The organism is Aeromonas sp. FDAARGOS 1405 (assembly GCF_019048265.1).
Classification (GTDB): Bacteria; Pseudomonadota; Gammaproteobacteria; order Enterobacterales; family Aeromonadaceae; genus Aeromonas; species Aeromonas veronii_A.
On the sequence record NZ_CP077311.1, the window covers coordinates 1,342,501 to 1,399,203 of the forward strand.

General features: G+C 59.1%; 51 protein-coding genes, 1 tRNA gene, 2 rRNA genes and 1 riboswitch (1 of these 55 only partly in view). Of the genes, 31 read left to right on the plus strand and 23 right to left on the minus strand.

The window, feature by feature from the left end:
- The 14 genes from I6L35_RS06345 to hemB all read left to right on the plus strand — a co-directional run.
- Positions 1–230: ribosomal RNA gene (locus I6L35_RS06345) — 23S ribosomal RNA — on the plus strand (it extends 2,659 nt beyond the left edge of the window).
- A 109-nt stretch (positions 231–339) separates the two neighbouring features.
- A 5S ribosomal RNA gene (rrf, locus tag I6L35_RS06350) occupies positions 340–454 on the plus strand.
- Between the two features lie 46 nt (positions 455–500).
- Positions 501–576, plus strand: a tRNA-Thr gene (locus I6L35_RS06355).
- A 254-nt stretch (positions 577–830) separates the two neighbouring features.
- Positions 831–2,075: a cytosine permease gene (gene codB / locus I6L35_RS06360; RefSeq protein WP_216979817.1), complete on the plus strand. Its 1,245-nt coding sequence runs from the start codon at positions 831–833 to the stop codon at positions 2,073–2,075.
- Positions 2,069–3,334 carry a cytosine deaminase gene (locus I6L35_RS06365; RefSeq protein WP_005355869.1) on the plus strand — a complete coding sequence of 422 codons (1,266 nt, stop codon included), beginning with the start codon at positions 2,069–2,071 and terminating at the stop codon, positions 3,332–3,334. The genes codB and I6L35_RS06365 overlap by 7 nt, the downstream gene beginning before the upstream one ends.
- 95 nt (positions 3,335–3,429) lie before the next feature.
- On the plus strand, positions 3,430–3,807 hold the full coding sequence (gene crcB / locus I6L35_RS06370; protein ID WP_005339378.1) for a fluoride efflux transporter CrcB: 378 nt from the start codon (positions 3,430–3,432) through the stop codon (positions 3,805–3,807).
- 65 nt (positions 3,808–3,872) lie between these two features.
- Entirely contained in the window at positions 3,873–4,625 is a 753-nt protein-coding gene (ubiE, locus tag I6L35_RS06375) for a bifunctional demethylmenaquinone methyltransferase/2-methoxy-6-polyprenyl-1,4-benzoquinol methylase UbiE (protein WP_005342396.1), read from the plus strand.
- Between the two features lie 8 nt (positions 4,626–4,633).
- Complete coding sequence (locus tag I6L35_RS06380) at positions 4,634–5,242, plus strand: SCP2 domain-containing protein (protein WP_216979818.1); 609 nt, start codon at positions 4,634–4,636, stop codon at positions 5,240–5,242.
- Positions 5,242–6,882: a ubiquinone biosynthesis regulatory protein kinase UbiB gene (ubiB, locus tag I6L35_RS06385; protein WP_005339383.1), complete on the plus strand. Its 1,641-nt coding sequence runs from the start codon at positions 5,242–5,244 to the stop codon at positions 6,880–6,882. The genes I6L35_RS06380 and ubiB overlap by 1 nt, the downstream gene beginning before the upstream one ends.
- A gap of 42 nt (positions 6,883–6,924) precedes the next feature.
- Entirely contained in the window at positions 6,925–7,176 is a 252-nt protein-coding gene (gene tatA / locus I6L35_RS06390) for a Sec-independent protein translocase subunit TatA (RefSeq protein ID WP_005339385.1), read from the plus strand.
- A 3-nt stretch (positions 7,177–7,179) separates the two neighbouring features.
- Positions 7,180–7,644: a Sec-independent protein translocase protein TatB gene (gene tatB / locus I6L35_RS06395; RefSeq protein WP_005342398.1), complete on the plus strand. Its 465-nt coding sequence runs from the start codon at positions 7,180–7,182 to the stop codon at positions 7,642–7,644.
- Positions 7,641–8,396 (plus strand): twin-arginine translocase subunit TatC, encoded by a 756-nt coding sequence (gene tatC, locus I6L35_RS06400; protein ID WP_058056815.1) that lies wholly within the window; start codon positions 7,641–7,643, stop codon positions 8,394–8,396. The genes tatB and tatC overlap by 4 nt, the downstream gene beginning before the upstream one ends.
- A gap of 188 nt (positions 8,397–8,584) precedes the next feature.
- Positions 8,585–9,370, plus strand: coding sequence for a TatD family hydrolase (locus I6L35_RS06405; protein ID WP_058056814.1), 786 nt, complete (start codon positions 8,585–8,587; stop codon positions 9,368–9,370).
- 3 nt (positions 9,371–9,373) lie between these two features.
- Positions 9,374–10,390, plus strand: a complete 1,017-nt coding sequence (hemB, locus tag I6L35_RS06410) for a porphobilinogen synthase (RefSeq protein WP_033112882.1) — start codon at positions 9,374–9,376, stop codon at positions 10,388–10,390.
- A 66-nt stretch (positions 10,391–10,456) separates the two neighbouring features.
- Here the strand turns inward: hemB and I6L35_RS06415 are convergent, their stop codons facing one another.
- Positions 10,457–12,646, minus strand: coding sequence for an immunoglobulin-like domain-containing protein (locus I6L35_RS06415; RefSeq protein ID WP_216979819.1), 2,190 nt, complete (start codon positions 12,644–12,646; stop codon positions 10,457–10,459).
- A gap of 50 nt (positions 12,647–12,696) precedes the next feature.
- A riboswitch (cyclic di-GMP riboswitch) is annotated at positions 12,697–12,782 on the minus strand.
- A gap of 437 nt (positions 12,783–13,219) precedes the next feature.
- Here I6L35_RS06415 and prlC point away from each other — a divergent pair.
- Together prlC and I6L35_RS06425 are read left to right on the plus strand one after the other, a co-directional pair.
- Positions 13,220–15,262 carry an oligopeptidase A gene (gene prlC / locus I6L35_RS06420; protein WP_216979820.1) on the plus strand — a complete coding sequence of 681 codons (2,043 nt, stop codon included), beginning with the start codon at positions 13,220–13,222 and terminating at the stop codon, positions 15,260–15,262.
- Between the two features lie 204 nt (positions 15,263–15,466).
- Positions 15,467–18,013, plus strand: coding sequence for a bifunctional diguanylate cyclase/phosphodiesterase (locus I6L35_RS06425; RefSeq protein WP_216979821.1), 2,547 nt, complete (start codon positions 15,467–15,469; stop codon positions 18,011–18,013).
- A 6-nt stretch (positions 18,014–18,019) separates the two neighbouring features.
- Here the strand turns inward: I6L35_RS06425 and I6L35_RS06430 are convergent, their stop codons facing one another.
- Positions 18,020–18,760 carry an ABC transporter substrate-binding protein gene (locus tag I6L35_RS06430; protein WP_216979822.1) on the minus strand — a complete coding sequence of 247 codons (741 nt, stop codon included), beginning with the start codon at positions 18,758–18,760 and terminating at the stop codon, positions 18,020–18,022.
- Positions 18,761–18,829: 69 nt separating this feature from the next.
- Between I6L35_RS06430 and I6L35_RS06435 the strand changes: the two genes are divergently transcribed.
- Positions 18,830–19,579: a class I SAM-dependent methyltransferase gene (locus I6L35_RS06435; RefSeq protein ID WP_216979823.1), complete on the plus strand. Its 750-nt coding sequence runs from the start codon at positions 18,830–18,832 to the stop codon at positions 19,577–19,579.
- 71 nt (positions 19,580–19,650) lie between these two features.
- Here I6L35_RS06435 and I6L35_RS06440 read toward each other — a convergent pair whose 3' ends face one another.
- The 3 genes from I6L35_RS06440 to rhlB are packed head-to-tail and all read right to left on the minus strand — an operon-like array spanning position 19,651 to position 22,727.
- Positions 19,651–19,905, minus strand: a complete 255-nt coding sequence (locus tag I6L35_RS06440; RefSeq protein WP_216949870.1) for a Rho-binding antiterminator — start codon at positions 19,903–19,905, stop codon at positions 19,651–19,653.
- 30 nt (positions 19,906–19,935) lie between these two features.
- Positions 19,936–21,426, minus strand: a complete 1,491-nt coding sequence (gppA, locus tag I6L35_RS06445; RefSeq protein ID WP_005355894.1) for a guanosine-5'-triphosphate,3'-diphosphate diphosphatase — start codon at positions 21,424–21,426, stop codon at positions 19,936–19,938.
- A gap of 11 nt (positions 21,427–21,437) precedes the next feature.
- A complete protein-coding gene (gene rhlB, locus I6L35_RS06450) occupies positions 21,438–22,727 on the minus strand; it encodes an ATP-dependent RNA helicase RhlB (RefSeq protein WP_005339414.1) in 1,290 nt (429 codons plus the stop codon).
- Positions 22,728–22,840: 113 nt separating this feature from the next.
- Here rhlB and trxA point away from each other — a divergent pair, with 113 nt between their 5' ends.
- From trxA to I6L35_RS06480, 6 genes are all read left to right on the plus strand, one after another.
- Positions 22,841–23,167: a thioredoxin TrxA gene (gene trxA / locus I6L35_RS06455; protein ID WP_005339416.1), complete on the plus strand. Its 327-nt coding sequence runs from the start codon at positions 22,841–22,843 to the stop codon at positions 23,165–23,167.
- 204 nt (positions 23,168–23,371) lie between these two features.
- Positions 23,372–24,637 carry a transcription termination factor Rho gene (gene rho / locus I6L35_RS06460; RefSeq protein WP_005339417.1) on the plus strand — a complete coding sequence of 422 codons (1,266 nt, stop codon included), beginning with the start codon at positions 23,372–23,374 and terminating at the stop codon, positions 24,635–24,637.
- A 108-nt stretch (positions 24,638–24,745) separates the two neighbouring features.
- Positions 24,746–25,738, plus strand: coding sequence for a hypothetical protein (locus I6L35_RS06465; RefSeq protein ID WP_216979824.1), 993 nt, complete (start codon positions 24,746–24,748; stop codon positions 25,736–25,738).
- Between the two features lie 33 nt (positions 25,739–25,771).
- Positions 25,772–27,241 carry a 4-hydroxy-3-polyprenylbenzoate decarboxylase gene (ubiD, locus tag I6L35_RS06470; RefSeq protein ID WP_005339421.1) on the plus strand — a complete coding sequence of 490 codons (1,470 nt, stop codon included), beginning with the start codon at positions 25,772–25,774 and terminating at the stop codon, positions 27,239–27,241.
- Positions 27,242–27,387: 146 nt separating this feature from the next.
- On the plus strand, positions 27,388–28,086 hold the full coding sequence (fre, locus tag I6L35_RS06475; RefSeq protein ID WP_042054686.1) for an NAD(P)H-flavin reductase: 699 nt from the start codon (positions 27,388–27,390) through the stop codon (positions 28,084–28,086).
- 218 nt (positions 28,087–28,304) lie between these two features.
- A complete protein-coding gene (locus I6L35_RS06480) occupies positions 28,305–29,318 on the plus strand; it encodes a diguanylate cyclase (protein ID WP_254204537.1) in 1,014 nt (337 codons plus the stop codon).
- Between the two features lie 54 nt (positions 29,319–29,372).
- Here I6L35_RS06480 and I6L35_RS06485 read toward each other — a convergent pair whose 3' ends face one another.
- Positions 29,373–29,630 carry an accessory factor UbiK family protein gene (locus I6L35_RS06485; RefSeq protein ID WP_005339429.1) on the minus strand — a complete coding sequence of 86 codons (258 nt, stop codon included), beginning with the start codon at positions 29,628–29,630 and terminating at the stop codon, positions 29,373–29,375.
- A 297-nt stretch (positions 29,631–29,927) separates the two neighbouring features.
- Between I6L35_RS06485 and I6L35_RS06490 the strand changes: the two genes are divergently transcribed.
- Entirely contained in the window at positions 29,928–32,369 is a 2,442-nt protein-coding gene (locus tag I6L35_RS06490) for a VolA/Pla-1 family phospholipase (RefSeq protein ID WP_216979825.1), read from the plus strand.
- Positions 32,370–32,435: 66 nt separating this feature from the next.
- Here I6L35_RS06490 and glpG read toward each other — a convergent pair whose 3' ends face one another.
- The 7 genes from glpG to I6L35_RS06525 all read right to left on the minus strand — a co-directional run bounded on the left by glpG (position 32,436) and on the right by I6L35_RS06525 (position 38,575).
- A complete protein-coding gene (gene glpG / locus I6L35_RS06495; RefSeq protein ID WP_216979826.1) occupies positions 32,436–33,269 on the minus strand; it encodes a rhomboid family intramembrane serine protease GlpG in 834 nt (277 codons plus the stop codon).
- Entirely contained in the window at positions 33,266–33,589 is a 324-nt protein-coding gene (gene glpE, locus I6L35_RS06500) for a thiosulfate sulfurtransferase GlpE (protein ID WP_005342431.1), read from the minus strand. Before glpE ends, glpG begins: the two co-directional genes overlap by 4 nt.
- 122 nt (positions 33,590–33,711) lie before the next feature.
- The gene (locus I6L35_RS06505; protein ID WP_005342433.1) at positions 33,712–34,413 is read right to left on the minus strand and encodes an ABC transporter ATP-binding protein; all 702 of its coding nucleotides are present in this window, start codon (positions 34,411–34,413) and stop codon (positions 33,712–33,714) included.
- A gap of 10 nt (positions 34,414–34,423) precedes the next feature.
- The gene (livG, locus tag I6L35_RS06510; protein WP_005339435.1) at positions 34,424–35,197 is read right to left on the minus strand and encodes a high-affinity branched-chain amino acid ABC transporter ATP-binding protein LivG; all 774 of its coding nucleotides are present in this window, start codon (positions 35,195–35,197) and stop codon (positions 34,424–34,426) included.
- On the minus strand, positions 35,194–36,462 hold the full coding sequence (locus I6L35_RS06515; protein WP_216979827.1) for a high-affinity branched-chain amino acid ABC transporter permease LivM: 1,269 nt from the start codon (positions 36,460–36,462) through the stop codon (positions 35,194–35,196). The genes livG and I6L35_RS06515 overlap by 4 nt, the downstream gene beginning before the upstream one ends.
- Positions 36,462–37,388 (minus strand): high-affinity branched-chain amino acid ABC transporter permease LivH, encoded by a 927-nt coding sequence (gene livH, locus I6L35_RS06520; RefSeq protein ID WP_005339439.1) that lies wholly within the window; start codon positions 37,386–37,388, stop codon positions 36,462–36,464. The genes I6L35_RS06515 and livH overlap by 1 nt, the downstream gene beginning before the upstream one ends.
- Before the next feature lie 65 nt (positions 37,389–37,453).
- Positions 37,454–38,575, minus strand: coding sequence for a branched-chain amino acid ABC transporter substrate-binding protein (locus tag I6L35_RS06525; protein ID WP_005342436.1), 1,122 nt, complete (start codon positions 38,573–38,575; stop codon positions 37,454–37,456).
- A gap of 434 nt (positions 38,576–39,009) precedes the next feature.
- Here I6L35_RS06525 and I6L35_RS06530 point away from each other — a divergent pair, with 434 nt between their 5' ends.
- On the plus strand, positions 39,010–40,014 hold the full coding sequence (locus tag I6L35_RS06530; RefSeq protein WP_005355925.1) for a substrate-binding domain-containing protein: 1,005 nt from the start codon (positions 39,010–39,012) through the stop codon (positions 40,012–40,014).
- A gap of 64 nt (positions 40,015–40,078) precedes the next feature.
- Here I6L35_RS06530 and I6L35_RS06535 read toward each other — a convergent pair whose 3' ends face one another.
- Both I6L35_RS06535 and I6L35_RS06540 read right to left on the minus strand, forming a co-directional pair.
- Complete coding sequence (locus I6L35_RS06535) at positions 40,079–41,404, minus strand: 6-phospho-alpha-glucosidase (RefSeq protein ID WP_206665121.1); 1,326 nt, start codon at positions 41,402–41,404, stop codon at positions 40,079–40,081.
- A complete protein-coding gene (locus I6L35_RS06540) occupies positions 41,401–42,990 on the minus strand; it encodes an alpha-glucoside-specific PTS transporter subunit IIBC (protein ID WP_216980251.1) in 1,590 nt (529 codons plus the stop codon). Before I6L35_RS06540 ends, I6L35_RS06535 begins: the two co-directional genes overlap by 4 nt.
- A gap of 282 nt (positions 42,991–43,272) precedes the next feature.
- Here I6L35_RS06540 and I6L35_RS06545 point away from each other — a divergent pair, with 282 nt between their 5' ends.
- Complete coding sequence (locus I6L35_RS06545; RefSeq protein WP_216979828.1) at positions 43,273–43,980, plus strand: GntR family transcriptional regulator; 708 nt, start codon at positions 43,273–43,275, stop codon at positions 43,978–43,980.
- A gap of 156 nt (positions 43,981–44,136) precedes the next feature.
- On the plus strand, positions 44,137–45,354 hold the full coding sequence (locus I6L35_RS06550; RefSeq protein ID WP_216979829.1) for a 4Fe-4S binding protein: 1,218 nt from the start codon (positions 44,137–44,139) through the stop codon (positions 45,352–45,354).
- 124 nt (positions 45,355–45,478) lie between these two features.
- Here the strand turns inward: I6L35_RS06550 and I6L35_RS06555 are convergent, their stop codons facing one another.
- The gene (locus I6L35_RS06555; RefSeq protein WP_216979830.1) at positions 45,479–46,243 is read right to left on the minus strand and encodes an EAL domain-containing protein; all 765 of its coding nucleotides are present in this window, start codon (positions 46,241–46,243) and stop codon (positions 45,479–45,481) included.
- A 304-nt stretch (positions 46,244–46,547) separates the two neighbouring features.
- Here I6L35_RS06555 and I6L35_RS06560 point away from each other — a divergent pair, with 304 nt between their 5' ends.
- Complete coding sequence (locus tag I6L35_RS06560) at positions 46,548–47,300, plus strand: hypothetical protein (protein ID WP_216979831.1); 753 nt, start codon at positions 46,548–46,550, stop codon at positions 47,298–47,300.
- A gap of 68 nt (positions 47,301–47,368) precedes the next feature.
- On the opposite strand, the gene glyS is transcribed toward I6L35_RS06560, so the two are convergent.
- On the minus strand, positions 47,369–49,450 hold the full coding sequence (gene glyS, locus I6L35_RS06565) for a glycine--tRNA ligase subunit beta (protein WP_216979832.1): 2,082 nt from the start codon (positions 49,448–49,450) through the stop codon (positions 47,369–47,371).
- 9 nt (positions 49,451–49,459) lie between these two features.
- Positions 49,460–50,383, minus strand: coding sequence for a glycine--tRNA ligase subunit alpha (gene glyQ / locus I6L35_RS06570; protein WP_005339464.1), 924 nt, complete (start codon positions 50,381–50,383; stop codon positions 49,460–49,462).
- Positions 50,384–50,605: 222 nt separating this feature from the next.
- On the opposite strand from glyQ, the gene I6L35_RS06575 reads away from it, so the two are divergent.
- Positions 50,606–51,178, plus strand: a complete 573-nt coding sequence (locus I6L35_RS06575) for a DNA-3-methyladenine glycosylase I (protein ID WP_216979833.1) — start codon at positions 50,606–50,608, stop codon at positions 51,176–51,178.
- A 129-nt stretch (positions 51,179–51,307) separates the two neighbouring features.
- Positions 51,308–51,964 carry an OmpA family lipoprotein gene (locus I6L35_RS06580; RefSeq protein WP_005339468.1) on the plus strand — a complete coding sequence of 219 codons (657 nt, stop codon included), beginning with the start codon at positions 51,308–51,310 and terminating at the stop codon, positions 51,962–51,964.
- A 144-nt stretch (positions 51,965–52,108) separates the two neighbouring features.
- Here I6L35_RS06580 and I6L35_RS06585 read toward each other — a convergent pair whose 3' ends face one another.
- On the minus strand, positions 52,109–52,456 hold the full coding sequence (locus tag I6L35_RS06585; protein ID WP_021229265.1) for a RidA family protein: 348 nt from the start codon (positions 52,454–52,456) through the stop codon (positions 52,109–52,111).
- 21 nt (positions 52,457–52,477) lie between these two features.
- Positions 52,478–52,723, minus strand: coding sequence for a sulfurtransferase TusA (gene tusA / locus I6L35_RS06590; RefSeq protein WP_216979834.1), 246 nt, complete (start codon positions 52,721–52,723; stop codon positions 52,478–52,480).
- Positions 52,724–52,892: 169 nt separating this feature from the next.
- Here tusA and I6L35_RS06595 point away from each other — a divergent pair, with 169 nt between their 5' ends.
- Complete coding sequence (locus I6L35_RS06595) at positions 52,893–53,084, plus strand: hypothetical protein (RefSeq protein ID WP_005339471.1); 192 nt, start codon at positions 52,893–52,895, stop codon at positions 53,082–53,084.
- Between the two features lie 75 nt (positions 53,085–53,159).
- Here the strand turns inward: I6L35_RS06595 and I6L35_RS06600 are convergent, their stop codons facing one another.
- The 3 genes from I6L35_RS06600 to I6L35_RS06610 are packed head-to-tail and all read right to left on the minus strand — an operon-like array spanning position 53,160 to position 56,567.
- Complete coding sequence (locus tag I6L35_RS06600; protein WP_216979835.1) at positions 53,160–54,398, minus strand: ABC transporter substrate-binding protein; 1,239 nt, start codon at positions 54,396–54,398, stop codon at positions 53,160–53,162.
- A gap of 4 nt (positions 54,399–54,402) precedes the next feature.
- Entirely contained in the window at positions 54,403–55,848 is a 1,446-nt protein-coding gene (locus I6L35_RS06605; protein WP_005339474.1) for an ATP-binding protein, read from the minus strand.
- Positions 55,845–56,567, minus strand: coding sequence for a response regulator (locus I6L35_RS06610; protein WP_005339475.1), 723 nt, complete (start codon positions 56,565–56,567; stop codon positions 55,845–55,847). Before I6L35_RS06610 ends, I6L35_RS06605 begins: the two co-directional genes overlap by 4 nt.
- Positions 56,568–56,703: the final 136 nt, after the last annotated feature.

Below are 56,703 nucleotides of genomic sequence, written 5' to 3' on the forward strand. Positions count from 1 at the left end.
ACGAACCTCTGGTGTTCGGGTTGTCACGCCAGTGGCACTGCCCGGTAGCTAAGTTCGGAATCGATAACCGCTGAAAGCATCTAAGCGGGAAGCGAGCCCTGAGATGAGTCATCCCTGACCCCTTGAGGGTCCTAAAGGGCCGTTGGAGACCACAACGTTGATAGGCGGGGTGTGTAAGTGCAGCGATGCATTGAGCTAACCCGTACTAATTACCCGTGAGGCTTAACCATACAACACCCAAGAAGTGTTCTAAGGCTTGTAGCAAACCTAAGCGAACTACTAATTCAATGATAATGACTCAGTCGTTATTCACGTCAGCTTTCTGGATTGAAGAATTTGCCTGGCGGCCATAGCGCCGTGGAACCACCTGATCCCATGCCGAACTCAGAAGTGAAACGCGGTAGCGCCGATGGTAGTGTGGCATTCGCCATGCGAGAGTAGGACACTGCTAGGCACCCAATTTCAAGATTACGCCCAGCGTGGTCTTTACCGGTTAGTGTGCTGATATGGCTCAGTCGGTAGAGCGCATCCTTGGTAAGGATGAGGTCCCCAGTTCGATTCTGGGTATCAGCACCATTAAAGAGAAAGCCTCCCTGAAAAGGGAGGCTTTTTTGCATCCGCCACTTTCTAAAAAATTCCCTAATATTCCTTACTGCCAATACTTTCCTCTGTTTTTAGCCTGTATCGTCTTTCTGCTGATTTGAGTCCCGGTGTGTTACTCATGTGACTGCTATTGATGGTTTTATCCAGATATTTAACCATGTTTGATTGACGTAAAACGTTTTACATGTAAAATCCGGCGCGTTTTGCCTATTACGTGGAGAGAGAGCATGGCGCAGGATAACGAATACTGTTTGGGGGCGGTACCCGCCAAAGGGCGCAAAGGTGTGCTGTCGCTGATGCTGGTGATGCTAGGCCTGACCTTCTTCTCTGCCAGCATGTGGACCGGTGGTGCGCTGGGCACCGGGCTGGTGTTCGATGACTTCATCAAGGCGGTACTTATCGGCAACTTGTTGCTGGGTATCTACACCGCTTGTCTCGGTTATATCGGTGCCTCAACCGGCCTCTCTACCCATCTGTTGGCGCGCTACTCGTTTGGGGTGAAAGGTTCCTGGCTGCCATCCCTGCTGCTGGGTGGCACTCAGGTCGGCTGGTTTGGCGTTGGCGTGGCGATGTTTGCCCTGCCGGTGCAGAAGGCGACCGGCATCGATGTGAACTGGCTGATCGCCATTTCGGGCATGTTGATGACGGTGACCGTCTACTTCGGCATCTCCGCCCTGATGGTGCTGAGCTTTGTGGCCGTACCGGCCATTGCACTGCTTGGCGGCTACTCGGTCTGGCTGGCGGTGACCTCGACCGGTGGCATGGCTGCACTGCAGCAAGTACAACCAAGCAATCCCATCGAGTTCACCACGGCGTTGACCATGGTGGTTGGTTCCTTTATCAGTGCAGGAACCCTGACCGCCGACTTTGTTCGCTTTGGTCGCAAACCCTGGGGCGCCGTCATGATTACCATGGTGGCGTTTTTTTTGGGCAACACGCTAATGTTCGTCTTCGGTGCTGCCGGTGCGGCGGTGACCGGGCAGGCCGATATATCGGAAGTGATGTTGATGCAGGGTTTACTGATCCCCGCCATTCTGGTGCTGGGTCTCAATATCTGGACCACCAACGACAACGCTCTCTACGCCTCCGGTCTCGGATTTGCCAACATTACCGGCCTCAAGAGCAAGCCGCTCAGCGTGATCAACGGGCTCATCGGTACGGCTTGCGCCCTCTGGCTTTACAACAACTTTGTCGGCTGGCTGGCCTTTTTGAGTACGGCAATTCCCCCGATTGGTGGCATTATCATCATGGATTTCCTGCTCAATCGTGAGCGTTACCGTAAGTTTGCCGATCAGCAGTTCGAGACGGTGCGCTGGCAGGCGCTGGTCGCCACGGCAGTCGGGGTGGCTGTCGGCAAGTGGCTGCCGGGCATAGTGCCACTCAACGCGGTATTGGGCGCCGCCTTCACCTATTTCATTCTGGTTCGCCTCACCCAGCGGCCGGTTCTGGTACAGGAAGCTAACAAATGCTGATTCAACATATTCGTTTGGCCGATCGGGAAGGGTTGTGGCAGATCCGTTGTCAGGATGGGGTCATCACCGCCATCGAACCCCATGACGAACATGCCGTCGCCGGTCGGGTGCTGGACGGGGAGGGCGGTCTGGCGATCGCTCCCTTTATCGAACCCCACATTCACCTGGATACCACCCAGACGGCGGGCGAGCCGAGCTGGAATCTCTCCGGCACCCTGTTCGAGGGGATCGAGCGCTGGGCCGAACGCAAGGCGCTGCTGACCCATGAGGATGTGAAACAGCGCGCTATCCAGACGCTGAAGTGGCAGATCGCCAACGGCATCCAGTTCGTCCGTACTCACGTCGATGTCTCCGACCCCAATCTGGTGGCGCTCAAGGCGATGCTGGAGGTGCGGGAGGAGATGAAGGAGTGGGTGGAGCTGCAGATCGTCGCCTTCCCGCAGGAGGGGATCCTCTCCTACCCCAATGGCAAGGCACTGCTGGAGGAGGCGCTCAAGCTGGGGGCCGATGTGATCGGTGCTATTCCCCATTTCGAGTTCACCCGGGAATATGGGGTCGAAAGTCTGCACTACATCTTCGATCTTGCCGAGAAGTATCAGGTTTTGGTCGATGTGCACTGTGACGAAATCGATGACGAGCAGTCCCGTTTCATCGAGACGCTGGCGACCTTGGCCTACGAGCGGGGTATCGGCCATCGGGTGACGGCCAGTCACACCACCGCCATGCACTCCTACAACGGCGCTTATGCTTCCCGCCTGTTCCGTCTGCTCAAGATGGCGGATATCAACTTCGTGGCCAATCCGCTGGTGAACATTCACCTGCAGGGGCGGTTCGATACCTATCCCAAACGCCGCGGCATTACCAGGGTGAAGGAGATGCTGGAGGCGAACATCAACGTCTGTTTCGGTCACGACGACGTGTTCGATCCCTGGTACCCCATGGGCACCGCCAACATGTTGCAGGTGCTGCACATGGGGCTGCATGTCTGCCAGATCATGGGCTACGAGCAGATCAACGACGGCTTGAAGCTGATCAGCAGCCACAGCGCCCGCACCCTGAACGTGCAGGATCGCTATGGCATCGAGGTGGGCAAACCGGCCAACCTGTTGATCCTGCCTGCCGACAATGGCTTCGATGCGGTGCGCCGTCAGGTGCCGGTGCGTTACTCGATCCGCCACGGCAAGGTGATTGCCCAGACCCGTCCGGCCCAGACCGAAATCGTGCTGGGTCAGCCAGAGCCCATCGATTTTCGCCGCTGAGATTTCAATCAGGCTGGATGTCGATTAGTTCCGCCTCTGGGCACAAGGGCCGCCATTGCGACATAATGGCGGCCTGACCCTGAGGGAGTGACACCATGCAAACCTGGTTCTATGTTGCTGCAGGGGGCGCCATCGGCGCCTGCCTTCGTTTTGGGATTGCCGAACTGATGGCCTTGCTGCTGGGTCGCCACTTTCCTTACGGGACTCTGGTGGTCAACGTGGTGGGCTCTTTCATCATGGGGGTGGCGTTCGCCCTCATCAGTCACGGTCATGTGGTAGAACATCCGATGAAGCCGCTGCTGATGGTGGGGATCCTCGGTGCCCTGACTACTTTCTCTTCCTTTGCCCTCGATACGGTGGTGCTGGCTCAACATGGGGCCTATCTGAAAGCGCTGCTCAATATCGGTCTCAATCTCTTCCTCTGTCTGGCCATGGTGGTGCTGGGCATGCAGTTGGTTGCGAGCCGGGTTTAAGGTGTCCGGACGCCAGTGGCTCTGGTAAACTGGCGGCCATTCTTTGCTCTATGGGTGTTTAAGGGATGTCAGAACAAGCAACGACAACGCATTTTGGCTTTAAAACCGTGGCCGCGACCGAGAAGGAAACTCTGGTAGCAGGTGTCTTCCATTCGGTGGCAGCCAAGTATGATCTGATGAACGATCTGATGTCGTTCGGCATCCACCGCCTGTGGAAGCGCTTCACCATCGACTGTTCCGGTGTGCGCAAGGGCCAGAAGGTGCTGGATCTGGCCGGTGGTACCGGTGACTTGACCGCCAAGTTTTCCCGCATCGTCGGCGAGACCGGTCAGGTGGTGCTGGCGGATATCAACGACTCCATGCTGAAAGTGGGCCGGGACAAGCTGCGCAATCTGGGGGTCGCCAACAACGTCTCCTATGTGCAGGCCAATGCCGAGGCACTCCCCTTCCCGGATAACCACTTCGACGTGATTACCATCGGCTTCGGCCTGCGCAACGTCACCGACAAGGACAAGGCGCTCGCCTCCATGTTCCGGGTGCTCAAGCCGGGTGGCCGTCTGCTGGTGCTGGAGTTCTCCAAGCCGGTCAGTGAAGTGATCGCCAAGCTCTATGACCTCTACTCCTTCAAACTGCTGCCGAAAATGGGCGAAATCGTCGCGAACGACAGTGAAAGCTACAAATATCTGGCAGAGTCTATTCGTATGCACCCGGATCAGCAGACCCTGGCCGGCATGATGGAAAATGTCGGTTTCGAGCAGGTGGAGTACTTCAATCTGACTCAGGGTGTGGTCGCCCTGCACCGCGGTTACAAGTTTTAAGGTTGCCTATGCCGATGGATGCCATGGTCACCGCGGTGATCGAAACCAGCCTCAACCAGTTGCTGGCGCTGGACAAACAGAGCCCGGAGCGGCTGCGCAAACTGGTGGGCAAGGTGCTCAAGCTGGAGCTGCGTGAACTCAAGCCGCTCTGGTTCGTCTTCTCCGAGCGTCGGCTGGATGTGCTGGCCCAGCATGAAGGGGAGGCGGATGCGGTGCTCAGCCTGTCGCTGACCGCCCTCGGTCTGCTGAAAGACCCGTCCGCCCTGACCCGTTATATCCGCGAGGAGAAACTGGATCTGAGCGGTGATCCCCAGCTGGTACAGGCATTCAGCGTGCTGCTGGGTGAGCTGGATATCGACTGGGAAGAGGAGCTGTCGCGCTATACCGGCGACGTGCTGGCCCACACCTTGTTCAGCTGTGCCCGTCAGGCGCGTCGTCTGGTCGGCCGCGAACTGTGCCGCACCCGCAGCCAGCTGGCGGAATATCTGACCGAAGAGGCCCGCCTCGCCCCCGGACCGCTGGAAGTGGCGAGTTTCAACGATGACGTCGAGGTGCTGGCCCAACAGCTCAAGGCCGTCGAACTGCGGCTGGCCCGCTTCGAACAGCAGGTGACCTGATGACCCCGAAGGAGTTCAAACGCCTCTATCGCATCATTACCATCCTGCTGGAGCAGGGCATCGACGAACTGGTGCCCGCCCGTTATCAACCCTGGCCGGGTCGTCTGGCCCGTCGCTCCCTGTTCTGGCTCAAGAACAAGCAACCGGATCTCAGCCGCGGTGCCCGCATTCGCCTCGCCTTCGAGGCTCTTGGCCCCATCTTCATCAAGTTTGGCCAGATGCTCTCGACCCGCCGAGACCTGCTGCCGCCGGATATCGCCGAGGAACTGGCCCTGCTGCAGGACAGGGTGCCCCCCTTCTGTGGTCAGGCGGCGCGCCAGCAGATCGAGCTGAGCCTGGGTTGTCCCATCGAAACCCTGTTTGACGACTTCGACGAGACGCCGCTGGCGTCGGCCTCCATCGCGCAGGTGCATACCGCCCGCCTGAAGGAGAGTGGCCGCGAGATCGTCATCAAGGTGATCCGTCCCGACATCGAGCCTGTCATCGAGGCCGACCTGAGACTGATGCAGGCGCTGGCCCGTCTGGTGGCGCGCTTCGTACCCCAGAGTGCACGACTGCGCCCCATCGAGGTGGTGGAGGAGTATCGCAAGACCATCCTCGACGAGCTCAACCTGATGCGGGAGGCGGCCAACGCCATCCAGCTGCGCCGCAACTTCACCGGCTCCGAGGCGCTCTATGTGCCTGAAATCATCACCGACCTCTGCCGCGAGCAGGTGCTGGTGATGGAGCGCATCTACGGTATTCCGGTCTCCGATATACCGGCGCTGGAAGCCAACGGCACCAATATGAAGCTGCTGGCCGAGCGCGGGGTAGAGGTTTTCTTCACCCAGGTGTTCCGCGACAGCTTCTTCCATGCCGATATGCACCCGGGCAACATCTTCGTCTCTTACGAACATCCGGAAAACCCGCTCTGGATCGGCATCGACTGCGGTATCGTCGGTACCCTCAATCGGGAAGACAAACGCTATCTGGCGGAGAACTTCCTCGCCTTCTTCAACCGTGACTATCGCCGGGTAGCGGAGCTGCATGTGGAGTCGGGCTGGGTACCGGCAGACACCAAGGTGGATGAGTTCGAGTTCGCCATCCGCACCGTGCTGGAGCCCATCTTCGAGAAGCCGCTCTCCGAAATTTCGTTCGGTCACGTGCTGCTCAACCTGTTCAACACTGCACGTCGCTTTCATATGACGGTGCAGCCGCAGCTGGTGCTGCTGCAAAAGACCCTGCTCTATGTGGAAGGGTTGGGGCGTCAGCTCTACCCGCAGCTCGATTTGTGGCAGACCGCCAAGCCGTTCCTCGAAAACTGGATGCACGAACAGGTGGGGCCCAAGTCGGTATTGAACGCTATCAAGGAGAAGGCGCCATTCTGGGCGGAGAAGCTGCCGGAGCTGCCGGAGCTGGTCTATGAGACTCTGCGCCAGACCCGTCATCAGCAGCGTCATTTCGACCAGATGTTTGCCGAGTTCCGCCGTCACAGCCGTCGGCAGGGGCAGGCCCGCTACCTCTTAGGGGTTGGAGCCAGCCTGCTATTGGCGGGTGTATTCTTGCTGACCCAAAAACAACACATTGAGTGGGGACAAGCCAGTCTCGCCGGTGCAGCCCTCTGCTGGCTGGTCGGCTGGTTGCGAACCCGTTCCCATTAATCAACAACCGCGCCGTCAGGCGCCTGTTCTGGAGAGAAAATCATGGGTGGTATCAGTATTTGGCAATTGTTGATCATTGCAGTCATCGTCGTGCTGCTGTTCGGTACCAAGAAACTGCGCGGGATCGGCGGTGATCTGGGCGCGGCGGTCAAAGGGTTCAAGAAAGCCCTCTCCGACGAGCCGGCTGATGCCAAGGCCGAGCAGAAAGATGCCGAGTTTCCCCCGAAACAGCTGAACGAAGCGGCCACTCAGAGCAGTGAGACCGCCAAACAGAAAGACAAAGACCAGGCCTAAGCCATGTTCGATATCGGTTTTTGGGAGCTGGTCGTTATCGGTGTGGTAGCACTGGTGGTACTGGGGCCCGAGCGGCTGCCGGTTGCCATCCGCACGGCTACCCACTGGATCCGCCTCATTCGTTCGACCGCGAACTCGGTCAAGTCCGAGCTGGAGCAGGAGCTCAAGTTGCAAGAGCTGCATAACGACCTCAAGAAGGCCGAACAGTTGCAGATGAGCAACCTGAGCCCCGAGCTGCAGGAGTCCATCGAACAGCTCAAAGCGGCGGCCCAGTCGGTCAATCGCCCCTATCAGGTGGAGAACGAGATCCGTCCGCCGCGCCCCGAGCCGGTCGCCCAGGCGGAGCCTGCCACGCCGGTGGAGCCTGCGGTGCAGCTGAGCCACGACGTGCCACCGGTCAATAGCCAGCGGGAGAGCGAGCCGGTGCCGGTCAGCGACTCCGCAGTAAAAGGGGAGGTGAAGCCATGAGTCAGGCCGAACAACCCCTGATCAGCCATCTGGTTGAGCTGAGAACCCGTTTGCTGCGCTCCATTACCGCCATCCTCGTGGTGTTTCTGGCGCTGATCTACTTCTCCAACAACATCTACGACTTCGTGGCCCAACCGCTGCTCAGCCAGTTGCCGGAAGGGACCAGCATGATCGCGACGGATGTGGCGACCCCCTTCCTGACGCCGATCAAGCTGACCCTGGTGGTCTCCTTCTTCGTGGCGATCCCCTATCTGCTCTATCAGGCTTGGGCCTTTATCGCCCCCGGTCTGTACCAGCATGAGCGGCGCCTGATCATGCCGTTGGTGGTCTCCAGTGCCCTGTTGTTCTATGCGGGGATGGCGTTCGCCTACTACGTGGTGTTTCCGCTGGTGTTCGGTTTCTTCACCAGCACCGCACCCGCAGGGGTGACGGTGGCGACCGACATCGCCAGCTATCTGGACTTCGTACTGACCCTGTTCTTCGCGTTCGGGGTGGCGTTCGAAATTCCGGTGGCCACCATACTGCTCTGCTGGACTGGCGTGACCACACCGCAAAACCTGAAGGAGAAACGTCCCTACGTCGTTGTCGGGGTGTTTGTTGTCGGCATGCTGCTGACGCCGCCTGATGTCTTCTCCCAGACCCTGCTCGCCATTCCGATGTGGGCGCTGTGGGAGATAGGTCTGTTCTTCGCCCGCTTCTACGTGAAGAAAGCGGATGAAGAGCAACAGGAACAACCGGATGTAGAGAGCTGAGGCTCTGTTCGTCACCTGTTTGCCGGACGGTGAGAGGATGACTAAGTCCGCAGGAATGGCAGAACGAGGGGAGCTTAGGCTCCCTTCCTCTTTTCATGCTCCCGTTCGAGGCGTATGGTAAGACCCCATTCGGTAGATGGTTTTCACATACCTGATATGTATTCCTTTTGTTCGGAACGTCTCATCTCATGATCGATATCGGCTTAAATCTGACCAGCAGCCAGTTCGCCGGTGAACAGCCTGAGCTGGTGGCCCGCGCCCGCGCCGCCGGAGTGGAAGCGCTGATCCTCACCGGTACCGATCTGGACGGCAGCCGCGAGAGCGCAGAGTTGGCCGCCCGCTGGCCGGGCTACTGCTTCTCCACCGCCGGGGTACACCCTCACGATGCCAAGAGTGTCGATGAGGCGACCCTGCCCGCTTTGCGCGAGCTGGCAGCACTGCCGCAGGTGGTGGCTATTGGCGAGTGCGGCCTCGACTACAACCGCGACTTCTCCCCCCGCCCGGTGCAGGATGCGGTATTCGACGCCCAGCTGGCGCTGGCCGCCGAACTCGGGATGCCGGTGTTCCTTCACTGTCGCGATGCCCACGCCCGTTTTATCGAGATCCTCCGTCCCTGGTTGCCGAAACTACCGGGAGCCGTGCTGCACTGCTTCACCGGTTCCGACGAGGAGCTGGACGAGTGTCTGGCGCTGGGGCTGCATATCGGGGTGACCGGCTGGCTCTGCGACGAGCGCCGCGGCCAGCTGCTGCGCGAACAGGTGGCTCGCATTCCGGCCGGTCGGCTGATGATCGAGACCGATGCCCCCTATCTGGTGCCGCGAGATCTGAAACCGCGCCCGAAACGCAACGAACCCGCTTTTTTGCCGCACATCGCCCAGGTGGTGGCGGCCTGTCGTGGTGAAGCGCCCGAGGCCTTGCTGGCCCATACCCGTGCCACCTCCGCCGCGTTCTTCCAACTTCCTCTCCAGGAGTGATTCATGGCTACAACTCTTCCGGGCGCCTTTCCGGGCCGCCGCCTGCGCCGTCTGCGCAAACATGATTTCAGCCGTCGTCTGGTGCGCGAGAACGTACTGACCGTCAACGATCTCATCTATCCGGTGTTCGTGCTGGAGGGGGAGAACCGTCGGGAAGCCGTTCCCTCCATGCCGGGGGTAGAGCGTCTCTCCATCGATCTGCTGCTGGAGGAAGCCGCCGAGCTGGTGGAGCTGGGCGTACCTGCCATTGCCCTGTTCCCGGTCACCCCGCTGGAGAGCAAGAGCCTGATGGCGGAAGAGGCCTATAACCCGAACGGGCTGGCTCAGCGCACCGTGCGCGCCCTCAAGGCTCGCTTCCCGGAGCTCGGGGTGATCACCGACGTGGCACTCGATCCGTTCACCACCCACGGTCAGGACGGCATCATCGATGACGAAGGCTATGTGCTGAACGACATCACCACCGAGATCCTGATCAAGCAGGCGCTCTCCCATGCCGAGGCCGGGGTCGATATCGTCGCGCCGTCCGACATGATGGATGGTCGCATCGGCGCCATCCGCGCTGCGCTGGAAGAGAACGGCTTCATCAACACCCAGATCATGGCCTACTCCGCCAAGTACGCCTCCTGCTACTACGGCCCGTTCCGCGATGCGGTCGGCTCTGCTGGCAACCTCGGCAAGAGCAACAAGGCTACCTATCAGATGGATCCGGCCAACAGCAACGAAGCCCTGCACGAAGTGGCGCTGGATATTCAGGAAGGGGCCGACAGCGTGATGGTCAAGCCGGGCATGCCCTATCTGGACGTGATCCGTCAGGTGAAGGATCAGTTCGGGGTGCCGACTTTCGCCTATCAGGTGAGTGGCGAGTACGCCATGCACATGGCGGCGATCCAGAACGGCTGGCTCAAAGAGAAGGAGTGCATCATGGAGTCCCTGCTCTGCTTCAAGCGGGCTGGGGCCGACGGCATCCTCACCTACTTCGCCAAGCGTGTGGCGCAGTGGCTGAAGGAAGATGCCCGCTAAGCGGGATGAAGGGAATAAACGAGAGGGGGAGCCGATGGCTCCCCCCTCTTTGTTATGGCTGGCTGATTACAACTGGATCCAGGCATCGCTCCAGGCTGTGCCGGTACCCGGCGCATAGTGGCTGCTCGAGCCGCCACACCAGCCGCTGTAGGGCCAGGGTTTGCACTCGTAGTTGCCACCGGCATTGCTGACCCGATCACCGGCCTGATAGCCGGTGTTGGGGGCATAGGCCGGGTAGTCACCTTCGCCACCCCCGCTGCTCTCTTCGGTCAGCGCAACCGGGAAGCGCTGCACCACCGGCTGCTGGCCGTTAGCCAGACCGGTGATCACAACGTCGTAGCTGCCATCGGTGACATTGCTGCCCTGCAGTACCAGGGTGCTGGTGCCATTCACCTGGCTGCTGGTGGTACCGTGGCTGTGGCCGCTCTGCTCTAGAGTCGCGGTGATTTGGACCGGGTTGGCGGTCGTCACGTTGAAACGGATGCTGACCTGACCGTTGACTATGGTGTACTCGCTCGCCATGGCGCTGACGGTGAAGTCGCTGCTGCCTTCGGCGGGTGGCGTTGTGCCGCCGCAGTCGCTGTCGCCCTGTACGCGCCAGACGCCCCAGTCACCCGTGGTGCCCGGCTCTTCGTTCTGGGTCCACCAGCCTGCCAGCCAGTTCTTGCCGTTGTGGCTGACGATGTCGCCGCCCACGTAGACCTTCTTGGCATCCCAGCTGTTTTCACAGACGGCGCCCTGCTCCCTGACGGTCACGTTGCGCTGCTGGATTACCTGCTGACCGGCGCTGTCGCTCACCTGATAGGTGAGGGTGTAGCGGCCGACCTTGCTGCTGTCGACGTTGCCGCTGACCTTGATTTGGGCGGTCAGGTCGCCATCTTCTTCATCATGGGCGCTGACGCCAGCCATCGGATCGAAAGCGGTACCCAGTTCCAGCGTGGTGTCGGTGACACCGCTGAACACCGGCTTCATGCTGTAGACCTCGATGGTGCGTACCTGCTCGGTGACGTTGTTGTCGCGATCGCTCACCTTGTAGGTGAGGGGGTAGAGGCCGATGCGCTGGCTGTCTACCGAACCTTCCACCTGGATCTGGCCAGTCAGGTCGCCATCTTCCTTGTCGTTGGCGCTGACACCTGCCAGCGGATCAAAGGCGGTACCCTGCTTGATGCGGGTATCGCTCAGGCCGCTGAACACCGGCTTGCCGTTGTCGACCGGGGGCGTGATCTCCTGATCGTGGATGAAGGGGCCGTAGCTCTTGATGAAGGATTCGTTGTAGGACTGACCGGCGGCGTTGCGGCCCATGTCCCAGTTGATGGACCAGGTCATCACGCCACGCAGCGGTTGCCCCTCGCTCTTCAGGCGGTTGAAGGCGTTGTAGAGCTTCTGCGGATCCTGCACATAGCCGGTGGCGGCGGCGTCAATGTTGGTCGGAATGCCGAACACCAGCTTGTCATGGGGGATCTTGTAGAAGCCGCGGGTACCGTTGCTCAGCGAATCCGCCATGTAGTAGATGAACTCTTCTTTCAGGGCATCGTTGTTCTGGGCAATCCAGCCGATGCCATCGATGTAGATACCGTCGCCACCCTGGTTGTAGAACTGGGGGTTGATCCAGTCGTAGTACCCTTCCAGATTGCGGATATAGGGGATGTAGGCGCCAGTCTGGGTCAGATAGGGGAACTCTGGCGCCATGGTGATGAGGAAGTTTTTCCCCTGGGCGCGGTAGTGATCCTTGACCAGACGCAGAGCCGCCGGGATCACGGTCTGGTTGTCAGCGGCGGTGATGGCGGCCTGTTCCAGGTCGATATCCAGCCCGTCGAAGCCATAGGTCTCCACCAGACGGATGATCTCGTCGGCAAAGGCCTGCTCCTGACCCTTGCGCAGCTCGATGTGCGCATCGGCACCGCCCAGCGCCAGCAGCACGGAACGGCCCTGACGGTTCAGCTCGGCAATCTGCTCGATAAACTGGCTTTCGCTCATGCCGATGGCCGGGTCGAGTTTGAAGGTGGGGATGGGATCGCTGCCATAGACCTTCATGAAGGAGACATCGACCACGTTGTATTGCGGGTTGACCTGATCGAGCTTGACGCAGGGGGCGATACCGCCCTTGTAGCCCGAGCCGTCACACCAGTTGTGCCAGTAGCCGACCACTACGCCGGACTGGGGGTTGACCATCGCCTGACCGGCACTGGCGGCATATGCCATGGGGGCGCCCATGCCGAGCAGGCAGCCAAGCAGGGATAATTTGAGTTTGTTCATCGTCTCTCCGTACGGTGCAAATGGGGTGTCGGTTGTGACCGGACGTCCCCGGGGGCAGCCCCGCTGTCATAGGTGTGTTCCCTTAGACCGGTGGCTTTGCGTCGCGCCCTTTCGGGTCACTTTGCCTTTTTCACCCGATTTCTGTGCAGCACAGAGAATCAAGTGACCTGCATGGCAGGTTGCCTATGATAGATGCTTGAAAATAAATTAATCAATAGCTGGTTTTGATTCTAATTGACTGAAAAATATTGATAATTTGTTACGGCTACCACATTTTTTCCGTTTCCATGATTGAGCATGACTGTACTTGGCTGGCAGCTGTGGCGCCGGTAAATGGCGACTTGTTGCCCCTTGAAAGTAGCGGTAAGAGCCAAAAAAGGCCCACAGATTCATTCTGTTACTGGCTGTTGATAGCAAAACTGCAGCAACGGCAGAGATCCGGGTTGCAATGGCTGGAAAAGTACAGGGTTGCAGCGGATTCCCGCTTGATTATTGCGTGGCTTGGCCACATGTTAGAAAGCCATACAGAGCTGCTAAAGCGGTCTGTTCAAGACCAAACAAGAGGTAACCGGGATGAATAACCCTTTGCTGACAATGGATTCGCTGCCCCCTTTCAGCCAGATCAAGCCGGAGCAGGTTCAGCCTGCCGTGATTCAGGCGATTGCTGACTGCAAGCAGAAGATCAGCGATGTGCTGGCCCAGCGTGATCCCCATACCTGGGATAGCCTGATTGCCCCGCTGGAAGAGGTAAATGACCGCCTGTCACGGATCTGGTCACCGGTCAGCCACCTCAACTCCGTACTCAACAGCGAAGCGCTGCGCGAGGCCCATGACGCCTGCCTGCCGCTGCTCTCCGAATTCCAGACCTATGTCGGTCAGCACGAAGGGCTCTATCAGGCCTATCTGGCCCTCTCCCAGAGCGATGATTTCCCGCTGCTGAGTGGTGCACAGCGCAAGGAGATCCAGAATACCCTGCGTGACTTCCGCCTCTCCGGCATCGGTCTGCCTGCCGAGGCGCAGCAGCGTTACGGCGAGATTCAGGCCCGCCTCTCCGAGCTGGCATCCCGTTTCAGCAACAACGTGCTGGATGCGACCCAGGGCTGGCACAAGCTGGTGGCCGATGAAGCCGAACTGGCCGGTCTGCCCGAGAGCGTGCGTGCCGCTGCCCGTCAGATGGCTGAACTTAAAGGCAAAGAGGGGTGGCTGTTCACGCTGGATATCCCTTCCTACCTGCCGGTGATGATGTACGCGGACAACCGCGAACTGCGCGCCGAGATGTATGAGGCCTTCACCACCCGCGCCTCCGATCAGGGCCCCAATGCGGGCAAGTGGGACAACTCCGCCATCATGAGCGAGCTGCTCACCCTGCGCCGCGAACTGGCCCAACTGCTGGGCTTTGCCAACTATGCCGAGCTCTCCCTGGCCACCAAGATGGCGGACAAGACCGAACAGGTGGTGAGCTTCCTCACCGATCTGGCGGCCAAATCCCTGCCGCAAGGCAAGGCCGAGCTGGAGGAGATCCGCGCCTTCGCCGCCGAGCAGCATGGTCAGAGCGAGCTGGCCGCCTGGGATCTCGCCTACTACGCCGAGAAGCTCAAACAGCACAAGTTCTCCATCTCCGATGAGCAGCTGCGCCCCTATTTCCCTGCCAACAAGGTGGTGAAAGGGTTGTTCGAAGTGGTCAAGCGGGTGTTCGGCATGAAGGTGCGCGAGCGCCTCGGCATCGACACCTGGCACCCTGACGTGCGCTTCTACGACATCTTCGATGCCGACGACGAGCTGCGCGGTAGCTTCTATCTCGACCTCTATGCCCGCGAGCACAAGCAGGGCGGGGCCTGGATGGATGTTTGTTTGGGTCGTCGCTACCGTCAGGATGGCTCGCTGCAAAAGCCGGTGGCCTACCTGACCTGCAACTTCAACGGTCCGGTGGATGGCAAACCTGCGCTGTTCACCCACAACGAAGTAGTTACCCTGTTCCACGAGTTCGGCCACGGCATTCACCACATGCTGACCCGGGTCGATGTGGCCGGCGTGGCCGGCATCAACGGCGTGGCCTGGGATGCGGTAGAGCTGCCGAGCCAGTTCCTCGAGAACTGGTGCTGGGAGTCCGAAGCACTGGCCTTTATCTCCGGCCACTACGAGACCGGCGAACCGCTGTCAGCCGATCTGCTGGAGAAGATGCTGACCGCCCGCAACTTCCAGGCTGCGATGCAGATGTTGCGCCAGCTGGAGTTCGCCCTGTTTGACTTCCGTCTGCACCAGGAGTTTGACCCGGCCAGAGCGGATCAGCTCCCGGCGCTGCTGGACGAGGTGCGCAGCCAGGTGGCGGTGATGACACCACCGGTCTTTAACCGCTTCCAGCACAGCTTCTCCCACATCTTCGCGGGCGGCTATGCGGCGGGCTACTACAGCTACAAGTGGGCCGAGGTGCTCTCTGCCGATGCCTTTTCCCGCTTCGAGGAGGAGGGCATCTTCAACCCGGCCACCGGACAATCTTTCCTGAAGAATATTCTGGAGAAGGGGGGCTCGAAGGAGCCGATGGAGCTGTTCCGAGCCTTCCGTGGTCGTGAGCCCAAGGTGGATGCTCTGCTCAGACACAGTGGGATTGCCGCATGAGGCTGATGGCCACGACTGCACAGAGCCTCAAGCAGATATATTTTTGAGCCATAGTGGGATCAAGACGTGATTTCTGCGATAAAAAGGGACCTTTTGGTCCCTTTTTTCAAGGCTTTTTAATATCTTGCTGATTGCATATTTGCACAGCCTACGGCTCTTCAGTAGAGTCGTGTTCTAACCTTCAAGGAGAGAAAGCCACTTGCCATGAGGCGAGCACTCGATTCCGTCTGTCAAATCATCTCCAGTCTGGCTCACTCGAGCGGTCAGGGATATTTCGATACCTTTGTGAGTGAAATCGCCGCTGCTGTGATGGCTGATGTCGTCCTGATCGCCAGCAGGGAATCAAATGCTACCCACCTGACGGTTCAGACCGTCTATCCCTCCTCCCTTGACACCGATGCCCTGACGCTGCCACTGACTGACTCTCCCGATGCCATTACCTGGCAGGAGGGGGAAGCCTGGTTCAGCGATCGTCTGCTTCAGCTCTTTGCCAACGTTCCCCTTGCACAGGAGTGGCAACCTCAGGCCTATGCCGGGATTGTCCTCAGGAATGCAGATGGCGAGACCATAGGTATCTGCGCCCTGCTTTATCGTCAGCCGCAGGCCAATATGAGCAAGGTGATGGGGTTGCTCCGGTTGCTTGCTCCGTTGGCGGGTCGCGAGCTGGCGCTGATGCTGCAACGACAGCTGCCCTCCCCTCTGCCTGAACCGTCCCATGCATTGCAGAGCATGCTGTTCCAGGCTCCGGTGGGGATCGGCAAGCTGGACCTGGCTGGCCGTATCCTCTGGGCCAACCCGGCCATCGAGCAGATGCTTGGTTATCCCCTCGACGAGTTGCTGCAGCGATCCATCTCCGACATCAACCATCCCGAGGATTGGCAGGGCAGCCTCGTTTGCTACGAAGAGATCCGCCGTGGCGAGCGCAGCAGTTTCACCCGGGAGAAGCGCTACTTCTGCAAGGGGGGGCAGATCTTGTGGGGGCGGGTAACCGTCACCCTGATCCGTGACAAGCAGCAGCAGCCGGACTACCTGATGGTGCTGCTGGAGAATATCGATCCTCTCAAGCGCCATGCGGAGCAGCTCAAGCTCTCCCACCGGGTCTATGACAATCTCTCCGAGGCGATCCTGGTCTGTGATGCCGATAGCCGCATCATCTCGGTCAATCCGGCCTTCGAGCAGATCACCGGCTACAGCAGTGACGAGGTGCGAGGCCAGCGCCCCAGCCTGCTCAAGTCGGGGCTGCACGATCAGACCTTCTATGCCGACATGTACCATGCGCTGGAGCGGGTGGGGGTATGGCGTGGTGAGGTGTGGAACAAGCGCAAGAATGGCAAGCTCTATCCACAGCAGTTGATGATTAGCACCCTGCGGGAAGGGGGCAGGATCAGCCAGTACATCGCCATCTTCAGCGACCTCTCCCAAACCAAACTGGCCGAGCAGAAGATCGCCGCACAGGCCAACTATGACAACCTCACCAGCCTGCCCAACCGCTGGCTGTTCAGTCGCTGTCTCAGCCGCTTCTGCGAGCGGGGCGAGCGCTTTGCGCTCATGGTGCTCGACCTCAACAACTTCAAGGCGGTCAACAACAGCATGGATCACCATGCCGGTGACGCCCTGTTGCGGGAGGTGTCGGACCGGCTGGTGAGCCGGGTGCGCACCGAGGACCTGGTGGCCCGCATCGGTGGTGACGAGTTCGCCTTTCTGGTGCCAGGCATCGTCACCCGTCGTCAGGCCGAGGTGTTTGCCAAGCAGGTTATCGGTAGCTTTACCCGTCCCTTTATGCTGGCCAACCAGCATCTCTATGTTACGGCAACCGTGGGGATGACCCTCTGCCCCGTCGATGGTAGCGAGAGTGACGAGCTGCTGCGAAACGCCGAACAAGCATTGTTTGCCGCCAAGCGGCAGGGGCGGTTGATCGGTACCTACTGCTCCTCAATGCGGGAAGAGGTGCGTCAGCGCCACCAGATGCAACAGGATCTGGCGGAGGCGATCAAGCTGGAGCAGTTAACCATGGCCTACCAGCCGATCTGGGACAACCGCAGCGGTCGGGTCGCCAAGCTTGAGGCGCTGGTGCGCTGGTATCACCCCCAGTGGGGACAGGTGTCGCCAGCCGAGTTTATCCCGCTGGCGGAAGAGGCGGGGTTGATTCAGGGGCTGGGTGCGCTGGTGTTGTGGCAATCATGCCGGGATCTGGCTCGGTTGCAGCAGTCCGGCTTCCCTGATCTGCAGATGTCGATTAACCGCTCCACCATGGAGTTCCAGACTATCGACCCCGAGGCGAGCGAGTGGCTCAAGGTGATCCAGCACTTCGGGCTCGATCCTGCCGACATCGTCATCGAAATCACAGAATCTCTGCTGATGGAGAGCAGTGATCAGCACCGGGTGCGGATCGATGCCCTGCGCGAGGCGGGTTGCAAGCTGGCTATCGATGATTTCGGTACCGGCTACTCTGCCCTCAACTATCTGCGTTCTTTCCCTGTGGATCTGGTCAAGATCGACCGCTCTTTTGTGCGCCATATCCCCTTCAACGAGCAGGATCGGATGCTGCTGGACGGCATCATCAACATAGTGCACAACCTCGGTATGCAGGTGGTGATTGAGGGGGTAGAGACCCGCGAGCAGCTCAATTTCCTCTGCCAGAAGGGATGTGCCTTCACCCAGGGTTATCTGCTCAGCCGCCCGCTGGCCTATGACGATCTCACCGAATATCTGCAGCTCAATGACAAGGGGATGTTTCTGCAGATCAGTTAGGTGTGCTTACTCCTTCGATGTCATCTGTTCCTGCTTTGCTTGCAGTGTCCGGTAATCCTCGCCGAGATAGCGCAGGTAGATGCGATCCAGGACTCCCTCGTCCAGCATCTGTTGCAATGCCTTGTTGTAGGCAGGCAACAGGTCTGCTTTCTGCTTGCCAAAACAGAGGTAGAGCGGTGTCGAGTCGATAAAGGGGGTGAGGGGGCGGATCTTTACGTCCTGCTCCCTGGAGAGGATGGGGGCCGAGAAGTAGTCGAGGATGATGAGGTCAACCCGGCTCTTCTCAAGCAACAGCAGCAACTGCTTGTCTGAATGGGCCTTGATGGGGTCCCATCCGGTGAAGTTCCTGATCTTGTCGGTATAGTCATAGCCCCTGACCATCCCTACTTTCAGTCCCTTGGCCATCTCCCACGAGAAGGTCTGTAACGGACTGTCGGTACGCACATAGGCGGCCAGCGGGTAGAAGGCTGTGGCAAGGTCAGAGTGATAGCAACCGGGGAGAGGGGCATTGTCGAGAATGCCATCCGCCAGCTGGGTGCTGACATACTGTTCGCAGCGGCCCCAGGGCAGTTCGAGCAGGGTCAGGGTCATACCGAGGCGTCTGGTTGCTTCCTGATGGATCTCCACTGATATCCCTTCCATCAGTTTGCCTTGTTCGGCGTAGGAGAAGGGAGGCCAGTCTACACCGCATACCTTGAGACTGGTGCTGCTCTGGGCGGCAAGCAACAGGGCTATCAGCAGCTGCATGGGATTCTCCGGGATATGAGGGGGTTGTGGTACACTCGCTTCACTGAACTTAGAACGCATCCAGAGACCATGCAAATCCTCCTCGAAGACCCCGCCAAGGCCGCGCAGGCAGACGCGCTGGCCAGCCAGCTTGGCCAAATCGACCTTCCCCTGTTTGCTCTGGTGTTTACTCCGGAGCGGCTGGAGTTGCGCAAGCTGGATGAACCCAAGCTGGGTGCCGTCTATGTGGATTTCGTGGCGGGGACGGTGGCGCATCGCCGCAAATTTGGTGGAGGTCGTGGCCAGTCCATCGCCAAGGCAGTGGGGCTCAAGGCCGGTGCCAAACCGACCGTGGTGGATGCCACTGCCGGTCTGGGGCGCGATGCCTTCGTGCTCGCGTCCCTCGGTTGCAAGGTGACCCTGATCGAGCGCAGCCCTGTGGTGGCAGCTCTGTTGCAGGACGGGTTGGCGCGGGCGGCACAGGATCCCGAGATTGGCCCCTGGGTCAGCGAGCGGATGCACCTGCTGCAAGGCCCGGCGGTGGACAACTTGCTGGCGCTGCCGGAGCGGCCCGAGGTGATCTACCTCGACCCCATGTTCCCCCACAAGCAGAAGTCGGCGCTGGTGAAAAAGGAGATGCGGGTGTTCCAGTCGCTGGTGGGGCCGGATCTTGATGCGGATGCCCTGCTGCCTGCCGCGCTCAAGATGGCGAACAAGCGGGTGGTGGTGAAACGACCCGACTACGCCGGCTGGCTCAATGAACAGAAGCCGAGCATGGCCATCGAAACCAAGAGCAACCGCTTCGATGTCTATGTGATGGCGGCGCTGGCGGCGAGTTAACGGTCGGTGCGAGTCGCAGATGCAAAAAAGGAGGGCCAACGTCATGTTGGCCCTCCTTTTTCGTATTGGATTCAGTTGGTTGGCGCGAAGCGGATCAGCTTATCTTCCCCTTGCCAGTTCAGGCGCAGGGTCGCCAGTTCTGCCAGACTGAGCCGCTCGCCACTGTGCAGCAGCAGATACTCGACCCCTTCGCTGGCTTCGATGGTGCGGATCTTGTCATCCCATTGGCGATCATCGCGGCTGGTGAGGGTCACCGGCAGTTGCCAGCTGGCAGCAATTTCGAGCCAGTCGTAGAGATCGCAGCTGATGGGTTGATAATCCGGCATGATCGGCTCCAAAACAGGCTAGTTGCTGAGTCAGGCTTCCTGTACGCGGGTCGGCCAGCCCATCTTCTGCTGGCGTTCCACTTCAAAGCGCAGCTCGCTGGCGCGCAGGTAGTGTTCATCCATCCAGCCCTTGGGCAGGGTCAGGGTCAATGACTCCTCTTCTGCCTGCAGGGTGAAGCTGGGCACTGTGCCCTGGGTGCGGCGCATGCAGAGGATCAGCGCGATGCGCAGGATACGGGCCAGCCGGATCGCCTGACGACCGGTGACGGCACCCTGTTTCTCCAGCGGTTCCAGCTTGAATTCGTCCCGCTGGTTGAACAGCAGGGCCGACAACAGCTTCTTTTGCGCAGGGGTAAAGCCCGGCATGTCGATGTTGTCGATGATGTAGGCGGCGTGTTGCGGCGCCTTCTTGTACTCGATACAGAGGCCGATCTCGTGCAGCAGGGCGGCATAACGCAAAATCGGGCGACCGTAGCGTTTGGAGAGTCGCCAGGCCGGTTGCAGCTGGTTGAACGCCTCGACGGCGGTATCGCGCACCCGTTCGGCGTGCTCTTTATCCAGCTGATAGCGGCTGATCAGGCTGTCGGCGGTACGATCCCGGGCATCACAGTCGTGATTGTTGCCAAGCAGACCGTAGATCAAGCCTTCACGCAGGGCGCCACCCGCGAGGGTCATGCTCTCGATATCGAGGGTTTCGAAGATGGCGATCAGGATGGCGAGGCCGGAGGGGAACACGGTCAGCCGCTCGGCCGCCAGCCCTTCCAGTTGCAGCCGGTCGAGCTTGCCGCAGGCGATGGCCTGACCCATCAGCTCCTGCAGTTTCGGCAGGGTGACCCGCTCGCTCTTCCCTTGCGCCAGCATGATCTCTTGCAGCGCCTGTACCGTGCCGGAGGCGCCGACGCAGGTGCGCCAGCCGAGGGCGCGATAATCTTCCGCCACCTTCTCCAGCACCGCCTTGGCGGCAGCAATCGCCTGCTCGAAACGGGCTTCGGAGAGCTCACCATCACCAAAGTGATTGTTGAGCCAGGTGACGCAGCCCATGTGCAGGCTGTTGAGCAGTTTTGCTTCGCTATGTTCGCCGATCACCAGTTCGGTGCTGGCACCGCCGATGTCGATCACCAGCCGGTTGCCTTCCCCGGCGGAGGTCCAGGAGACCCCTTCATAGATGGTCTTGGCCTCTTCCTCGCCCGAGATGATCTCGATGCTGTGGTTGAGTACCCGTTCCGCTTCGCTGAGGAACTCGTCGACGTTGGTGGCAAGCCGCAAGGTTGCGGTGCCCACCACCCGGATGTTGTCGGCCGGAATGTCCTGCAACTGTTCGGAGAAGAGACGCAAACAGTCCCAGCCTCGCTCCATGGCGGCACGGCTGAGACGAAATTCCGGATCGAGCCCGGCTGCGAGGCGAACCTTGCGCTTGACCTTGGCGACGGTGCGCAGGGCACCGGCGACCTCGCGCACCACCAGCATATGAAAGCTGTTGGAGCCGAGGTCGATAGCGGCATAGAGAGGCGAGTTGTGCAACGGGCCTGTCCTTAGCTCTTGCGCGGCGGACGACGACGGTTGTTGCTGTTGCCACCGCCCTGACGATCCCGCATGTTGCGGTTCACCGGCTGACGGTTGCGGAACACCCGTTTCGGCGGGGTCACGTCATCCAGCAGCGCTTCACGGTCGTACTTGCTGACCGGAATGGCGTGGTGGATGTACTCCTCGATGGCCGGCAGGTTGAAGGCATAGTCTTCACAGGCCAGGCTGATGGAGTGACCGCTCTTGCCGGCACGACCGGTACGACCGATACGGTGTACATAGTCTTCGGCGTCGTCGGGCAGGTCATAGTTGAAGACGTGGGTCACGTCAGGGATGTGCAGACCACGGGCGGCCACGTCGGTGGCGACCAGAATATCGAGCGCACCCTTGGTGAAATCCTCGAGGATCTTCATCCGCTTTTTCTGCGGCACGTCACCGGTCAGCAGACCGACGCGGTGGCCGTCGTTTTCCAGCCAGGCATGGACGTCTTCACAGACATGCTTGGTGTTGGCGAAGACGATCGCTTTTTCCGGCCACTCCTCTTCCATCAGGGAGAGCAGCAGCAACATCTTGTCTTCGTTGGAGGGGTAGAACAGCTCTTCCTTGATCCGCACGCCGGTCATCTGCTCAGGCTCTACCTGCACATGTTCCGGATGGTTCATGTGTTCGTAGGCCAGCTCTTGCACGCGCAGGGAGAGGGTGGCTGAGAACAGCATGCTCAGACGCTCGGTCGCGGGCGGCATGCGGCGGAACAGGAAGCGGATGTCCTTGATGAAGCCCAGATCGAACATGCGATCCGCTTCGTCCAGAACCACGACCTGAATGTTGCTCAGATCGATCACCTTGGACTTGAAGTAGTCGATGATGCGGCCGGTGGTGCCGATCAGGATGTCGACACCTTGCTCCAGCACGGCCAGCTGCTTATCGTAACCTTCGCCACCGTAGGCGAGGCCGAGTTTCAGGCCGGTAGAGGCGGCGATGCTGTCGGCATCGTTATAGATCTGTACTGCCAGTTCCCGGGTGGGTGCCATGATGATGGCTCTGGGTTGATTAACCAGACGGGGCTTGGTCAGCGGGTGAGTCAGCAAATAGTTGAATGTCGCAGCCAGGAAGGCAATGGTCTTGCCGGTTCCTGTCTGGGCCTGACCGGCGAGGTCATGACCTTCTACCAGCAGTGGCAGAGACAGTGCCTGGATGGGCGTGCAATAGTGAAATCCCTTTGATTCCAGACCAGCCAGAACTTCGGGTTCGAGGCCCATTTGGGCGAATTTGTCGGTCGTTAAGTGTGTTTTGCTCATGGCGGTAGGTTATCAGGTTAGGCTTGCAATAATAAACAGGATCATTTCAAATAGGGCAACTATTGCCTTTGTTGATATGTCAATAAAGCCTTAATTACTGACTGGAGTTGGAGATGAGTGACAAGATTGTTCAGCTGAGCGATGCCAGCTTCGAGGCAGATGTAATCAAAGCCGATGGCGCCGTTCTGGTCGACTTCTGGGCCGAGTGGTGTGGTCCGTGCAAGATGATTGCCCCGATCTTGGAAGAAGTTGCCCAAGAGTACGAAGGTCGCGTGACCGTAGCCAAACTGAACATCGACCATAACTCTGATACTCCGCCCAAGTACGGCATTCGTGGTATCCCGACCCTCTTGCTGTTCAAGAATGGCGAAGTGGCAGCGACCAAGGTCGGTGCACTGTCCAAGACTCAGCTGAAAGAGTTCCTGGACGGCAACCTGTAATAATTAAAGAGGAGCGCATTGCAATAATGCGCTCCTTGTGTTTTATCACCTAGACGCTCATCCCGATTGGTGCTAGTTTATCGCTCGTTTGCTAACCTTTTTGCCTGACTCTTTGCTAACCACAGCCTGGCAATCAAATCCGATCAGCATCAATCCAGCAGACTGTCTCCTCATTTCAATCCTTGCTTACAGACTTTCACCACTATGAATCTGACTGAATTAAAGAACACTCCTGTGTCCGAGCTGGTCAAGCTTGGCGAATCCATGGGGTTGGAAAATCTGGCTCGGGCGCACAAGAAAGATATTATTTTTGCAATCCTCAAGGCGCACGCCAAGGGTGGTGAAGATATCTTTGGCGACGGTGTGCTGGAAATCCTGACCGATGGTTTCGGCTTCCTGCGCAGTGCAGACGGCTCCTATCTGGCAGGCCCTGACGATATCTACGTCTCCCCGAGCCAGATCCGCCGCTTCAACCTGCGTACCGGCGATACCATCTCCGGCAAGATCCGGCCACCGAAAGAGGGCGAACGCTACTTCGCACTGCTCAAGGTCAATGAGGTCAACTACGACCGCCCGGAAAACTCCCGCAACAAGATCCTGTTTGAAAACCTTACCCCCCTGCATGCCAACGAACGTCTGCGTATGGAACGGGGTAATGGCTCTACCGAAGATATCACCGCCCGTGTACTGGACCTGGCTTCCCCCATCGGTAAAGGCCAGCGTGGCCTGATCGTGGCGCCGCCCAAGGCCGGTAAGACCATGCTGCTGCAGAACATCGCCCAGAGCATCGCCTACAACCACCCGGACTGTGAACTGATCGTTCTGCTGATCGACGAGCGTCCGGAAGAAGTGACCGAGATGCAGCGCATGGTGAAGGGTGAAGTGATCGCTTCCACCTTTGACGAGCCTGCTTCCCGTCACGTTCAGGTTGCCGAAATGGTGATCGAGAAGGCCAAGCGTCTGGTCGAGCACAAGAAAGATGTGGTGATCCTGCTGGACTCCATCACCCGTCTGGCCCGTGCCTACAACACAGTTATCCCGTCATCCGGCAAGGTACTGACCGGTGGTGTGGATGCCAACGCCCTGCACCGTCCCAAGCGCTTCTTCGGCGCCGCGCGTAATGTTGAGGAGGGTGGCAGCCTGACCATCATCGCCACCGCGCTGATCGATACCGGTTCCAAGATGGATGAGGTTATCTACGAAGAGTTCAAGGGTACCGGCAACATGGAACTGCACCTCTCGCGCAAGATTGCCGAGAAGCGTGTCTACCCGGCTATCGACATCACCCGCTCAGGCACCCGTAAAGAAGAGCTGCTCACCTCAGGTGACGAGCTGCAGAAGATGTGGATCCTGCGCAAGATTGTCCACCCGATGGGCGAGATCGACGGTATCGAATTCCTCATCGACAAGCTGGCGATGACCAAGACCAACGACGAGTTCTTTGACGCCATGCGGCGCCAGCAGAAGTAAGTCCGGTCAGAAAATGACGAAACCGCGGCCCTGGTCGCGGTTTTTGTTTATCTGTTTTCCGGTCGCCCTAGTAGTATGAGATCCCGATGTCACATGGATGGAGACGTCATGAAGCCTGTTTTCTGGTTATTGCTGGGGTTGCTGAGTGCAATGCCAGCCTGCGCGCAAAGTGCTCCGATCGCGGTGGCAGCCGAGACGTTGCAGACTCACCAGCGCTATCTGGCGGGCCGTCTGCAGGAGGGGCAATTTGCAGCCATCGACTCTCTGCTGGCGACCCTGAGTCGCGAGCGGCGGGAGTTCCTGCTGTTGCAGCTGCTGCGGGATATTCCCGCTACCTCCCCTGCATCCCCTGCGTTGCAACAGTGGGTCGAGGCTCAGGCCGACAAGGCACCCGAGTGGCTCATGGAGCAGCAGGTCGACGGTTTTCTGGTGCAGCAACCTGTCTATGATTTTGCCGCGCAGGCCCGTCAGTTGCTGGGGGAGTGGCAGCTGCAATCACTGATGCAGCGCTATCGGCAGCAGCTTGCCCAGGGCAGCTTCCAGCTAAAGTCCATCTACTACAGCAGTAACCCCGATCTCGCCATGCAGCAGCAAGCCCTGTTGCTGGCCCTCGACACCTTGCCGCAACCGATCTGGATGCGGGAGGCGCAAGCGCTGGCCAGCCAGAATATCTATCTGCCCGACAATCACCTGTTGTTCCATCTGTTGCAGCGCACCGGCGAACCGGCGCTCTATAGCATGCTGTGGCGGCGGCCGGCAGATCAGGATGCGCTGCGCGCACTCTCCACCATTAACCGCTTTCATCACGGCAGTGCCGCAAGTGATCTGCTGATTGCCGCCAGTGGCAACGAGGGGTTGAAGGGAGCCGCCCTGCGGCAGCTGAGCGCACTCTCCCCCTTGCCGCCGCAAGCCCAGAAATACCTGCTGGCGGAACTCTCCAACCGTCAATACGGGGCGCTGGTGGCCGGTCTGTTGATGGAGGTGGACGAGCCCCAGCTGCTCTCTGCACTGGCCAGACGCCTCGGCCATCGTGACGTGCCACCCATTGCACCGAGTCTGCTACCCGATTCGGGTACACCCGATGGGCAGCCAGGGTTATAATGCGTGACCTCCTGAACCCGGTTGGGAACTTGCATGAAATACAAGGATTTGCGTGATTTCATCGCGCAGCTGGAACAAAACGGACAACTCAAGCGCATCACCCGCGAGATAGATCCCTATCTGGAGATGACCGAGATCAGCGATCGCACCCTGCGTGCGGGTGGCCCGGCTCTGCTGTTCGAAAATCCCAAAGGCTACACCATGCCGGTGCTGACCAATTTGTTCGGCACCCCGGATCGGGTTGCCATGGGCATGGGGCAGCCCGATGTGGGCGCTCTGCGTCAGGTCGGGGTCTGGCTCTCCTATCTCAAGGAGCCCGAGCCGCCCAAGGGATTCAAGGAGCTGATGGAGAAGCTGCCGATCTTCAAGCAGGTGCTCAACATGCCGACCAAGCGCCTCTCTTCCGCCCCCTGCCAGCAGGTGGTGCAGGAGGGAGATGCGGTCGATCTCGACCAGATCCCGATCCAGCACTGCTGGCCCGGCGATGTGGCGCCGCTGGTCACCTGGGGCCTCACCATCACCCGCGGCCCCTACAAGAAGCGCCAGAACCTCGGCATCTATCGCCAGCAGAAGATCGCCAAAAACAAGCTGATCATGCGCTGGCTGGATCATCGTGGCGGTGCCATCGATTTTCGCGAGTGGCAGGAGGCCCACCCGGGCGAGCGATTCCCGGTGGTGGTGGCACTCGGTGCCGATCCGGCGACCATTCTCGGCGCGGTGACGCCGGTGCCGGATACTCTCTCCGAATATGCCTTTGCCGGTCTGCTGCGCGGCAGCCGTACCGAGGTGATCAAGGCCATCAGCTGCGATCTGGAGGTGCCCGCCAGCGCCGAGATCGTGCTGGAAGGCTATCTGGAGCCGGGTGAGATGGCGCCGGAAGGGCCCTATGGCGACCACACCGGTTACTACAACGAGGTGGACGAGTTCCCGGTCTTTACCATCACCCACATCACCAAGCGGCGCGATGCCATCTATCACAGCACCTACACCGGCCGTCCGCCCGATGAACCGGCGGTACTGGGTCTGGCGCTGAACGAGGTGTTCGTGCCGCTGCTGCAGAAGCAGTTCCCCGAGATTGTGGACTTCTATCTGCCGCCGGAGGGGTGCTCCTACCGGATGGCGGTGGTGACCATCAAGAAGCGTTACCCGGGCCACGCCAAGAGGGTGATGCTGGGAGTCTGGTCCTTCCTGCGCCAGTTTATGTACACCAAGTTCGTGGTGGTGTGTGACGATGACGTCAACGCCCGCGACTGGAAGGATGTGATCTGGGCCATCACCACCCGGATGGACCCGGCACGGGACACCACCTTGATCGAGCATACGCCGATCGACTATCTGGACTTCGCCTCGCCGGTCTCCGGCCTCGGCTCCAAAATGGGGCTGGATGCCACCAACAAGTGGCCGGGCGAGACCAATCGGGAGTGGGGTCAGCCCATAGTTCAGGATGAGGCGGTGAAGCAGAAGGTCGATGCCATCTGGGATGAGCTCAATATCCTCGGATGAGGCAAACATGACAGCTTTGCTGCAAAAAGTGATGCGATCCGCATTGATTTGAGTATTCTCGACTGACGGGGCCAGGGCTGCTGGTCGTCACTCCATAGTGAAACAATGAGCGAAGCGGGCCGAGCGAGCCCGCCACAAGGACAAGAATGCAACGTATCAAATGCCGCGTAGAGGAACTGCGCGAATATGTCGACACCATCTGGCATGTGGCTCTGACGCCGCAGCAAGCGATCAGCTTCAAGCCGGGCCAGTATCTGCTGGTGGTGATGAGCGATTCGGACAAGCGCCCCTTCTCCATCGCCAACTCGCCGACCCGCCCGGGCGTGCTGGAGCTGCAAATTGGTGCCACTCCCGAGAACGCCTATGCCGGTCAGGTGCTGGCCCGCATGCGCGAGCAGGGGGAGATCGAGGTCGAATTGCCGGCTGGCAAGGCGTTCCTGCGCGATGAGTCTCCCCGTCCGCTGATCCTGATGGCGGGCGGCACCGGCTTCTCTTACGCCCGCTCCATTCTGGAATATCTGATCGACACAGGCAGCAAGCGCCCGGTGTTCTTCTACTGGGGGGTGCGTCAGGCTCACTGGCTCTACGAACTGGAGCAGATGCAGCAGTGGGAGCGTGACTATGCGCCGCTCACCTTTATCCCGGTGGTGCAGGAGCCGGATGCTGACTGGACCGGCAAGAGCGGACTGGTGCACAAGGCGATCATGGATGACTTCGTCAGCCTCCACGACTACGACATCTATGTCGCCGGTCGCTTCGAGATGGCGGGGGCCGCGCGTGAGGAGTTCAAGATCCTCGGCGCCGAGCCGGAGCGCATCTTCGGTGACGCCTACGAATTTATCTGACGGGATCCCCGCTTGGATGACGCAGCCCCCGGTTTTGCCGGGGGCTTTTGTTTTTGTGGCTGCCGCAGTACCTGATCGTACCGAATGGTTGGATTATCGCGGCGTTATCCCATTATTTTTCAATATATTGGCTATGAATGGCTACTAATCTGGCGTGGCTGGTGGCATCTTTGTTTGGATTGACAAGAGTATCCATAGAGCAAGCACAAGGAGGCGCAGTGTTAAGCAAAGAGGCAAGGGGGCAACCCGGGTATGATCGGGAGGCACCCTGCGCGACTGAGCTGGCCGCCATGCCGGAACCCTCCTCCGGTGGTGATGCGTTTGCCCGTTTGCAGGCAGAGATCGCCGCTTTGCAGCATGAAAACGGCCTGTTGCAGGAGAAGCTCAATGCCGCCCTCGATGGCACCGGCATCTGTCTCTGGCAGGGCACCATTCCCACCGGCGAACTGCGGGTCTTCAATCTGCAGAACTTTCAGGCTGGCGATATGGCTCCTCATTTCGATCAGTGGAGCGCCAAGCTCCATCCCGACGATCGCGCCCATGCCATGGGCAGCTACTTTGCCCACCTTGAGAGGAAAACGCCCTTCTACGAAGCTGAATACCGCACCATCAGCCCGGCCGGGGAGATCACCTGGCTGTGGGATCGTGGTCGCGTAGTGGAGTGGGATGATGAGGGCAGGCCATTGCGGATCATGGGCTCCCATATCGATATCACCCAGCGCAAGGCTTATGAGCAGCGGCTGGCAGAGCGTGCCAACTGCGATGCGCTCACCGGCCTGCTCAACCGGCAGGGATTTGGCAAGGCGTTCGCTCTGCAGCCGCCGCAAGGAGCGGGGGCGCTGCTCTTTATCGATCTGGATGATTTCAAGGGGATCAATGACCAGTTGGGGCATGCCTGCGGTGATCAGGTTCTGCAGCAGATGGCGGAGTGGTTGCGTCTCATCATGCCGGGCTCGGCCCTGTGCGGCCGTTATGGCGGTGACGAGTTTGTGGTTTATCTGCATCGTGATGTATCAAACCATGCACTGGCTCATCTGGCCGATGCCCTGATCAGCCGGATGTATGGTTATGTACCCAAACCCGGTTGCCCGCAACGGGTCGGGCTCAGTATCGGTATCGCCCTGTGGGAGGAGGGGCCATTGACCTTCCGGCAGGCGCTGGAGGTGGCTGACAGGGCCATGTACGAGGCCAAGGCTCGCGGCAAGCGGGCCTGGTATCTGCTTCAGGTGTGATGTTTTTTACAGGTTCAATTTAAAGCAAAAACCCCAGCCGAGCCGGGGTTTTCGTTATTCGCCTTTGGCGCCGAGCTGCTGCTCGAGCTGAGCCAGCTTACTTTCGAGGGCGGCCAGTTTTTCACGGGTACGCAGCAGTACCTTGGTCTGCACGTCGAACTCTTCGCGGCTGACCAGATCCAGCTTGCCCAGCTGGGCCTGCAGTACCTGACGCATCTTCTTTTCGGCCTCTTCACCCATGCTGCGAATGCCGGGTGGCAGGGAGTTGTGCACCTGCTTGGCGATCTCTTCCAGTTTCTTCGGGTCGATCATGATGTCCTCCTTAAGCGTTGGTGGACATTCTACCGACAATTCCCTCACTTTGCCGAGATCGCGACGGCTTTTTAGTCGTGATGGTGCCTGCTGGCTGGTCGGGTCTGGTTAATCCTCCACTGTTGCTACCCTTGCGCCCCTTTGTTGCCGTAAAACCTTGATTCTCTCCACAAACCTGAGCAGAAGATGACCAACATGAGTCTCGTTGGTTGTTGGTTTTATGTTAACTTTGAGCGGTCGAAGTGGTGAATGCTTCGTTGGCTTGTGATGGACAACAACCTATAAAGAGAACAAAAAATGAAGAAGAAGCTAATTTATGCAGCTGTGGTCAGCGCCCTGCTGGCCGGATGTGGTGGAGATAACAACAAGGGAGACACCACCAGCTCCCTGGACTATGCCCTGAGTGGTGGCAGTGGTCTTCGCCCGAGTGTGCTGGCCCCCCGTGCCAGCGACGGTACCCTGAAGTTTTCCACCGAGACTGCCGATCTGTCGAACCCGGTATCTGCCCTCTCCACCCTGGATGGCTGGTCAACCACCCAACCTGTCCAGCTGGTGCCGGCGACCGTGACCGGCGTCTCTGTGCCGGCACCGGCCGCCGGCGAGTATGCCTCGGCCATTGCACCCCTCTATCTGCTGGAGCTGGTGCTGGATCCGGTGACTCAGCGTCCTGTCGGAGTGAAGAACAACAAGCCTCTGACCTATGGCACCGATTTTGTGGTAAGCGATGGTGGTGGCAAACTCAATCTGGTGCCGCTCAAGCCGCTTAATCCCTCTTCCTACTACATGATCGTGGCGACCGACGCCCTCAAGGACAGCCGTGGTGTGCCACTCAAGGCCGGTGGTGATTACAGCAACTTCAAATCGACGGCTGGTGCAACCGTGCAGGAGCAGACCATCAGCAGCCTGATTGCGCTGCAGGAAGGGCTGTTCAAGGCAGCTACCGGGATCACCAGCGATCGGGTGATCTTCTCCGACTGGTTTGCCACCCAGTCCGGTGCCGATGTGCTGCTGGCAGTGAAGGGCGCTGCGGCCACCGTGTTGCAGAGCCCGACCCTGGATGCTGCATCGCTGTGGAAGCAGGACGCCAAAGGCAACACCAGTCTGCCGGGAACATATACGATTGATGCGCTCAATGGCGGGGTGCCCTTCCTGACACAGCTGGCGAACGAGCCATTCTTGCCTCAAGATGATCGGGATGCGATTGCTGCAGCTGTGGCTGCTAATGTCACATTGAACGGCGTCGCGGCGGCGACCAAGGTGTATACCGGTACCGTCAAGCTCCCTTATTTCCTCTCTACTCCAGCGATAGCCGGTTCCTGGGACAAGGCCAAGACCCAATCCTGGCACGGCGCCATTCCCAGCCTCTATGCCATCGCCAACGCGCTGAAAGCGGGTGATAGCGAGGTGATCGGTGGGCTGGTAGGCGCCGGAGTGAATCCGGAGCTGCTGGGTGAGCTGATTGCCGATCCGAGCCGTCAGGCCGATCTGCTGAGGGAGGCGAGCAAGCTGATCGGGGTGACTCTCACCTCAGGTGGCAAGCCGCTGGATGCCGAGCGCAATATTGGCCGTTTCAACCCGCTGCCGACCCTGACCGAAGTACAATCTGTACCGCTGCGGATCTTTGCCCCCACCACTGACCTTAGCACTGTCACTGATGTGATCATCTATCAGCACGGGGTCACTTCTATCAAGGAGAACGCCTATGCGCTGGCGCTGAGCCAGATAGGTGCCGGGTTAGACCCATCAGTGAACAAGGTGGTTGCTGTCGTGGTGATCGATCACCCGCTGCACGGCGAGCGTGGCTATGCCCTGAGCGGCAGCATGGATACTGTCACCACCTCCGAGAATCCGACTCCCTACCTGAATCTGGGTTATCTGACGGTGGCGCGGGATAACCTGAAGCAGAGCGTGGCCGATCTGCTGGGTCTGCGCCTGGCTGTCGGTCTGGCTAATGCCAAGGGGCTGGGCGGTCAGTTGGGCGGTGCCGGTCTGAAAGTTCACTTCCTTGGGCACTCGCTCGGCGCCATTACCGGGGCCAATCTGCTGGCGGTGGCCAACCAGAAAATGGGTAACGCCGCTGATAGCATGTTCGAGTTTTCAACCGGTGGTCTGTCGATGCCGGGTGGCGGCATCGCCCCGTTGCTGCTCAACTCGCCGAGCTTCGGGCCGACCATCAAGATGAGCGTGCTTACCTCGGGCAGTCCCGAGTTGAAGGCCGGGTTTGAGGCTTATGCTCCCGGTTGCCAGACGGCGGTGCCGATCTGTTTCGTGAACGAGTTCCTGCCCAGTCTGGATGCGGCCACGCAGGCGGGTGCAGCGAGCACCTTGCAGAGCTATACCTTTGCCGCCCAGTCAGTACTGGACTCTGCCGACCCGATCAATCTGGGCAGTGGCGTCGCCAAGAGCTTCCCGCTGTTCGCCACCGAAATTGTTGGCGATGGTGCGCTCAGCTTGCCGGATCAGGTGATCCCCAACAGCATCGCCTCTGCGCCGCTGGGTGGCACCGAGCCGCTGTTCCGGGTGCTGGGTTTGCAAGAGCTGAAGGGTTCCGGCGTGCTCCCGGCGGGTCACCATGCTGCGCGCTTCCTGAAAGGGGGCCATAGCTCGCTGCTGGCCCCTGATGCGAACTTCGATCAGGTTGGTGCGGTCACTTCAGAGATCCAGACCCAGTTTGCCAGCTTCTTTATGAGTGGCGGTGCGGCGGTCAAGGTAACCGATGACACCCTGATCAAGCAGTAACTGCCTATCGCGTAAAAAAACGCCGCCCTTCGGGGCGGCGTTCTCGTTTCTGCAACTGCTGAAAAATCAGGTCGGCTGGTGGTTGCGATCCAGCCAGCCTTGCAGCAGGCCGACCAGCAGACCGGTCAGGTGGGCGATGTTGGCGGTGCTGGTGCCGAGCATGTCGAAGAAGCCGAGCACCATCCAGAACAGCATAAAGCCCATCAGCGCCGGTGGCAGAGTGAGGCCGCAGGCCGGTTGCAGCTTGCTGCGCAGCCAGCAGTAGCCGAGCAGGGCATAGACCACGCCGGAGAGGCCGCCAAACAGTGGGCCGCTGGCAAAGAACTCGGCGATATTGGGCAGGGCAGCGCCCACCAGCAGCAGGATCAGCAGCTTGCCGCTGCCGAGGCGCTGCTCGATCTGGCCCCCCAGATACCACCACCAGAGCAAGTTGAACACCAGATGGAGCACCGAGAAGTGGATCAGAGCGGGGGTGAAATAGCGCCACGCCTGCCAGTCGGTGAACTGGGCCAGCGTCGGGTGGAATGCCAGTTCATCGTAGATGGGCAGGCCGACGGCCTCGATCCCGTAGATGGCGAGACAGGCGATGATCACCACCAGCGTCAGCGGCCCTGCCTGATGGAGGAAGTCGGTGATGGGATCCGTCATCCCCTTGCTGTAGTCGATGCGGGCATCGGCGCTGCCGGATTGCCAGGAGGCCTCCATGTAGCGCGGGTGGGCCGGCTCGGCCAGAAAGCGCTTCACCTCCAGCTGGGCCTGAGCAAGGCGCTGCTCGTCCGCCAACCAGATGGTGACCCCCAGCTCGGACTGGGTCAGCTCGCAGGAGATGCCCAGGGTCGCCAGATAGTCCACCAGCGCCTGCGCCATGCGGGCGTTGTCGAGCACCAGCAGCTGGATCATGCCTCGCCTGCCTCGATGGGAAACTCCCGGCGCCACGCCTCGAAGCCGCCATCCAGACTGTAGACCTCGTCATAACCCTGTTGCAGCAGGTATTGGGCCGCCCCCTGACTGCTGTTGCCGTGATAGCACATCACGATGACCGGGGTATCGAAATCCACTTCGTTCATAAAGCGCACCAGGGTGCCGTTGGTGAGGTGGAAAGCGCCGACCGCGTGGGCCGCTTCAAAGGATTGTGGGTCGCGAATATCCACCAGACGGGCTTCACCCGCGCTCAGTTTCTGGTAGGCATCATGGGCATTGATATGGGCAAACTGGTCCATCGGGATGTCCTGCGAATAGGTTGATTACGGGCCAGTGTACCGCAAGCTTGGGCGCAAACTAACCCCACAAAAGATAAGGGAGCCAGCGGCTCCCTTGTTGATATGGCATGCGGGTGAGTGGGTTAACCGCCCAGATAAGCCTGCCGTACCGCCGGGTTGGCGAGCAGGGCGGCCCCTGTGTCTTGCAGCACCACGTGGCCGTTCTCCAGCACATAGCCGCGGTCGGCCAGCTTGAGCGCCTGGTTGGCGTTCTGTTCCACCAGAAAGATGGTCATCCCCTTCTGGCGCAACTGCTCTATGGTGTCAAAGATCTGCTGAATGACGATGGGGGCCAGCCCCAGCGAGGGTTCATCCAGCAGCAGCAGGCGCGGTTTGCTCATCAGGGCGCGGCCGATGGCCAGCATCTGCTGCTCGCCGCCGGACATGGTGCCCGCCCGTTGTTGCAAGCGTTCGTGCAGGCGCGGGAACAGGGTGAACACCTGATCCAGCAGGCCATGCTGCTCTGCCTTGTCGACGAAGAAGGCGCCCATCAGCAGGTTCTCCTCCACCGTCAGGCGGGCGAAGATGCGGCGTCCCTCCGGCACTACGGCGATATCTTTGCGCATGATGCGGGCGGTGGTGAGGGAGCTGATCTGTTCCCCCTCAAACCAGATGGAGCCGCTGCTGGGCTTGGGTTCGCCGCAGAGGGTCATCAGCAGGGTGGTCTTGCCTGCGCCGTTGGCGCCGATCAGGGTGACGATTTCACCCTCTTTCACCTCGACGCTGACATCGTGCAGTGCCTGAATTTTGCCGTAGTGGGTCGATACGTTGCGAAGTTCTAACATCTTTTTGTCCTTACGACTCGCCCAGATAGGCCTTGATCACTGCCGGGTTGTTGCGGATCTCATCCGGCTTGCCGTGGGCCAGCGGGGTGCCCTGGCTGACCACGAAGATGCGGTTGGAGATGCCCATTACCAGCTTCATATCGTGTTCGATCAGCAGTACCGAGACCCCGAATTCGTCCCGCAGGCTCATGATCAGCTCGTCCAGTTCGTCGGTCTCCTTCGGGTTGAGACCGGCGGCCGGTTCATCCAGCATCAGCAGCTCGGGACGGGTCGCCATGCAGCGGGCGATCTCGAGGCGGCGCTGCTGACCGTAGGCCAGGTTGCCGGCGGCGCGGTTGGCGAGATCCTTGAGCCCCACTTTATCCAGCCAGAAGGCGGCCCGCTCCAGCCCCTCCTGCTCGGCACGGCGGAAGGCCGGGGTCTTGAACAGGCCGGCGATAAAGCTGGTGTTGAGGTGCTGGTGCTGGGCAACAAGCAGGTTCTCCACCGCTGTCATCTCCTTGAACAGCCGCACATGCTGGAAGGTACGCACAATCCCCTTGCGGGCGATGAGGTGGCCGGGCAGCCCCTGGATCTCCTCACCCTTGTAGCGGATGGTGCCGCCGCTCGGGCAGTAGAAACCGGTCAGGCAGTTGAAGATGGTGGTCTTGCCCGCACCGTTGGGGCCGATGATGGAGATCACCTCGCCCTTGTCGATATCCAGCTTGACCCCGTTGACGGCCAGCAGGCCACCGAAGCGCATCGACAAATCAGAGACTTCCATTAACTTCTGATGAGTACTCATTTCTTCAACTCCAGATGAGGACGGGTCATCGGCAGCAATCCTTGTGGCCGCCAGATCATCATGAACACCATCAAGAGGCCGAACATCAGCATGCGGTACTCGTTGAATTCGCGGGCCAGCTCCGGCAGCACCGTCATCACGATGGCTGCCAGCACCACCCCGATCTGCGAGCCCATGCCGCCCAGCACCACAATCGCCAGCACAATGGCCGATTCGATAAAGACGAAGGATTCCGGGCTGATAAAGCCCTGCCGCGAGGCAAAGAAGCTGCCGGCAAAGCCCGCGAAGGTGGCGCCTATGGTGAAGGCGGTCAGCTTGATGATGGTGGGGTTGAGCCCCAGCGATTTGCAGGCGATCTCATCTTCCCGCAGCGCTTCCCAGGCGCGGCCAAGGGGCATGCGCAGCAGGCGGTTGATGACGAACAGGGTCACCACCACCAGCACCAGCGCCATCAGGTAGAGGAAGATCACCTTGTGGTTGGCGTTGTAGGTAATGCCGAAGAAGTTGTGGAAGGTATCAAAGCCCCCATCCTTGACGGTGCGGTTGAATTCCAGCCCCCCCAGCGTTGGCTTGGGGATGCCGGAGATCCCGTTCGGACCGCCGGTCAGGGTGGTCATGTTGTTGAGCAGGATGCGGATGATCTCGCCAAAACCCAGAGTGACGATGGCCAGATAGTCCCCCCGCAGCCGCAGCACCGGGAAGCCGAGCAGGAAGCCGAAGGTGGCGGCCATCAGCCCGGCGATGGGCAGGCACTCCCAGAAGCTCAGTCCGAAGTAGGTGTTGAGCAGGGCATAGCTGTAGGCACCGACCGCGTAGAAGCCGACATAGCCGAGATCGAGCAGACCGGCGAGGCCGACCACCACGTTCAGCCCCAGCCCCAGCATGATGTAAATCAGGGTGAGGGTGGCGAGATCGATGGCGCCACGAGAGGCCATAAAGGGCCAGCTCACCGCGAACAGCAGCACCAGCACTGCGGTGAGGTTATAGAGCTTGGGCGCCTCTTCCGGGCTCGGCAGCACCAGCTTGGTGAAGCCGACCGAGAAGCCGCTGATGGAGGCCTGAAACAGCTTGGCAATCTGGCCGCGCAGCATCTGGAACCAGAAAACAATGGTGGCGCCCCCCAGCAGCCAGGCCAGCGACACATCGAGGCGGCTCACCACCTGCAGGCTGGCGCCATCGGTCTCCAGCTTGAAGCCGAGCAGCCAGAAAGAGAGCACCAGCAGCACCAGGCTGGCGATACAGGCGTGGATAAATTGATGTTTCATCACACTTTCTCCACTTCCGGGCGACCCAGGATGCCGGTCGGCATAAAGAGCAGCACAAAAATGAGCAAGGCGAACGCCATCACATCCTTGTACTCGGTGCTGAGATAACCGGCGGTGAGCGCTTCAACCACGCCGAGCAGCAGGCCGCCCAGTACGGCGCCCGGAATGCTGCCGATACCGCCCAGTACGGCAGCAGTGAAGGCCTTCAGACCGGCCATAAAGCCGAGGTAGGGGTTGATGACGCCGTAATACATGCCGAGCAGCACCCCCGCCACGGCGGCCAGTGCAGCTCCCAGCACGAAGGTGATGGAGATGACCACGTGGGTGTCGATGCCCAGCAGGTTGGCCATCTTGATATCTTCCGAGCAGGCGCGGCAGGCGCGGCCCATGCGGGAGCGGCCGATGAACTGGGTCAGCGCCAGCATGGTGATGAAAGTCACCACGAAGATGATCAGTTGCATATAGGAGAGGCTGGCCTGAAAACCATCCTCACCCCCTAGGGTCCAGCCACCGGAGATCAGGCTGGGCATGGCGATATCCCGCGAGCCCTGTGCCATCCGCATCATGTTCTGCAAGAAGATCGACATACCGATGGCGGAGATAAGGGGGATCAGCCGGTTGCCACCGCGCAGTGGCCGGTAGGCGACCCGCTCGATGCTCCAGCCATAGGTGCCGGTGATGATGATACTGACCAGGAAGGCGCCCCCCAGCAGTAGAAAGGTGCTGTCGATGCCCATCATCATGAGCCCCGCCATCACCATAAAAGCGACATAGGAGCCGATCATGTAAACCTCGCCGTGGGCGAAGTTGATCATGCCGATGATGCCATAGACCATGGTGTAGCCAATGGCGATCAACGCATAGGTGCTGCCTATGGTTAATCCGTTCAGCAGTTGCTGAACGAGATAAAGGAGGTGTTCGGACATACTGCGTTCCCTGTACTTGCCCGCAAAGAGAGGGGGGGTGAGCGTACTCACCCCCGATCGGCAGATTATTTGACTTGGCTGGAAGTACCGTCAGCGTGCCACTGGAACACACCAAATTCGAAGCCTTTCAGGTCACCGTTCGGTGCCCAGGTCAGGGGGCCCATCACGGTATCGATCGGTGCGGCCTTGATGGCGGCGGCAACGGCGGCCGGGTCATCTTCACCCGCCTTGGCGATACCGGCAGCCAGGCTCTGCACCGCGGCATAGGTGGTCCAGACGAACGGGCCGGAGGAGTCCTGACCCTTGGCCTTGAACGCTGCGACCAGCGGGGCGTTGGCAGGTACCAGATCGTATTTGTTCGGCAGGGTCACCAGCAGGCCTTCGGAAGCCGGGCCGCCGATGGCGGAGATATCCTTGTTACCCACCCCTTCCGGGCCCATGAACTTGGCTTTCAGCCCCTTCTCGCCAGCCTGACGCAGGATCAGGCCCAGCTCAGGGTGATAGCCGCCGTAGTAGACGAAATCGACGTTCTCTTTCTGCAGCTTGGCGATCAGGGCGGAGAAGTCCTTGTCACCGGCGGTGATCCCTTCATAGGCCACCACCTTCACGCCAGCCTTGTCGAGTGCGGCTTTGACGCTGGAGGCGATACCTTCACCGTACTGCTTCTTGTCGTGGATAACGGCCACGCGCTGGGGTTTGACCTGCTCGATGATGTACTTGGCGGCAGTCGGGCCCTGATCGCTATCCAGACCTATGGTGCGCAGGGTCAGCTGGTAACCGCGTTCGGTGATCTTGGGGTTGGTGGAGGCGGGGGTAACCATCAGGATCCCCTCGTCTTCATAGATGTCGGAGGCGGGCAGGGTGTTGTCGGAGCAGAGGTGACCGACCACGAACTTGACGCCATCATTTACCACCTTGTTGGCGATGGCTACCGCCTGCTTGGGATCACAGGCATCGTCATAGATGACGGCTTCGATCTGCTTGCCATTGATGCCGCCAGCCTTGTTGATTTGCTCGACCGCCATCTTGCCGCCGGTGAACTGCATGTCCCCGTACTGGGCAACCGGGCCGGTGAGCGGGCCTGCGATACCTATCTTGATGGTGTCTGCCGCGTGTGCGATGGAGATCGATCCAAACAGAGCCAAAGAAACCGCTGCGCTTACTGTAATTTTGCTCAACTTATGCATTGATTCGTCCCTTAATCAGTGGATTGTTTCATTTACGAGTGCCATTCCGGATCGACATCCCGTGCATCCGGCTATAGGTATGGTTCTATCATTCCTCACGGGGCAATAACAAGCTGTTAAAGATACTAACCAGAGGGGGTTGGGTGGGCTTATTTTGAAATAAATGACCTGTTATTTGTGTTTAATTGGAATTTAGTATCGATTCTTCGCCTTAACATCTTGGTAACCAGAGGTGATTATGATGAAGCACAGAGGATTAGTCTGGTGATATTTTACTCTGATAGTGCTCCCATTTTGACCATTAATCGTTTGCGCAAACAGAAATGAGCGCCTAAATTAGCCGGCATTGACAATTCCGTGGCAGAGCCCGTTAAAACCAAGCCTTTATTCGGGAAATCTGCTAATGTTCCGCCTTTGACAGTCAGGAGACAGAGATGGCCACTATCAAGGATGTCGCCTCGCGCGCAGGCGTATCCATCTCCACCGTCTCACATGTGCTCAACCACACTCGGCGGGTCAGCGAAGACGCGACCCAGAAAGTGATTGAGGCGGTGGCAGAACTCAACTACGCGCCCAACTCGGTAGCGCGCAGTCTTAAGATAAATTCGACCAAGACCATTGGCATGCTGGTGACCACCAGCGTAAACCCCTTCTTCGCGGAAGTGGTGCAAGGGGTTGAAGCGTACTGCTTCGAACAGGGCTACAGCCTGATCCTCTGCAACACCGAAAACCAGCCGCCTCGCCAACAGCATTACCTGAGAATGCTGATGGAAAAACGGGTGGATGGTCTGCTGGTATTGGGGACCGATATCGACACTCCGTTGCGCGACATGCTGCGCATCCACAAGAACGTGCCGCAGGTGGTACTGGATTGGGGGACGGAGTGCGATTTCGCCAACGTGATCAACGACAACGCCCGCATCGGCGCCCGCATGGCCGTTCGCCATCTGCTGGAGCTGGGGCACCGCGACATCGTCTGCATCACTGGCCAGCTCTCCAAGCCGACCACTCAGCAGCGACTGGACGGGGTACGTGATGCGCTGGGCGAGCACGGTCTGACCCTCAAAGATGAACAGGTCTTCGAAGGGGACTACGAGAGCCAGAGCGGCTTCGATGCCATGCAGCGCATCCTGGCCCTGCAGCCTCGTCCGACCGCGGTCTTTGCCTTCGACGATCCCATGGCGATCGGCGCGATTTGCGCTGCTTGGGAAGCGGGAGTCAAGGTGCCGGACGATATCTCCATCATCGGCTACGACGATGTGGAGATGGCGCGCTTCTCCAGCCCGCCGCTGACCACCATCCGTCACCCGAAGGCCGAACTGGGCCAGCTGGCGGTGAAGCATCTGGTCAGCCGGATCCGCAACAAGGAGCTGGAAGTGGAATCGATGACGGTACAGCCCGAGCTGATCGTCCGTCGCTCGGTCAAACCGTTGCGTTAATCCGCGCCCGTTGCCAACACGAAAAACCCCCTCTGTCACGAGGGGGTTTTTGTTTATGGGCGGTTTATTTCAGTTCCGGCCAGTAGGCTTTGTTGGCCTCTATCAAGTCATCGAGAATGGACTTGGCCACCGATGCACTGGGCACTGTCTTGGAGAGGGTGATGGCTTGCCACAGTTTCTGGTAAGAGTGCTCAACCCAGGCTTCGACCACCAGTTTCTCGACCGCGACCTGCTGGCCCATCATGCCCTGCTGGAACAGCGGGATGCTGCCCACCTGCAGCGGCTCAGGTCCGCTGCTGCCGACCAGGCAGGGGATCTCGACCATGGCTTCCGGGTCAAAGTTGGGGATGGCGCCGCGATTGGGAACGATCAGCAGCATCCGCTCCTGAGTGTTGAAGGCGATGGCGGTTGCCAGGTCAACGATATAGGAGGCGTGTTCATCGATCTCCAGCTCGCCCGCTGCTGAATTGCCTGCCTTGACGATGTCGCTACAGGCGGTGAAGACCTGCTTCTCGCGGTGCTCCATCACCTCGTTGGCGCGGGTGTGTTCCGGGTTGGAGTGGGCCACCACATAGTCCGGGTAGAGGTAGTACTTCAGATAGGTGTTGGGCAGGGTATCCGGGTCGAGCGCCCACACATCCTTTGCCTTGGCGAAGGTATCGTTCCAGCTTGCTTCGGCATGGCTGGCGCTATTGGGCACATAGCCGTGGCGGGCGACGTGCTCCTTGATCTTCGGCATCAGGTCGTTACCTTCCAGATCCTCGATGCGGGTCCACCAGCCAAAGTGGTTGAGGCCGTAATAGCGTACCCGCATCTCTTTGCGGGATTTGAGACCGGCAATCTGGGCCATGCGCCCCTCGATCCCGATCGGCATGTCGCAGATGTTGAGGATTTTGGCGTTGGGACGCAGGCGACGGGTCGCTTCGGCGACGATGGCGGCCGGGTTGGAGTAGTTGAGCATCCAGGCATTGGGTGAGTACTGCTCCATATAGTCGACCAGCTCCAGCACCCCGCCGATGGAGCGCATGCCGTAGGCGATACCGCCCGGGCCGCAGGTCTCCTGACCGACCACCCCATGACGCAGCGGGATCTTCTCGTCCAGCTCGCGCATCGGATATTTGCCAACCCGGATATGGGCCATGACAAAATCTACATCGCTAAATGCTGCTTTGGGGTCGGTGCCATAGCTGAAGGCGATCTCGGGAGCCTTCTCTTTCAGCAAGATTTTGCAGGCTTCGGCGATGATCTCCTGACGGGCACCATCGTTGTCGTAGAATTTGATCTCCTTGAGCGGGAAGCGATGTTGATTTTCCAGCAACATCAGAACGATACCAGGAGTAAAAGTGCTGCCACCACCGGCAATGACTACAGAGAATTTTTTCATGATCATGACTCCATTACTAAAGACGATTGTTGATGACTGTTGTTCATAATCGATTCCATATTTTCACGTACCTGAGGTACATGCAGACCGATAATTACCTGGATACTATCGCCATGGCGGACGACCCCATGGGCACCCAATTTAATAAACTCCTCATCTGCTGCTGCCAGCTTGCTGTTAACCAACGATATTCTTAAGCGGGTGGCGCAGTTATTCAGACTGTGTATATTTTTGATTCCACCAAGCGCTTCGATAATTTGTGTTGCACTATCACTGCCACGCTGGTTTTTGGCTGCCTGATAATCTGATTTTGAATAAAGCTTTATTTCACTGTCTTCCCGGCCCGGTGTTTTAAGATTGAGTCTGATAATCAGCGCGCGGAATATCAGGAACCAGATTCCGGTAAAGACCAACCCGATAGCGATCTGGGTGAACATCATTCCCGCATGGTTGTGGAACATGGGTATCCAGTTCTGCGGCAGGAACTGGTCGAGCAGACCTCCACCCATGTTGCCGACCACACCAAACAGGTACATCACAGTCGACATGGTGGCTGCCAGCAGGGCGTGGATGGCAAACAGCAGCGGCGAGATGAAGAGGAAGGTGAACTCCAGCGGCTCGGTGATACCGACCAGAATGGCGGTCAGGGTGGCCGGGATCAGCAGGCCTGCCACCTTGGCCTTGTTCTCTTTGGCTGCCGTGGCATAGATGGCCAGAGCAATCCCCATGGCACCGAAAATCTTCGAGTTGCCGTGCAGGGCAAAGCCACCCTGAGGGAACTGTTCAATCAGCGGGCGAGTGCTCTGGCTGAACTCCAGCATGTGCTGCGCCCAGTAGAGTTGAATGCCCCCCTCTACTGCCGCTGGGCCGAAGATGAAGGGGCCGTAGATAAAGTGATGCAGGCCGGTCGGGATCAAAATCCGCTCGAGGAAGGTGTATACCCACACCCCGACCGGACCCGAGACCAGCATGAAATTCTGCAGGGAGGCGATGCCCATCTGTACTTTTGGCCAGCCAAGCAGGGTCAGCCAGGCACAGGGGATCATCACGAAGAAGGCGACAATGGTGACAAAGGAGCTGCCCTGAAAGATGCCGAGAAAGACCGGCAGTTGGCGATCAAACAGGCGGTTGTGCAGTGCCGTCACGATGCCGGAGATGACGATGGCTCCTATGATGCTGGTATCCAGGGTTTTGATCCCCGCTACCATGGCGAGGCCACTTTCACCCCCTACATCCTGACTGAAGTCGACCCCGAAATAACTGCCCCAGGTCATGCCCATGGCGTTGATAAAATAGTTCCAGGTCATGAAACTGACCAATACAGCCAGACAGGCTCTGGCTTGTGCCTTATTTGCCAGACCGATTGGCAGGCCAATCGCAAATATAAGCGGCATATTCCTGAATACTGTCCAGCCACCTTCTTCAATAATATGGATGATCTGGAAGAATAATCCTTGTGGGTTTGCCAGTGATTCACCGACAAACATCGGGTTTTTCAGCATAATTGCAATGCCTACTACCATACCTGCAAAAGGAAAAAGCAGTACAGGAGTGAACATTGCTCCGCCAAAACGTTGAATTTGACTGAGCATATATTGTCCCTTGGTTGAAATAGCTAATCGAATCCTTGCCGGTGTTGCCTGATGCAAATTAGCAACGATAAAAAGAGACCTCATGAAATATCTTGGAATAATGTGATCTGACGCATGCAGTTATTTAGACAAAGATGTCTAACTTTTGCGATATTGTTGTACCTCTTGGTTTTGTGATGTTCTTGCAGCTTTAGTTTAAATTTAAGTTATTGTTTTTATGCAATTTATCCACTTGCTTAAGAATAAGATGGTTGGCGTTGTGACCACAGGAGATGTCTAGCAGTGATCTATAAATCGGTGGCTGATCGACTCAGGATCAGGGTAAACGGTGCCGAGTGTCGGGTGGGAGATGTGTTGCCGGGCGAAAAAGCGCTGGCAGAACAGTATGGCGTCTCCCGCATGACCATCCGCAGAGCGGTAGATATGTTGATCGAGTGGGGATTGGTCGAGCGGCGCCACGGCAGCGGCACCTATGTGACGAAAAAGGATGTTCAGCATGAGACCAAAGGTCTGAGCGGGTTTACCGAACTGATGCGCGAGCAGGGGCGCACATTGACCAGCCAGGTACTGGAGTTTCGTACCATGCCCGCGCCACCGGCCATCGCCAGTCAGCTGAGGGTTAAGGTGAATGAACCCGTCTATTACTCAAGCCGGATCCGCTCGGTGGATGGTCGGGCTCTGCTGCTGGAAGAGAGCTATATGCCGGTCAGACTGTTTCGCAATCTGTCGGTCGCCCATCTGGAAGGGTCCAAATTCGACTACATCGAACGGGAGTGCGGCATCGCGATTGCGGGCAACTATGAGTGCTTCAGTGCCGTGCTGGCGGATCGGGTTACTGCCGAGCAGCTCCATATCGAGCAGGGAGCCCCTATCCTGCGGCTCACCTCACTCTCATACAGCGAGAGCGGAGAGTTCCTCAACTACTCCATCATGTTCCGTAATGCCAACGACTATCACGTTGACTACCACCTCCACCGTGCCCGCGGCTAGTTCCTGGCTGGTGAGGCGGCGTGTCGTTGAAAGAGGGGAGAGCCTGCGAGGGAGGCATTGGCCATAACTCCTCCCTCGGCCCATGCAGATCAAAATAATCAACTCAAATGTTAGTTATCCTTGCTGCCGGATCCGGATGTAGGCAGTGGGGGATGCATGAGCGTGATTGAAGCGATAACCATGGTGGCCGGTATGGTTTATCTGGTGCTGTTGGCGTGGCAGGTACGCACCGGCTGGCCGGGGCGTCTTGCGCTCGGCCTGCTGGGGCTGGTCTGGTTGCTGGTGGCGGATAGCCTGCTCTGGCTCGCACTGGGGACGGTCACCGCCGTGCTTGCCCCCCGGCACCAGAGGCGGCCGCTGCCCGCCCTGGAAGCGCTCGACAGCCAGTGGCTGCGGGCGCGCACTCGCCATCTGCTGCTGCTCTGCTGGGGGCTGGTCACAGTGCAATACAGCCTGCATATCTGGCAGTTGGGACAGGGGATGAGCCCCTGGCTGGTGCGCCCGGACGTGGTGGATGCCTTCCTGCCCATCGCCGGTGGCCTCGGGCTGCGGGCCTGGTTCGCGCAGGGGTTGGTGGATCCCCACCATCCGGCGGCCACCGTCACCGTACTGGTACTCTCCCTGTCGGCCCTGCTGCTGGGGCGGGCGTTCTGTGCCTGGTTCTGTCCGCTCGGGCTGGTGGGGGAATGGCTACATGGCCTGCGCCACCGGTTGCTGCCGGGGGAGTGGAGCCCGCCGCGCTGGCTGGATCTTGCCCTGCGCACCCAGAAATTTCTGGTGCTCGGCTTTCTGCTCTTCATCATCCTGCTGGCGGTGCCGGCTGCTGCCCTGCCCGGCTACTTCACCAGCCCCTACCATCAGGCGGCGGATATGAAGATGGGGGCTTTCTTCTTCAACCTGACCCTGATCTCGGGTCTGTGCCTCGGCTGGGTGTTGCTGCTTACCGCGACCTTTCGTCAGGGATTCTGCCGCTACCTTTGCCCCTATGGCGCCTGGCTCGCCCTGCTGGGGCTACTGACGCCGCTGCGCATTCGCCGCGACCCGGCCCGCTGCCTGCGAAGCCAGGGTCACGGCTGTGACAAGTGCAGCCGGGCCTGTCCATCGCGCATTGCGGTGCACCAGCTTATCGCGGTACGCAGCCTGGAGTGCACCGGCTGCCTGAGCTGCGTGGCCGCCTGCCCCAAGCGGGTCGAGGCCCTGCACCTTGGCAGCAAGGTGCATCGGCTCGCACCAAGCCGTTTGCTGGGGCTGCTCTGCCTGTTGCTGCTGGTGCTGCCGTTGCTTGCGTATGGCCTGCTGGAGATCTGGGTCAGCCAGACGCCGCTGGCGATACGGGCTCACCTGTTGCAACTGTTGCCACAGCTGACCCATTAACCGGGGAGGGTGACTGTGTGACCATGGCGCAAGGTCACAGGGTATGCACATGGACACCCTCGGGTGTCCGTTTTCTTATTCGGGTGGGAGTGGGCTGAGGGGGAGGCAGTGCAGACCGACTGGCTTACAGGCTGGCGAAATCCACTTCCGGCAGGGTTTCGAAGCCGGGGCGGGCGAACAGGTAGCCCTGCATTAGGCTGATGCCCATCTCCCGCAGGCAGGCCATCTCTTCGCGGGTCTCGATCCCCTCCGCCAACGGGATGATCTGCAGCTCGGCAAACAGTGCCAGACAGTGGCGCACTATGGCTTGCCGGGTCGGGTCATGGTCGATGCCCCGCAGCAGGTGCATATCGAGCTTGACGATGTTGGGGTGAAAATCGGCCAGCAGGTTGAGGCCCGAGTAACCGGCGCCAAAGTCATCGATTGCCGTCTTGAAGCCGAGGGCCTGATAGTGATCGACGATGCCGCGAAGATGCTGGCTATCCTGCACCTGCTCCACCTCGGTCAGCTCGAACATGATCTGCTCGATGGGAAAGAGATGCTCGCGGGCCGCCTGCAGGGTGGTGCGGATGCAGCGCTCCGGGCGGTAGACCGCATTGGGCAGAAAGTTGATGCTCAGCATTCCCCGCATCTCGAGCCGGGCGGCCAGCGCGATGGCCTTGATCCGGCACAGCTGGTCGAAGCGGTAGCGATTGCCGTCGTTGACCCGGGCAATCACGCTCTGCGCGGGTTCGTTGTTGAGCCCCCGCACCAGCGCCTCGTAGCCGAAGATGGTGCGCTGGCTGCAATCGACGATGGGCTGAAAAGCCATGGTGAAGTCGAAGTCGAGATCGGCTTTCTCCTGACACAGCTGGCAGATGGCGGGGGATGGGGCGGCAGGTATATCCATGACTTTCCTCTTGGGCGTGGCGGCGCTGGGCACTGCCTCAAATGATAACAGCTGATCACCCCCCCTGTAGGTTCGATTAGCGCAGCGTAATCGGACGCACGAGAGGCTTTGATTACGGTTGTTGCCGTGAAACAAGATCGGCCAACTGGAGGGGGGAATTCGGCTGGCCGTTATGGCGGGAGAGTGGATTTACGCGAATGTCCGATTACGCCTGGCGGCTAATCGAACCTACTGAGGTGATAATTCTTCGCTAATTAAGCCTGTAGCTTTATTATTAGCATTGCTAAAATATGGAGCGAAGTCTATGGGAAAGCGAAATTTTATTATTGTGATGTTTTGTGTGTTAGTTTTGGTTAGTGCTCCGTTACTTCTCTACATCTATATATTTGCACCAATCTCACACTATTCATTATCTACATCTGATCAAGCGTGGTCGAATTTTGGTAGTTTTATTGGTGGCACAATAGGAACTACTTTTTCTTTTTTAACATTTCTTGGCGCCGCGTTTGCAGTTTACTATCAAAAGAAGCAATTAGATGTACAAAAGGCGACAATTAAATTAGATGAAGTTCATAGCTTACTTTCTAGAGTTTCTGAAAGACTAGATGTATTAATTTATACTAATCCGCAGTTATATCCTCATCAATACATTGAGTTGAATGAACTTGAGCCAGAAATGAAGGCTTATATAGAAGGGAGTTTTATTAGTGTGTTGGCAGCATTAGGTACTTTATCTTTGAGAAAGAAATATAGCAAAAATCTTAATGTGTCTGACTCAAATATACCAGATGGTTTTATATCTAGCCTTTTACAACAAAGTGCCTCATTAATAAATTTTGAGTTAAATACTTATGGTCGTTTGTTATCAATATATAAAACTAGTGATGGTGATCATGAGTTTGTTGAATTTTATGTAAATAAATACTCAGCATTAATTTGCTGGTTGAATGTAGTTGGATTACTCAATGCGCCATTAATTAATGAGCATGTTGACTTTAGTGTATTAGAGCATGTCCTTGTAGGTAATAATTTCAAAGATTATTCATCTGCTATTTAGACTTTATGGTTTTTTATAAGAACGGCGCCTTTACGGCGCCGTTCTTAATATCACTGATTCAACCAAAATCACTGCAGCAGGGAGATATCCGCGACTTGCAGGAACAGGTTACGCAGGTTGTTCAGCAGTGCCAGACGGTTGGCCTTGAGGGCTTCGTCGTCGGCCATCACCATCACTTCGTTGAAGAAGGTGTCGACCGGCTCGCGCAGGGCGGCCAGACGGGTGAGGGCTGCCTGATAGTCACCGGCAGCGAACAGCGGGGCCAGTTCGGCTTGCAGTTCGGCAACCTGGGTGGCCAGCGCCTTCTCGGCGGCATCGACCAGCAGTTCCGGTTTGACGGCAGTCGGCAACTCGCCTTCGACCTTGGCCAGAATGTTGCTCACGCGCTTGTTGGCGGCAGCCAGTGCCAGTGCGGCATCCAGCGTGCGGAAGTGGCTGACGGCCTTGACGCGACGATCGAAGTCGAGCGGACGGGTCGGGCGGCGTGCCAGTACGGCCAGCACCACGTCGGCACCGATGCCTTCGTCCTGATAGGCGGCGCGGAAGCGGCCCAGCATAAAGTCGACCACGTCGGTGACGACGGTTTTGTTGGTCAGCTTGTCGCCGTAGACGCGTACCGCTTCTTCAACCAGTTCAACCAGATCCAGATCCAGCTGCTTCTCGGTCATGATACGCAGGGCACCGATGGCGGCGCGACGCAGGGCGAACGGGTCCTTGTCACCCTTCGGCAGCATGCCGATGCCGAAGATACCGGCCAGAGTGTCGAACTTGTCGGCCAGCGCGACGGCGCAGGCAACCAGACCGGACGGCAGGGCATCGCCGGCAAAGCGCGGCATGTACTGCTCGTTGAGGGCCACGGCCACTGCTTCATCTTCGCCATCGTGACGGGCGTAGTGCATCCCCATGACACCCTGGGTGTCGGTGAACTCGCCGACCATGTTGGTCATCAGGTCACACTTGGAGAGCAGACCGGCACGGCGGGCCTGAGTCACGACGGCATTATCGCCACCACTGATGCGCTCGGCGATAAAGCCGGCAACGGTCTCGATGCGCTCGACCTTGGCCTTGACGGTACCCAGCTGTTGCTGGAACAGCACGGTTTCAAGGCGCGGCAGGCGGGAGGCCAGGGTCTGCTTGAGGTCGGTCTTGAAGAAGAACTCGGCGTCAGAGAGACGGGGGCGAACCACCTTCTCGTTGCCGCTGATGATCTGGCTCGGGTCTTTGGACTCGATGTTGGTGACGAAGATGAACTTCGGCAGCAGCTTGCCGTTCTTGTCGTAGACCGGGAAGTACTTCTGGTCACCCTTCATGGTGTGCACCAGCGCTTCAGCCGGCACGGCCAGGAACTTCTCTTCGAAGTTGGCGGTCAGCACCACAGGCCACTCGACCAGTGCGGTCACTTCTTCCAGCAGGGCGTCGTCCAGATCGGCTACGCCACCGAAGGCGGCAGCGGCCGCTTCGACGTCAGCCTTGATCTTGGCCTTGCGCGCCATGAAGTCGGCAATCACCATGCCGCGCTCCTGCAGGATCTGCGGGTACTGGCTGGCGTTGTCGATGGTGAACTCGCTCTCGCCCATAAAGCGGTGACCGCGAATGGTGCGGGCTGAGTCGATACCCAGAATGTGGGCGGGAACCAGCTCGCCATCCAGCAGCAGGGTCACGGTGAAGACCGGACGCACGAACTGGATGGTCTTGTCGCCCCAGCGCATCATTTTCGGGATCGGCAGCTTGGCCAGCGCAGAGGCGACCAGTTCGCCCAGCAATTCTTTGGCCGGACGGCCTTCAACCTTGGCGGTGTGAACCAGCCACTCGCCCTTGTCGGTGACCAGACGCTCGGCCTGCTCAACGGTGATGCCGTTGCCACGGGCCCAGCCTTCGGCAGCCTTGGTCGGCTTGCCTTCGGCATCGAACGCCTGCGCTACGGCCGGGCCGCGCTTCTCGACGCTCTTGCTCGGCTGTTCGCCAGCCAGCTCGCTTACCTTCAGCGCCAGACGACGCGGTGAAGCAAACCACTCGATGTCGCCGAAGGCCAGATCGGCCTTGGTCAGTTCGGCTTTGAAGTTGTCGGCAAAGGCTTCGGCCAGGGAGCGCAGGGCTTTGGGCGGCAGCTCAGCAGTACCGATCTCTACCAGAAATGTATGTTGTGCCATGTCCGTTCCTTAACCTTGCTTGTTCTCACTGCGCTGACACATAGGGAAGCCCAGCGCTTCGCGGGAGGCGTAGTATGCCTCTGCCACGGCCTTGGTCAGGGTGCGAATGCGCAGGATGTAGCGCTGACGCTCGGTGACCGAGATGGCCTTGCGGGCATCCAGCAGGTTGAAGGAGTGAGCGGCTTTGAGGATGCGCTCGTAGGCAGGCAGCGGCAGCGGTTTTTCCAGTGCCAGCAGATTCTGGGCTTCCTTCTCGTACTGCTCGAAGCAGTGGAACAGGAACTCCACATCGGCGTGTTCGAAGTTGTAGGTGGATTGCTCCACTTCGTTCTGGTGGAACACGTCGCCGTAGGTGGTCTTGCCCAGCGGGCCGTCAGACCAGACCAGATCGTAGACGCTGTCTACGCCCTGAATGTACATGGCCAGACGCTCGAGACCGTAGGTGATCTCGCCGGTGACCGGCTTGCACTCGAGGCCGCCAACCTGCTGGAAGTAGGTGAACTGGGTCACTTCCATGCCGTTCAGCCACACTTCCCAACCCAGACCCCAGGCACCCAGGGTCGGGTTTTCCCAGTTGTCTTCCACGAAGCGGATGTCATGGATTTCAGGATCCATGCCCAGCTCTTTCAGGGAGCCCAGATAGAGTTCCTGAATGTTGTCGGGGGAAGGCTTGATGATCACCTGGAACTGGTAGTAGTGCTGCAGGCGGTTCGGGTTTTCACCGTAGCGGCCGTCAGTCGGACGGCGGGACGGTTGCACGTAGGCGCAGGCGATGGGCTCCGGGCCCAGGGCACGCAGACAGGTCATGGGGTGGGAAGTACCGGCACCCACTTCCATATCCAGCGGCTGAATGATGGTACAGCCCTGGCGGGACCAATAGTCCTGCAGCTGCAGGATCAGGCCCTGAAAGGTTTTGACATCGAATTTTTGCATAATTTTTTTCGCGCGAAGTGAAAATCAGAGCAAGATTTGCTGAATGTGAACCGAGGGAGTATACCGTCTGGCATGGTCGGATAATAGGCGAAATTGCAGCGGATTCGCGGGATGGTGCTGCGCTCTGGCTGGTCGGGCGGGATGTCCGGTATATGATGTGAGCAGTGCCGCCTGCAGAGTGGGCAGGGTCGGGCAAACCGCTGAAATAACGAGGGAGAGGAAATGGAACTGCGCTGCGCCTGGGTGACCAAGGACCCGGAATACATTGAATACCATGACAAACAGTGGGGCAGGCCGGTCTATGACTCGCGTGAGCTGTTTGCCAAGCTCTGCCTCGACGGCCAGCAGGCGGGGCTGTCGTGGATCACCATCCTCAAGCGCACCGAGAGCTATTACCGCGCCTATGCCGACTTTGATCCGCAGCGTATCGTGCAGTTCGACGAGCAGGATGTGGAGCGGCTGATGCAGGACAGCGGCATCATCCGCAACCGGCTCAAGGTGCAGTCGATCATCAGAAATGCCCGCGCTTATCTAGCGTTGCAGGAGCAGGGGATCGACTTCGCCGACTACCTGTGGGGCTTTGTCGGCGGCGCCCCCATCGTCAACCAGCGGCAGGGCAACGGCGATATTCCGGCGACCTCGCCGGAGTCGGATGCCATGTCGAAAGCGCTCAAGAAGCTCGGCTTCAACTTCGTCGGCAGCACCATCTGTTACGCCTTTATGCAGGCGGTGGGAATGGTGAACGATCATCTGGTCAACTGTCCTTGCCACGCCGAGTGTCAGTTACCGCGCTGACAGTCCGCCGATTGCACAAAAAAACACCACTCTCGCCATCTGTTCAGGCTTGCGTCAGACAATGGCGTGCCAGCGCGTTACAATCCGGCCCCCGGCATGGTGCCGGATTGTTTTCACAGAGGTTTTTTCATGCGAGCCAAGATCCTGGTGCCTGCTCTGGCACTGACCGTTGCCCTGAGCGGCTGTACCACCAACCCCTACACAGGTGAATCCCAGACCTCCAAAGGTGCCTGGGGCGCGCTGGCTGGCGCCGCTGCTGGTGCGGCCGTAGGTGCGCTCTCCTCCAGCAAGGGTGACCGCAAGAAGGGCATCCTGACCGGCGTTGCTGCTGGCGCGGCCCTGGGTGGCGGTATCGGCTACTACATGGACGTGCAGGAAGCCAAGCTGCGCGAGAAGCTGCAAGGCACTGGCGTCAGCGTGACCCGCAATGGCAATGAGCTGATCCTCAACATGCCGAACAACGTCACCTTCGATAGCTCCAGCTCCCAGCTGAAAGCGGCCGGTGCCAACACCCTCTCCGGCGTGGCCATGGTGGTTGCCGAGTTCGACAAGACCCGCCTGAACGTGGTCGGTCACACCGACAGTACCGGTTCCCGCGACCTGAACATGAAGCTCTCCCGCGATCGTGCCGATGCCGTTGCCGCCCAGCTGATTGGTCAGGGCGTAGCAGGTAGCCGCATCTCCACCACCGGCGTGGGCCCGGATCAGCCGGTTGCTACCAACAGCACCGCCGCTGGCAAAGCCCAGAACCGCCGCGTGACCATTACCCTGACCCCGACCGCCTAAGTCGTTCAGGTTTCGGTAACGAAAAGGCCCCGCCAGTAATGGCGGGGCCTTTCTATTGGCGCAGTTGCGAGCAATGGCGCCTTGTTGTTTGCTCCCTTCTCACCTCGTGGGAGAAGGGGCGGGGATGAGGGGGATAAGCGCCTCTTAGACCGCCGCTGTCAGCTGCACTTCCACCTTGTAGCCTTCGTGGGCGAGGCGGGCTTGTACGCAGGCGCGCACGGGTGCGGTGCCAGCCGGGATCCAGGCATCCCACTGCTCGTTGAAGGCAGCGATGTCACCAATGTCTTTGAGATAGATATTGGCCATCAGAATTTTGTCTACGCCGGAGCCGTTGGCTTCCAGCAGGCGTTGCAGGCTCGCCAGCACTTCGCGGGTCTGCTGGTGGATGTCGGCCTCTTCGCTGACGGGCACTTCCACCACGTAGAGGGTGCCATTGTGGATGACGACGTCTGACCAACGCTGGGTGGTGCCGATTCGGGTAATGGTTGTCATGGAGTGCTCCGGTACGGGGGCTTAGTGACCCTTGCGGATCAGATAGCGGTAGGGGGCCTGCTCTGTCTCGCTGGCGACCAGGGTGTGATCCATAAAGCGGCAGAAACTGGGGATGTCGCGGGTGGTTGAAGGATCGTCGGCGCTGACCAGCAGGGTCTCGCCATCCGCCATCAGCCGCACTTTCTTGCGAACCATCATAACGGGTTCCGGGCAACGAAGCCCGATTGCGTCCAACTCGTGGGTCGCATCGCAGAATAAATCACTCATCTATTATCAACCTTCAACCTATTCGGCTGCCAATGATACTCAGGGCTAAAAAATAATCAAACAAACGCCCCATCAACCAGCATATGTAACCGAAATGTTATTCGACCCTATCCAGCTTGCGCCGGACGAGTAATATAAAAATTGAACCATATTCAACAAGGAGGTGAATATGCAGGTCTCCTACGGCAGATTACAAGCCTATGCAGGCATGGGGTTCTTGTCCTTCGCCATGATAGTGATGGGCAGCCCGATCGGGAATACCGGTACCTGGTTCGGCTCCATGGTGATGGTCGGGTTGGGGCTCTGGATCGAGCTCAGCGATTACTATGACGAGGATGAGGACGAGAACGATCAATCCTGAATCGGATGGCGATTCAACAACAAAGGCGGAGCAATTCCGCCTTTGTCATTTCTGCCGTTTGGCAATGTGCCCGGATCAGCGGGTCGAGCGCATCGCCCGCTCCAGATGCAGCGCCGTCTGCTCCGGGTTGGCCTTGGGGTCGTTGAAGAAGTTGCTCAGCACATCGAGGATTGCCTGCCGCATATTGGTCGGCGTCGCCATCCCTTCCGCCATGCTGGGCAGCAGGTTGTCCTGTTTTTCCGCCAGCAGGAAATCCTGATACGAACGGACGGCGCAGCGGTCGAACTTGCTCATGTCCGGTTGGGTCAGTGCCGGAATTGACCCCTTCACCCGGTTGAACTCTTCCTGGAATTTCGGCGTCATCAGCAACTGGGCCAGATCGCCCTGTGCCTGCAGCTGGGCCGGATCCCGCTGCTTGAACATGGCGATGGAATCGAGGTTGTAGCTGAACAGCCCCTCGCTGCCCGGGCTCGGCAGACAGACTATATCTTCACCGGGCCGGTAGTCTCCGGCACTAAGTTCTCCCTTCACCCAGTCCCCCATCACCTGCATGGCGGCGCCGCCGCTCTCCAGCAGATTGGTGGCCTGATGCCATTTCAGACCGGCGTATTTTTGCGGCACATAGGCGCGCAGCTGCTGGAAGCGGGTCAACACCCGCACCATGTTGGGGCCGGTCAGGGTAGCGCTGTCCTGCTCGAGGAACGCCTTGCGATAGAATTCTTTTCCGCCCTCACCGAGTGCCACCGTTTCAAACAGTACCGCCAGCTGCCAGGGCTCGTTGCCGATGGCGAGCGGGGTGATGCCCCGTTTTTTAAGCTGGTCGGCGACGGTGACAAACTGGGCCCAGTCGGTGGGGGGAGTCAGCTTGTTGCGCTCGAAAATCTTGCGGTTGAGCCATAGCCAGTTGACCCGATGGATGCCGGTGGGCACGGCCATCAGGGCGCCATTCTGGCTGAGGGTGGCACGCACCATGGGCGGCATCTGACTGTACCAACCGAGGTGCTCCGCCATCGGGGTGAGATCGCGTAAAAAGCCGAGCCCGGCCCACTCCTTGAGCTCGTAACCCTTGAGGTGGGCCGCTTCGGGCGGGTTGGCCGCCAGCGCCCGGCTCTTCAATACCGTCATGGCGCTCTTGCCGCCGCCGCCCTGTACCGCGAAGTCGTTCCATTGGTTGCCCTGTTTGGTCCACTCGGATTTGAGCACTTCGACCGCTTTCGCTTCGCCGCCGGACGTCCACCAGTGCAGCACTTCCACCTGGGAGGCGGCAACGGGAGCAGAGAGCAGGGCGATGACAGAAAAAGACAACCACTTCATAAGGTTACTGCCTTGGTAGGGAGAGCGTGGCCTGCAGGCCACCTTGCGGACGGTTTTCCAGCACCAGATCGCCACCGTGGGCGTGGGCTATGTTGCGGGCGATGCCAAGGCCGAGGCCGGTGCCAGCCTGATCGGTACTGAGCCGGTAATAGGGTTCGAAGATACGCTCGAACTGATCGTCCGGCAGGCCGGGGCCCTCATCCATGATGAAGAGGATCAGCATCTCCTCGTCATCCATGATGATGATGCGCACCCGCTGGCCGTACTTGATGCCGTTGTCTACCAGATTGCCGATGCAGCGCTTGAGCGCCAGCAGCTTGCCGCGGTAGGGCCACTTGCAGTGGCCTTCGATGGTCAGCCGCTCGTCGTGCAGGTTCATCGACTCCGCCATCTGCTCAAGCAGGGCGTTGATGTCGATCTCCTCGATATTCTCGTGAATGTCGGTCTCTTTGACCGTCTGCAGCGCCCCTTTCACCATCAGCTCCAGCTCGTCGAGATCCTTGTTGAACTTGGCGATTTGCACCTCGTCGTCGAGCAGTTCGACCCGCAGTCGCAGTCGGGTGATGGGGGTCTTGAGGTCGTGGGAAATCGAGCTGAACAGCCGCTCTCTATCGTCGATATAGCGACGGATGCGGTGCTGCATGATGTTGAAGGCGCGGGTCGCCGCCACGATTTCCGATGCCCCTTCCTCCTTGAGCGAAGGCTGATCGATATCTTTGCCGAGATTGACCGCCGCCTTGGCGAGACGGCGCAGCGGGCGGGTCTGCCAGCGCACCAGCATAAAGGTGAAGAAGCAGAGGAACACCGTCATCAGGGCGATGAAACGCACCTGGTTGCTCGGCATCACGGTATCGTCGAGGGTCATGTAGGGGGCGGGCAGCAGGGCCGCCAGATAGAGCCACTCCCCCTTTTCAATCTCGATCTGGGTCACCAGTACCGGTGGATTGAGCGGCTCCAGCGACAGGGTGTAGCGGGCCCAGGAGGAGGGAAGATCCGCCAGCAGGGTGTCGTTGTTGAAGACGTGGAGGTCATCGGGCCGGGAGAAATCCACCTTGATCGCCATGGCGTCGGAGAGCTTGCGGGTCAGCACTCCCTGCACCTCCTCCAGCACCTGTGTCTTGCGTTCGCTGTCGGGGATGGCGTTGATGTGGATCTCTTCCTCGTTGAGCGAGACGAAGAAGCGGCTGCCCCCCATGTTGCGCAGCTGGTCCAGCGCGATATGGCGATACTGTAGCGGCAGGGATTTGAAGAAGTTGACGGTGGAGGCGGCAGACATGGCGAGGTTGCGGGTGGTGCTGAGCATCCCCTCCAGTTCCCGCTTCTGGATCTGCTGCATCCAGATGCCGGTCAGAATGGTCTGGGAGAGCAGGATGGCCAGCAACAGCAGCAGGATCATCCGTGACAACAGGGAGCGGGGTACCAGCGCCCCCCAGGACCACTTGTTGCTCATGGCAGCTCGTGCACCTCGGCAATCAGCATGTAGCCACTGCCGCGAATGGTCTTGATGATGCGCGGGCTCTTGCCGTTGTCGCCCAGCTTCTGGCGCAGACGGCTGATCTGCACGTCGATGCCGCGCTCCATCGGCAGACTTTCGCGACCGCGGGTGGCATCCGAGATGGTGTCGCGATCCAGCACCACGCCGGGCTGTTGCAGGAACATGCCGAGCAGCATGGCATCGCTGCCGGAGAGATCCAGCAGGCTGCCATCGTCATGGGTCAGCTGGTGGCTCAGGGTGTCGAGGGTCCACTCGGCAAAACGCAGGCGGCGGCTCGGCTCTTTCTCTTTTTCCGGCTGGCGGAATTCGGCGCGGCGCAGCAGCGCCTTGATGCGGGCCTGCAGTTCGCGGGGGCTGAACGGCTTGGCGATATAGTCGTCGGCGCCGAGTTCGAGGCCGATCACCCGATCCGCTTCGTCGGAGGCGGCGGTCAGCATGATGATGGGCACCTGGGAGTCACGACGGATCTGCTGGCAGAGGGTAAAACCGTCCTCGCCGGGCATCATGATGTCCAGAATAATCAGGTCCGGGCTGTGCTGGGCGAGTTGCTGGCGCATCTCGTTGCCCTCCGCCGCCGTCAATACCTGAAAGCCCGCCCGGGTCAGGTACTCATTGAGCAGCTCGCGGATCTCTTGGTCGTCATCGACGATCAGCAGTTGTTTGCTCATTGACATATGTATGTGCATCCACCCATTTTTTTGTGCAGATTGAACCTGTCGGGGGAGTAAAAAGCAAGCAAGCCCCCTATCTAATGTGAGGTTTAAGGCAATAACAGCCTATTGATAAGATTAAAACGAAAAAAGGCCGACC

Excerpts from the sequence above, each read along its gene's own strand:
- codB (WP_216979817.1), top strand. The coding sequence starts at position 831 with ATGGCGCAGGATAACGAATACTGTTTGGGGGCGGTACCCGCCAAAGGG.
- I6L35_RS06365 (WP_005355869.1), top strand. The coding sequence starts at position 2,069 with ATGCTGATTCAACATATTCGTTTGGCCGATCGGGAAGGGTTGTGGCAG.
- crcB (WP_005339378.1), top strand. The coding sequence starts at position 3,430 with ATGCAAACCTGGTTCTATGTTGCTGCAGGGGGCGCCATCGGCGCCTGC.
- ubiE (WP_005342396.1), top strand. The coding sequence starts at position 3,873 with ATGTCAGAACAAGCAACGACAACGCATTTTGGCTTTAAAACCGTGGCC.
- I6L35_RS06380 (WP_216979818.1), top strand. The coding sequence starts at position 4,634 with ATGCCGATGGATGCCATGGTCACCGCGGTGATCGAAACCAGCCTCAAC.
- ubiB (WP_005339383.1), top strand. The coding sequence starts at position 5,242 with ATGACCCCGAAGGAGTTCAAACGCCTCTATCGCATCATTACCATCCTG.
- tatA (WP_005339385.1), top strand. The coding sequence starts at position 6,925 with ATGGGTGGTATCAGTATTTGGCAATTGTTGATCATTGCAGTCATCGTC.
- tatB (WP_005342398.1), top strand. The coding sequence starts at position 7,180 with ATGTTCGATATCGGTTTTTGGGAGCTGGTCGTTATCGGTGTGGTAGCA.
- tatC (WP_058056815.1), top strand. The coding sequence starts at position 7,641 with ATGAGTCAGGCCGAACAACCCCTGATCAGCCATCTGGTTGAGCTGAGA.
- I6L35_RS06405 (WP_058056814.1), top strand. The coding sequence starts at position 8,585 with ATGATCGATATCGGCTTAAATCTGACCAGCAGCCAGTTCGCCGGTGAA.
- hemB (WP_033112882.1), top strand. The coding sequence starts at position 9,374 with ATGGCTACAACTCTTCCGGGCGCCTTTCCGGGCCGCCGCCTGCGCCGT.
- I6L35_RS06415 (WP_216979819.1), bottom strand. The coding sequence starts at position 12,646 with ATGAACAAACTCAAATTATCCCTGCTTGGCTGCCTGCTCGGCATGGGC.
- prlC (WP_216979820.1), top strand. The coding sequence starts at position 13,220 with ATGAATAACCCTTTGCTGACAATGGATTCGCTGCCCCCTTTCAGCCAG.
- I6L35_RS06425 (WP_216979821.1), top strand. The coding sequence starts at position 15,467 with ATGAGGCGAGCACTCGATTCCGTCTGTCAAATCATCTCCAGTCTGGCT.
- I6L35_RS06430 (WP_216979822.1), bottom strand. The coding sequence starts at position 18,760 with ATGCAGCTGCTGATAGCCCTGTTGCTTGCCGCCCAGAGCAGCACCAGT.
- I6L35_RS06435 (WP_216979823.1), top strand. The coding sequence starts at position 18,830 with ATGCAAATCCTCCTCGAAGACCCCGCCAAGGCCGCGCAGGCAGACGCG.
- I6L35_RS06440 (WP_216949870.1), bottom strand. The coding sequence starts at position 19,905 with ATGCCGGATTATCAACCCATCAGCTGCGATCTCTACGACTGGCTCGAA.
- rhlB (WP_005339414.1), bottom strand. The coding sequence starts at position 22,727 with ATGAGCAAAACACACTTAACGACCGACAAATTCGCCCAAATGGGCCTC.
- trxA (WP_005339416.1), top strand. The coding sequence starts at position 22,841 with ATGAGTGACAAGATTGTTCAGCTGAGCGATGCCAGCTTCGAGGCAGAT.
- rho (WP_005339417.1), top strand. The coding sequence starts at position 23,372 with ATGAATCTGACTGAATTAAAGAACACTCCTGTGTCCGAGCTGGTCAAG.
- I6L35_RS06465 (WP_216979824.1), top strand. The coding sequence starts at position 24,746 with ATGAAGCCTGTTTTCTGGTTATTGCTGGGGTTGCTGAGTGCAATGCCA.
- ubiD (WP_005339421.1), top strand. The coding sequence starts at position 25,772 with ATGAAATACAAGGATTTGCGTGATTTCATCGCGCAGCTGGAACAAAAC.
- fre (WP_042054686.1), top strand. The coding sequence starts at position 27,388 with ATGCAACGTATCAAATGCCGCGTAGAGGAACTGCGCGAATATGTCGAC.
- I6L35_RS06485 (WP_005339429.1), bottom strand. The coding sequence starts at position 29,630 with ATGATCGACCCGAAGAAACTGGAAGAGATCGCCAAGCAGGTGCACAAC.
- I6L35_RS06490 (WP_216979825.1), top strand. The coding sequence starts at position 29,928 with ATGAAGAAGAAGCTAATTTATGCAGCTGTGGTCAGCGCCCTGCTGGCC.
- glpG (WP_216979826.1), bottom strand. The coding sequence starts at position 33,269 with ATGATCCAGCTGCTGGTGCTCGACAACGCCCGCATGGCGCAGGCGCTG.
- glpE (WP_005342431.1), bottom strand. The coding sequence starts at position 33,589 with ATGGACCAGTTTGCCCATATCAATGCCCATGATGCCTACCAGAAACTG.
- I6L35_RS06505 (WP_005342433.1), bottom strand. The coding sequence starts at position 34,413 with ATGTTAGAACTTCGCAACGTATCGACCCACTACGGCAAAATTCAGGCA.
- livG (WP_005339435.1), bottom strand. The coding sequence starts at position 35,197 with ATGAGTACTCATCAGAAGTTAATGGAAGTCTCTGATTTGTCGATGCGC.
- I6L35_RS06515 (WP_216979827.1), bottom strand. The coding sequence starts at position 36,462 with ATGAAACATCAATTTATCCACGCCTGTATCGCCAGCCTGGTGCTGCTG.
- livH (WP_005339439.1), bottom strand. The coding sequence starts at position 37,388 with ATGTCCGAACACCTCCTTTATCTCGTTCAGCAACTGCTGAACGGATTA.
- I6L35_RS06525 (WP_005342436.1), bottom strand. The coding sequence starts at position 38,575 with ATGCATAAGTTGAGCAAAATTACAGTAAGCGCAGCGGTTTCTTTGGCT.
- I6L35_RS06530 (WP_005355925.1), top strand. The coding sequence starts at position 39,010 with ATGGCCACTATCAAGGATGTCGCCTCGCGCGCAGGCGTATCCATCTCC.
- I6L35_RS06535 (WP_206665121.1), bottom strand. The coding sequence starts at position 41,404 with ATGATCATGAAAAAATTCTCTGTAGTCATTGCCGGTGGTGGCAGCACT.
- I6L35_RS06540 (WP_216980251.1), bottom strand. The coding sequence starts at position 42,990 with ATGCTCAGTCAAATTCAACGTTTTGGCGGAGCAATGTTCACTCCTGTA.
- I6L35_RS06550 (WP_216979829.1), top strand. The coding sequence starts at position 44,137 with ATGAGCGTGATTGAAGCGATAACCATGGTGGCCGGTATGGTTTATCTG.
- I6L35_RS06555 (WP_216979830.1), bottom strand. The coding sequence starts at position 46,243 with ATGGATATACCTGCCGCCCCATCCCCCGCCATCTGCCAGCTGTGTCAG.
- I6L35_RS06560 (WP_216979831.1), top strand. The coding sequence starts at position 46,548 with ATGGGAAAGCGAAATTTTATTATTGTGATGTTTTGTGTGTTAGTTTTG.
- glyS (WP_216979832.1), bottom strand. The coding sequence starts at position 49,450 with ATGGCACAACATACATTTCTGGTAGAGATCGGTACTGCTGAGCTGCCG.
- glyQ (WP_005339464.1), bottom strand. The coding sequence starts at position 50,383 with ATGCAAAAATTCGATGTCAAAACCTTTCAGGGCCTGATCCTGCAGCTG.
- I6L35_RS06575 (WP_216979833.1), top strand. The coding sequence starts at position 50,606 with ATGGAACTGCGCTGCGCCTGGGTGACCAAGGACCCGGAATACATTGAA.
- I6L35_RS06580 (WP_005339468.1), top strand. The coding sequence starts at position 51,308 with ATGCGAGCCAAGATCCTGGTGCCTGCTCTGGCACTGACCGTTGCCCTG.
- I6L35_RS06585 (WP_021229265.1), bottom strand. The coding sequence starts at position 52,456 with ATGACAACCATTACCCGAATCGGCACCACCCAGCGTTGGTCAGACGTC.
- tusA (WP_216979834.1), bottom strand. The coding sequence starts at position 52,723 with ATGAGTGATTTATTCTGCGATGCGACCCACGAGTTGGACGCAATCGGG.
- I6L35_RS06595 (WP_005339471.1), top strand. The coding sequence starts at position 52,893 with ATGCAGGTCTCCTACGGCAGATTACAAGCCTATGCAGGCATGGGGTTC.
- I6L35_RS06600 (WP_216979835.1), bottom strand. The coding sequence starts at position 54,398 with ATGAAGTGGTTGTCTTTTTCTGTCATCGCCCTGCTCTCTGCTCCCGTT.
- I6L35_RS06605 (WP_005339474.1), bottom strand. The coding sequence starts at position 55,848 with ATGAGCAACAAGTGGTCCTGGGGGGCGCTGGTACCCCGCTCCCTGTTG.
- I6L35_RS06610 (WP_005339475.1), bottom strand. The coding sequence starts at position 56,567 with ATGTCAATGAGCAAACAACTGCTGATCGTCGATGACGACCAAGAGATC.